General features: G+C 60.6%; 51 protein-coding genes, 1 tRNA gene and 1 pseudogene (2 of these 53 running past the window's edge). 33 read left to right on the plus strand and 20 right to left on the minus strand.

Features of this window, described 5'->3' with window-relative positions; all coding sequences use genetic code 11:
* On the minus strand, positions 1-1,633 hold the 5' portion of the coding sequence (locus OLZ32_RS02805; protein ID WP_264395496.1) for a peptidylprolyl isomerase. Its footprint begins 260 nt before the window's first position; only the first 1,633 of its 1,893 coding nucleotides appear in the window; it begins with the start codon at positions 1,631-1,633; the stop codon falls past the left edge of the window.
* A 219-nt stretch (positions 1,634-1,852) separates the two neighbouring features.
* Here OLZ32_RS02805 and OLZ32_RS02810 point away from each other — a divergent pair, with 219 nt between their 5' ends.
* Positions 1,853-2,134 carry a hypothetical protein gene (locus OLZ32_RS02810; protein WP_264395765.1) on the plus strand — a complete coding sequence of 94 codons (282 nt, stop codon included), beginning with the start codon at positions 1,853-1,855 and terminating at the stop codon, positions 2,132-2,134.
* A gap of 102 nt (positions 2,135-2,236) precedes the next feature.
* On the opposite strand, the gene OLZ32_RS02815 is transcribed toward OLZ32_RS02810, so the two are convergent.
* Positions 2,237-2,491, minus strand: a complete 255-nt coding sequence (locus tag OLZ32_RS02815; protein WP_020050024.1) for a GlsB/YeaQ/YmgE family stress response membrane protein — start codon at positions 2,489-2,491, stop codon at positions 2,237-2,239.
* 880 nt (positions 2,492-3,371) lie between these two features.
* Between OLZ32_RS02815 and OLZ32_RS02820 the strand changes: the two genes are divergently transcribed.
* From OLZ32_RS02820 to OLZ32_RS02830, 3 genes are all read left to right on the plus strand, one after another.
* On the plus strand, positions 3,372-3,527 hold the full coding sequence (locus OLZ32_RS02820) for a hypothetical protein (RefSeq protein ID WP_018445292.1): 156 nt from the start codon (positions 3,372-3,374) through the stop codon (positions 3,525-3,527).
* A 492-nt stretch (positions 3,528-4,019) separates the two neighbouring features.
* Positions 4,020-4,892 (plus strand): transglutaminase family protein, encoded by an 873-nt coding sequence (locus OLZ32_RS02825; RefSeq protein ID WP_026159892.1) that lies wholly within the window; start codon positions 4,020-4,022, stop codon positions 4,890-4,892.
* 176 nt (positions 4,893-5,068) lie between these two features.
* The gene (locus OLZ32_RS02830) at positions 5,069-5,896 is read left to right on the plus strand and encodes a transglutaminase-like domain-containing protein (protein ID WP_003539794.1); all 828 of its coding nucleotides are present in this window, start codon (positions 5,069-5,071) and stop codon (positions 5,894-5,896) included.
* A 66-nt stretch (positions 5,897-5,962) separates the two neighbouring features.
* On the opposite strand, the gene OLZ32_RS02835 is transcribed toward OLZ32_RS02830, so the two are convergent.
* Positions 5,963-6,184 (minus strand): alkylphosphonate utilization protein, encoded by a 222-nt coding sequence (locus tag OLZ32_RS02835; protein ID WP_020050017.1) that lies wholly within the window; start codon positions 6,182-6,184, stop codon positions 5,963-5,965.
* A 98-nt stretch (positions 6,185-6,282) separates the two neighbouring features.
* Complete coding sequence (locus OLZ32_RS02840) at positions 6,283-7,179, minus strand: LysR family transcriptional regulator (protein ID WP_264395497.1); 897 nt, start codon at positions 7,177-7,179, stop codon at positions 6,283-6,285.
* 144 nt (positions 7,180-7,323) lie between these two features.
* Here OLZ32_RS02840 and OLZ32_RS02845 point away from each other — a divergent pair, with 144 nt between their 5' ends.
* Positions 7,324-8,748, plus strand: a complete 1,425-nt coding sequence (locus tag OLZ32_RS02845) for an MFS transporter (protein ID WP_264395498.1) — start codon at positions 7,324-7,326, stop codon at positions 8,746-8,748.
* Between the two features lie 41 nt (positions 8,749-8,789).
* Here OLZ32_RS02845 and OLZ32_RS02850 read toward each other — a convergent pair whose 3' ends face one another.
* Positions 8,790-9,179 (minus strand): hypothetical protein, encoded by a 390-nt coding sequence (locus OLZ32_RS02850; protein WP_020486793.1) that lies wholly within the window; start codon positions 9,177-9,179, stop codon positions 8,790-8,792.
* 74 nt (positions 9,180-9,253) lie between these two features.
* Between OLZ32_RS02850 and OLZ32_RS02855 the strand changes: the two genes are divergently transcribed.
* From OLZ32_RS02855 to OLZ32_RS02865, 3 genes are all read left to right on the plus strand, one after another.
* Entirely contained in the window at positions 9,254-9,661 is a 408-nt protein-coding gene (locus OLZ32_RS02855) for a DUF3024 domain-containing protein (RefSeq protein ID WP_264395499.1), read from the plus strand.
* A gap of 67 nt (positions 9,662-9,728) precedes the next feature.
* The gene (locus OLZ32_RS02860; protein WP_264395500.1) at positions 9,729-10,871 is read left to right on the plus strand and encodes a hypothetical protein; all 1,143 of its coding nucleotides are present in this window, start codon (positions 9,729-9,731) and stop codon (positions 10,869-10,871) included.
* A 698-nt stretch (positions 10,872-11,569) separates the two neighbouring features.
* Positions 11,570-11,884 carry a hypothetical protein gene (locus OLZ32_RS02865; protein ID WP_003539783.1) on the plus strand — a complete coding sequence of 105 codons (315 nt, stop codon included), beginning with the start codon at positions 11,570-11,572 and terminating at the stop codon, positions 11,882-11,884.
* Between the two features lie 150 nt (positions 11,885-12,034).
* Here the strand turns inward: OLZ32_RS02865 and OLZ32_RS02870 are convergent.
* Positions 12,035-12,124, minus strand: a tRNA-Ser gene (locus OLZ32_RS02870).
* A gap of 268 nt (positions 12,125-12,392) precedes the next feature.
* Here OLZ32_RS02870 and OLZ32_RS02875 point away from each other — a divergent pair.
* Positions 12,393-12,719, plus strand: coding sequence for a GYD domain-containing protein (locus OLZ32_RS02875; RefSeq protein ID WP_164902201.1), 327 nt, complete (start codon positions 12,393-12,395; stop codon positions 12,717-12,719).
* A gap of 96 nt (positions 12,720-12,815) precedes the next feature.
* Here the strand turns inward: OLZ32_RS02875 and OLZ32_RS02880 are convergent, their stop codons facing one another.
* Positions 12,816-13,019 carry a hypothetical protein gene (locus OLZ32_RS02880; protein WP_017988383.1) on the minus strand — a complete coding sequence of 68 codons (204 nt, stop codon included), beginning with the start codon at positions 13,017-13,019 and terminating at the stop codon, positions 12,816-12,818.
* Between the two features lie 404 nt (positions 13,020-13,423).
* Here OLZ32_RS02880 and OLZ32_RS02885 point away from each other — a divergent pair, with 404 nt between their 5' ends.
* From OLZ32_RS02885 to OLZ32_RS02900, 4 genes are all read left to right on the plus strand, one after another.
* Positions 13,424-14,530, plus strand: a complete 1,107-nt coding sequence (locus OLZ32_RS02885) for a septal ring lytic transglycosylase RlpA family protein (RefSeq protein ID WP_264395501.1) — start codon at positions 13,424-13,426, stop codon at positions 14,528-14,530.
* Between the two features lie 71 nt (positions 14,531-14,601).
* A complete protein-coding gene (locus tag OLZ32_RS02890) occupies positions 14,602-15,795 on the plus strand; it encodes a D-alanyl-D-alanine carboxypeptidase family protein (protein WP_017988381.1) in 1,194 nt (397 codons plus the stop codon).
* A 130-nt stretch (positions 15,796-15,925) separates the two neighbouring features.
* A complete protein-coding gene (gene tmk / locus OLZ32_RS02895) occupies positions 15,926-16,606 on the plus strand; it encodes a dTMP kinase (protein WP_264395502.1) in 681 nt (226 codons plus the stop codon).
* 8 nt (positions 16,607-16,614) lie between these two features.
* Complete coding sequence (locus OLZ32_RS02900) at positions 16,615-17,640, plus strand: DNA polymerase III subunit delta' (RefSeq protein WP_003539771.1); 1,026 nt, start codon at positions 16,615-16,617, stop codon at positions 17,638-17,640.
* Positions 17,641-17,720: 80 nt separating this feature from the next.
* On the opposite strand, the gene OLZ32_RS02905 is transcribed toward OLZ32_RS02900, so the two are convergent.
* Positions 17,721-18,509, minus strand: a complete 789-nt coding sequence (locus tag OLZ32_RS02905) for a sulfite exporter TauE/SafE family protein (protein ID WP_264395503.1) — start codon at positions 18,507-18,509, stop codon at positions 17,721-17,723.
* Positions 18,510-18,743: 234 nt separating this feature from the next.
* On the opposite strand from OLZ32_RS02905, the gene metG reads away from it, so the two are divergent.
* The 3 genes from metG to OLZ32_RS02920 are packed head-to-tail and all read left to right on the plus strand — an operon-like array spanning position 18,744 to position 21,904.
* Positions 18,744-20,294 carry a methionine--tRNA ligase gene (gene metG, locus OLZ32_RS02910; protein WP_264395504.1) on the plus strand — a complete coding sequence of 517 codons (1,551 nt, stop codon included), beginning with the start codon at positions 18,744-18,746 and terminating at the stop codon, positions 20,292-20,294.
* A gap of 4 nt (positions 20,295-20,298) precedes the next feature.
* On the plus strand, positions 20,299-21,081 hold the full coding sequence (locus tag OLZ32_RS02915; protein WP_003539766.1) for a TatD family hydrolase: 783 nt from the start codon (positions 20,299-20,301) through the stop codon (positions 21,079-21,081).
* Positions 21,082-21,085: 4 nt separating this feature from the next.
* Positions 21,086-21,904, plus strand: coding sequence for an MBL fold metallo-hydrolase (locus OLZ32_RS02920; RefSeq protein ID WP_017988376.1), 819 nt, complete (start codon positions 21,086-21,088; stop codon positions 21,902-21,904).
* A gap of 196 nt (positions 21,905-22,100) precedes the next feature.
* Here OLZ32_RS02920 and OLZ32_RS02925 read toward each other — a convergent pair whose 3' ends face one another.
* Positions 22,101-22,727: a TerC family protein gene (locus OLZ32_RS02925; protein WP_264395505.1), complete on the minus strand. Its 627-nt coding sequence runs from the start codon at positions 22,725-22,727 to the stop codon at positions 22,101-22,103.
* Between the two features lie 259 nt (positions 22,728-22,986).
* On the opposite strand from OLZ32_RS02925, the gene OLZ32_RS02930 reads away from it, so the two are divergent.
* Both OLZ32_RS02930 and OLZ32_RS02935 read left to right on the plus strand, forming a co-directional pair.
* On the plus strand, positions 22,987-23,664 hold the full coding sequence (locus tag OLZ32_RS02930) for a hypothetical protein (protein ID WP_264395766.1): 678 nt from the start codon (positions 22,987-22,989) through the stop codon (positions 23,662-23,664).
* Between the two features lie 66 nt (positions 23,665-23,730).
* A complete protein-coding gene (locus tag OLZ32_RS02935) occupies positions 23,731-24,108 on the plus strand; it encodes a hypothetical protein (protein ID WP_264395506.1) in 378 nt (125 codons plus the stop codon).
* A 59-nt stretch (positions 24,109-24,167) separates the two neighbouring features.
* Here the strand turns inward: OLZ32_RS02935 and OLZ32_RS02940 are convergent, their stop codons facing one another.
* Positions 24,168-25,430, minus strand: a complete 1,263-nt coding sequence (locus OLZ32_RS02940) for an MgtC/SapB family protein (RefSeq protein WP_264395767.1) — start codon at positions 25,428-25,430, stop codon at positions 24,168-24,170.
* A gap of 316 nt (positions 25,431-25,746) precedes the next feature.
* On the opposite strand from OLZ32_RS02940, the gene OLZ32_RS02945 reads away from it, so the two are divergent.
* Positions 25,747-26,568 (plus strand): universal stress protein, encoded by an 822-nt coding sequence (locus OLZ32_RS02945; protein WP_017988372.1) that lies wholly within the window; start codon positions 25,747-25,749, stop codon positions 26,566-26,568.
* A gap of 85 nt (positions 26,569-26,653) precedes the next feature.
* On the opposite strand, the gene OLZ32_RS02950 is transcribed toward OLZ32_RS02945, so the two are convergent.
* Positions 26,654-27,178: a PAS domain-containing protein gene (locus OLZ32_RS02950; protein WP_003539758.1), complete on the minus strand. Its 525-nt coding sequence runs from the start codon at positions 27,176-27,178 to the stop codon at positions 26,654-26,656.
* A 301-nt stretch (positions 27,179-27,479) separates the two neighbouring features.
* Here OLZ32_RS02950 and OLZ32_RS02955 point away from each other — a divergent pair, with 301 nt between their 5' ends.
* The 5 genes from OLZ32_RS02955 to OLZ32_RS02975 all read left to right on the plus strand — a co-directional run bounded on the left by OLZ32_RS02955 (position 27,480) and on the right by OLZ32_RS02975 (position 31,871).
* Positions 27,480-28,259, plus strand: coding sequence for a LamB/YcsF family protein (locus OLZ32_RS02955; protein ID WP_264395507.1), 780 nt, complete (start codon positions 27,480-27,482; stop codon positions 28,257-28,259).
* Positions 28,260-28,370: 111 nt separating this feature from the next.
* Positions 28,371-29,078 (plus strand): 5-oxoprolinase subunit B family protein, encoded by a 708-nt coding sequence (locus tag OLZ32_RS02960; RefSeq protein WP_264419543.1) that lies wholly within the window; start codon positions 28,371-28,373, stop codon positions 29,076-29,078.
* Positions 29,066-30,022: a 5-oxoprolinase subunit C family protein gene (locus OLZ32_RS02965; RefSeq protein WP_264395509.1), complete on the plus strand. Its 957-nt coding sequence runs from the start codon at positions 29,066-29,068 to the stop codon at positions 30,020-30,022. The genes OLZ32_RS02960 and OLZ32_RS02965 overlap by 13 nt, the downstream gene beginning before the upstream one ends.
* Before the next feature lie 111 nt (positions 30,023-30,133).
* The gene (locus tag OLZ32_RS02970; protein ID WP_028741341.1) at positions 30,134-30,826 is read left to right on the plus strand and encodes a DUF599 domain-containing protein; all 693 of its coding nucleotides are present in this window, start codon (positions 30,134-30,136) and stop codon (positions 30,824-30,826) included.
* Positions 30,827-30,986: 160 nt separating this feature from the next.
* A complete protein-coding gene (locus tag OLZ32_RS02975; protein ID WP_264395510.1) occupies positions 30,987-31,871 on the plus strand; it encodes a LysR family transcriptional regulator in 885 nt (294 codons plus the stop codon).
* A gap of 12 nt (positions 31,872-31,883) precedes the next feature.
* Here OLZ32_RS02975 and OLZ32_RS02980 read toward each other — a convergent pair whose 3' ends face one another.
* A complete protein-coding gene (locus tag OLZ32_RS02980) occupies positions 31,884-32,831 on the minus strand; it encodes an alpha/beta fold hydrolase (RefSeq protein WP_264395768.1) in 948 nt (315 codons plus the stop codon).
* A gap of 298 nt (positions 32,832-33,129) precedes the next feature.
* On the opposite strand from OLZ32_RS02980, the gene OLZ32_RS02985 reads away from it, so the two are divergent.
* From OLZ32_RS02985 to OLZ32_RS03000, 4 genes and pseudogenes are all read left to right on the plus strand, one after another.
* Positions 33,130-33,573, plus strand: coding sequence for a VOC family protein (locus tag OLZ32_RS02985; protein WP_264395511.1), 444 nt, complete (start codon positions 33,130-33,132; stop codon positions 33,571-33,573).
* A gap of 67 nt (positions 33,574-33,640) precedes the next feature.
* Positions 33,641-34,951: an epoxide hydrolase family protein gene (locus OLZ32_RS02990; protein ID WP_264395512.1), complete on the plus strand. Its 1,311-nt coding sequence runs from the start codon at positions 33,641-33,643 to the stop codon at positions 34,949-34,951.
* Between the two features lie 140 nt (positions 34,952-35,091).
* Positions 35,092-37,242, plus strand: a complete 2,151-nt coding sequence (locus tag OLZ32_RS02995) for a mechanosensitive ion channel family protein (protein ID WP_264395513.1) — start codon at positions 35,092-35,094, stop codon at positions 37,240-37,242.
* Positions 37,243-37,664: 422 nt separating this feature from the next.
* Positions 37,665-38,069: pseudogene (locus tag OLZ32_RS03000) on the plus strand (helix-turn-helix domain-containing protein); the annotation flags it as partial.
* Positions 38,070-38,154: 85 nt separating this feature from the next.
* Here the strand turns inward: OLZ32_RS03000 and OLZ32_RS03005 are convergent.
* The 3 genes from OLZ32_RS03005 to OLZ32_RS03015 form a co-directional block, all read right to left on the minus strand.
* Entirely contained in the window at positions 38,155-39,180 is a 1,026-nt protein-coding gene (locus tag OLZ32_RS03005; RefSeq protein WP_264395514.1) for an ABC transporter permease, read from the minus strand.
* Positions 39,181-39,220: 40 nt separating this feature from the next.
* Positions 39,221-40,762 carry a sugar ABC transporter ATP-binding protein gene (locus OLZ32_RS03010; protein ID WP_003539730.1) on the minus strand — a complete coding sequence of 514 codons (1,542 nt, stop codon included), beginning with the start codon at positions 40,760-40,762 and terminating at the stop codon, positions 39,221-39,223.
* Between the two features lie 79 nt (positions 40,763-40,841).
* Positions 40,842-41,804, minus strand: a complete 963-nt coding sequence (locus tag OLZ32_RS03015) for a sugar-binding protein (protein ID WP_011652015.1) — start codon at positions 41,802-41,804, stop codon at positions 40,842-40,844.
* 344 nt (positions 41,805-42,148) lie between these two features.
* Here OLZ32_RS03015 and OLZ32_RS03020 point away from each other — a divergent pair, with 344 nt between their 5' ends.
* A complete protein-coding gene (locus tag OLZ32_RS03020) occupies positions 42,149-43,237 on the plus strand; it encodes a LacI family DNA-binding transcriptional regulator (RefSeq protein WP_017988361.1) in 1,089 nt (362 codons plus the stop codon).
* A gap of 17 nt (positions 43,238-43,254) precedes the next feature.
* On the opposite strand, the gene OLZ32_RS03025 is transcribed toward OLZ32_RS03020, so the two are convergent.
* From OLZ32_RS03025 to OLZ32_RS03035, 3 genes are all read right to left on the minus strand, one after another.
* The gene (locus tag OLZ32_RS03025; protein WP_264395515.1) at positions 43,255-46,902 is read right to left on the minus strand and encodes a hydantoinase B/oxoprolinase family protein; all 3,648 of its coding nucleotides are present in this window, start codon (positions 46,900-46,902) and stop codon (positions 43,255-43,257) included.
* Between the two features lie 92 nt (positions 46,903-46,994).
* A complete protein-coding gene (locus OLZ32_RS03030; protein ID WP_003539723.1) occupies positions 46,995-48,269 on the minus strand; it encodes an MFS transporter in 1,275 nt (424 codons plus the stop codon).
* 149 nt (positions 48,270-48,418) lie between these two features.
* The gene (locus OLZ32_RS03035; RefSeq protein WP_003539721.1) at positions 48,419-49,228 is read right to left on the minus strand and encodes a putative hydro-lyase; all 810 of its coding nucleotides are present in this window, start codon (positions 49,226-49,228) and stop codon (positions 48,419-48,421) included.
* Positions 49,229-49,335: 107 nt separating this feature from the next.
* Between OLZ32_RS03035 and OLZ32_RS03040 the strand changes: the two genes are divergently transcribed.
* Complete coding sequence (locus tag OLZ32_RS03040; protein ID WP_264395516.1) at positions 49,336-50,238, plus strand: LysR family transcriptional regulator; 903 nt, start codon at positions 49,336-49,338, stop codon at positions 50,236-50,238.
* A 291-nt stretch (positions 50,239-50,529) separates the two neighbouring features.
* Positions 50,530-52,233, plus strand: coding sequence for a biosynthetic-type acetolactate synthase large subunit (gene ilvB / locus OLZ32_RS03045; protein WP_003539716.1), 1,704 nt, complete (start codon positions 50,530-50,532; stop codon positions 52,231-52,233).
* A gap of 207 nt (positions 52,234-52,440) precedes the next feature.
* Here ilvB and OLZ32_RS03050 read toward each other — a convergent pair whose 3' ends face one another.
* Positions 52,441-52,791 carry a type II toxin-antitoxin system RelE/ParE family toxin gene (locus OLZ32_RS03050; protein WP_017988356.1) on the minus strand — a complete coding sequence of 117 codons (351 nt, stop codon included), beginning with the start codon at positions 52,789-52,791 and terminating at the stop codon, positions 52,441-52,443.
* A 2-nt stretch (positions 52,792-52,793) separates the two neighbouring features.
* Positions 52,794-53,045: a ribbon-helix-helix domain-containing protein gene (locus OLZ32_RS03055; protein ID WP_003539713.1), complete on the minus strand. Its 252-nt coding sequence runs from the start codon at positions 53,043-53,045 to the stop codon at positions 52,794-52,796.
* Positions 53,046-53,320: 275 nt separating this feature from the next.
* On the opposite strand from OLZ32_RS03055, the gene OLZ32_RS03060 reads away from it, so the two are divergent.
* Both OLZ32_RS03060 and OLZ32_RS03065 read left to right on the plus strand, forming a co-directional pair.
* A complete protein-coding gene (locus tag OLZ32_RS03060) occupies positions 53,321-56,563 on the plus strand; it encodes an adenylate/guanylate cyclase domain-containing protein (RefSeq protein WP_264395517.1) in 3,243 nt (1,080 codons plus the stop codon).
* Positions 56,564-56,637: 74 nt separating this feature from the next.
* Positions 56,638-57,244, plus strand: the 5' portion of a protein-coding gene (locus OLZ32_RS03065) for a peroxiredoxin-like family protein (RefSeq protein ID WP_017988354.1). The gene runs 74 nt beyond the window's last position; the window shows 607 of its 681 coding nt (coding positions 1-607); its start codon is at positions 56,638-56,640; its stop codon lies beyond the right edge, outside the window.

Raw genomic sequence — 57,244 nt, forward strand, 5'->3', positions numbered from 1 at the left:
CGGCACGGCCGAGGACCGCGTCATCGGTGGAGCGGGTGACACCGCTCTTGCTTTCGACGGCAATGCCGAGCGGCGTTGCGATATCGGCAAGTGCCGTGCCCTTGGCAGCTTCGGCCTTCAATTCACCGGCCTTCTTGGCGAGCTCGGCCTTCTGCTGCTCCGCCGTCCAGTCTTCGACGGCCTTTTCGCGCACTTCGGCGACCGGGCGGTCGCGGTCCGGCGTGATTTCGCGGACGTTGAACCAGACATAGCCGTCATTGCCGATCGGCAGCGGCGGCGCATCGACGCCGACTTCGGTCTTGAAGGCTTCGCCGAGCAGCTGCTGCTTGGCTGGGATATCCTTGACCTCTTTGCCGTCCTTGTCGGCGCCGGTCATATCGACGGCATCGACAGTCACGGCCTTGAGATTCAGCTGGCCGGCAATATCCTCGAGCGTCGAACCGCCCGCGCGCAGGTCCTCGATGCGGTCGTGAACATTGATCACTTCCTGTGAGGCGTTGGAGAGCGCCAGCTGCTTGCGGATATCCTCCTTCACCTCGTCGAAATTCTTCGCCGTTTCCGGCTTGATGTTGGTGACGCGCAGGATGACGGGGCCGAAGGAACCATCGACGACAGGCGTCGTGCCGCCATCGCGCGAAACCGTAAAGGCCGCATCGGCAACGGCCTGGTCGGGAACCTTGTCCTTGGTGAACTCGCCGAGCAGCACGTCGCTTGCCGTCTTGCCCTGGTCGGAGACCAGCTGATCGAACGTGGTACCGCTCTTCAGCGCCGTTTCGGCGGCGGTGGCGAGATCCTTGTTGGCGAAGGTCAGCTGTTCGATGGTGCGGCTTTCCGGCGTGCGATAGGTATCCTTGCTCTTGTCGAAGGCTTCGTGGATCTGGTCGTCGGTGACGGTCGCGGCATCGGCAATATCGCCAGGCTGCAGCTTGAGATAGACGAGCTTGCGGTATTCGGGCGCCCGGTAGCGCTGCTTGACACCTTCGAACCAGGTCGCCAGCACGTCGTCGGCCGGTGCCTTGATCGGCTCGATATTGGCATTGGTGAGCAGCAGGTATTCGACGCTGCGGCTTTCGTCACCATAGAGCTTCAGGGCGTCGACTAGCGTCTTCGGTGCGGTGAAGCCGTTGGAGATGGCATCGACCACCTGGCTGCGGACAGCGACCTTGCTGCGCTCCTTGATGTAATCGTCCTGGCGGATGCCGGCATTGCGCAGGCGCGAGATGAAGAGCTCGCGGTCGAACCGGCCATTGACGGCCTTGAAGGCCGGATCGTCAGCGATCAGCTGGGCGAGGCGATCTTCGGAAAGGCCGAGGTTCATGTCTTCGGCGAGCTGGTCGAGCGAGGCGCCGGCTACGAGCTGGGCGAGCACCTGCTGCTCGACGCCGAAGGCGCGGGCCTGCTCGGGGGTGAGGCGGGTGCCGAACTGTTGGCTGAGGCTTGCCACCTGGCGCTGATAGGCGAGGTGGAATTCGTTGACGTCCACATGCTGATCGCCGACGGTCACGACCGTGGTGCTGTTGCCGCCTGACAGCAGCTCATGCGACACACCCCAGACGCCGAAGGACGCGACGAGCAGAAGCAGGAGGAGCTTGGCAACCCAGGTCTGAGCAGCTCTTCTCAGGATATGGAACATTGAAACGCAAACCTCGCAGTATCATTGACCCGCGCGCGGGCGGACATTCGACGTTCCTTAAAACAAACCCGACAGGAAATGAAGGGTTTGTCGCGCGAAAAGCTGCACAAGGCGGCCGCTCGGCCGCGGCGGCTTTGCGACGAACAAAAGATCGGCTGCGACGGAACCTTTCGGGCCGCCATTTCGTTGAAGCGGCATCCCATGAAACAGGAGCAGACCATGGCAGAATTGAAAACCGCTTCCGCCGAATCCACCGCTGCGCGCGTCAAGGCTGATATTGCAGCAGACGATCTGTCGGCGCAGGTCGCAGCCCTTCGCAACGATCTCTCCCGACTGACGGAAAGCGTGGTCGCGCTGGGGCAGGGGGCGAAGTCGGCGGTAAGCGACGAGGCTTCGCTGATGACCGAACGGCTGCGCGACAAGGTGCGCGAAGAACCGCTCGTGGCGCTCGCCGTGACGGCAGGCATTGCCTACGTGTTCGGCCTGCTCAGCCGTCGCTGAACGGGAATTCAGGGGTAAGGAAAAGCCGGACGTCAGGAACGCCCGGCTTTTAACATTTCCGACGACCTGCAAAAGCGCCGGAGGCCAGCTATCGCGACCGAGTCAGCGGCGGATGACACGCCCGATCGCAATCAGGATGCAGGCACCGATGAAACCGGTGATCAGATAGCCCAGCCAACCGGCAAGCGGCTGGATGTTCAACAGACCCAGGATCCAGTTGGCGACGATGGCGCCGACGATGCCGAGCAATATGTTCATGAGCAAGCCCATGCTGCTGCTCATGACCTTTTCCGCCAGCCATCCGGCGATGCCGCCGATGATGATGGCTGCAATCCAACCCACGCCTGCGTTTTCCATGGTTATCTCCCTCCTGGCAAAACGAGTCACAGAATGCACGAAACCAAAGGAAGTTCCACTCCCAGTTACCGAGATCGCGTGCGCGTTCAGCAACTTATGTGACTCACGGCTGCAGCAGGGTGACCGGAGAGTGCAGCACGTTAGCAGCAATCTGGAACAGCAGGCCGGCAATGGCGAGCAGGGCGAAGCCGACCGGCATAATCAGGCTCTTGCTAAACATCTTTCCTCTCCCCTTTTGCGTAAAGCATAAGCGGAAGCGGACGGAGCGCAACAATATTGTTAACCGATAGTTAAGCTTGGCAATTAATTAAAATTAAATACATCAAAAGAGCGTAAAAATACTTGCGGATGTTGAAATCTTTGTTTTGCACCTTTCCCGTGTTGTTGAAGGATTGTCTGCCGATCTCCGCCTTGTCGTCGAGGAGGAAAATGGTCCTGCTATCTCTCCGGATCGCAAACGATGAGGTCGCAGAACGCCGTCGGCACTGGGTTCCAGTGATCGAGCGCCTTAGGGTCAATCCGTTTGCCGCGGGACAATCAGGTCCGGTGGACGATCAGCATGAAGACGAGGAAGGACGCTGTTGCGACCGTCGCGGCGAAGGCAATCTGGTAGTCCATGTCGTTAACCCAATTGGATGGCTCCCGTAAACGCCTGGCGCGTCACCGAGTTCCATGTCGCGAGTTCGCGCTCATCACCTGCGGATTGATTTTGACGAAGAATGCGTCATCTTCCCTAGAACAGGATGATTTTGGGGCCCCCCGGGCCTAAAAGTCTGAATCCTGTTCTAAATTAAGAGTTAGAGTATGATGTCGTCCGAAAACCGCTCACACTTTTCGGCATCATGCTCTGAATCACCTTTTCAATTCGGGGAAACACTTGATGCCAAAAGCTGCAATCGCCATCGCCTGTATCTGCCTGCTGACACTTTCCGGCTGCGGCAATACCGCATACGGGCTGAAGAAGGATGGACAGGAAGCAAGCCACGCCATGGACAATGCGACACATCGGGTGCTTTCGGCCGGCGCCAAGAAGTGATGCAGGCGATGGAATAAAAAAGCCCGCCTGGGGTGAGGCGGGCTTAAGACTAACAGGGAGGATGGGCGGATAGACTCCGCCTCAACTAATAAAGCATTTTCTTAAGCGCATGACTTTACGTCATTCGACGTAACGGCGACCGGTAACGACCGATGCGGCCATGATTCGCAATCGAATCGGAGATATCCGGATCGAATCAGAAGTTGCCCCAGTTCTGAGCGCGGGCACGAGCGCGAATAATCCGGTATTCGCGACCGCCATAGAGCGAGCCGATTGTCAGCAGAAGCGTCAGAACGTCCCAGATGATATGCATGTTATCCTCTTAGGTTGGACGGCCCTGCCGTCGATCGGTGAAGATACAATAGCAATCTTTCGAACGTGCTTATATGACAAGAAATCGGGATGAGCGGGAAAGCCGGCAGGGCGCTTCCGCAGAAGAGAGGCGGCATTGCCGCCTTGGAGCAGCAAAGTGAACAGATTCGACGGCGGCTTATGACGATTTTCTCCGTCCGCCACATCACGTCCTATCGTTACGTCAGGGACGTCGAATTCGGCGAGCATCGCTTGATGTTCCGGCCGCGCGACAGTTTCGACCAGCGGCTGATCGAAGCGTCGTTGACGATCTATCCCGAGGAAAATCATGTGCGCTGGATCCACGATGTTTTCGGCAATTGCGTGGCGCTCGTCGATATTTCGAGGCCGGCGTCCGAGCTTCGTTTCGAAACCTGGATCACGCTCGATCATACGCCCCAGGTCGCCCTGGATCTCAAGGTGGACGAGGAGGCCCTGACCTATCCATTCTCCTACGACAAGGATGAGATTGCCGATCTGACGCCGGCGATGCAGCGCCATTATCCAGATCCGAACGACGAGGTCGGACGCTGGGCGCGCCAGTTCGTGCGCCAGGGGCGTCCGACGGAGACCGGGCATCTGCTGATGACGCTCTGTTACGCCATCCGCGAAAGCTTCGTCTATGCGCGGCGCCAGGAACATGGGACGCAGACGCCGGTCCAGACCTTGCACCTTCGTTCCGGCACCTGCCGGGATTTTGCGCTTCTGATGATGGAGGCGGCACGCATCCTCGGCCTCGCGGCGCGGTTCGTCACGGGCTATGTCTATGTTCCCGACCGGGACGGTTCCACCGTGCTCGGCGGCGGCTCCACGCATGCGTGGTGCCAGATCTATCTTCCGGGCGCCGGCTGGACGGAGTTTGATCCGACCAACGGCATCGTCGGCAACCGCGATCTCATTCGTGTCGCGGTTGCCCGCGATCCGCGCCAGGCGGTCCCGTTAAGCGGCAGCTATGATGGGGACGGGAAGGATTTCGACAGCATGACGGTGCAGGTCAACGTCACCACGAGGTAATCTCGATTACCTCCGAAGTAATCTTGGATTACAATGAGATAATCTCGATTATTCCGAGGTGATCTGATTACCCCGAGGTAGCCGCGCGGAGACGATCGTGTCTGCGGGAACCGGGTAGCGCGATCAACGTTCCATACTCACCTCCACCTCTGCGGAGACGCGATAAGGAAGCGACAATGAAGATACGCGCCGGGTTTCATCTGGGCTATGAATGCACGCAGCCGACCCCGATGCTGCTCGTCCTCAATATCCATCCCTCCCGTCGCGCCGATCTTCTCAGCGATCAGACCTTGACATTCGACCGGCCGATCGAGGCCTGGAGCTATACTGATGTATTCGGCAATGCCTGCAGCCGGATCGTCGCTCCGCCGGGGCTGACGACGATCTCAACGGAATTCGAGATCTACGACAGCGGCCAACCCGACATCGTTCCCGACGATGCCGTTCAGCACGCGATCAATGACCTGCCGGACGATGTGCTGGTCTTCCTGCTCGGTAGCCGCTATTGCGACACAGACAGGCTTGCAGATTTCGCCTGGGCCAGGTTCTCGTCGACGCCGCTCGGCTGGGCGCGCGTCCAGGCGATCTGCGATTTCGTCCATGACCACATCACCTTCGATTACCTGAAGGCCGACGTGCTGAGGACCGCGCATGGCGGCTTCACCGACAAGGCGGGCGTCTGCCGCGACTTTGCCCATCTCGCCATCGCGCTTTGCCGATGCATGAATATCCCCGCACGATATTGCACCGGTTATCTCGGCGATATCGGCGTTCCGATCGATCCCAATCCGATGGACTTCAGCGCCTGGTTCGAGGTCTTTCTCGGCGGCCACTGGCATACGGTCGACGCCCGCCACAATACGCCGCGCATCGGACGGATTCTGATGGCGACCGGCCGCGACGCCACCGACGTCGCCATGTCGACGGCCTTCGGTCCGGCAACGCTCTCCCGTTTCGAGGTGATCACCGAGGAAGTGCCGCAGGAGGCGGTGAAGGCCGATTGATCGGCGAGCGGCCTTACGATGCGTCGACAACCAGCATCGAGGGCAGCATCGCGGGCGAAGCAGATCCTATGCCTTCTTCAAAAACTCGGTTTTCAGCACGAGGCCTTTGACCTGCTTGGTGCTGCACTCGATCTCGCCCGGATTGTCGGTCAGGCGAATGCCCTTGACCAGCGTTCCACGCTTCAGCGTCTCCGAGGTTCCCTTGACCTTGAGGTCCTTGATGAGCGTCACGGAATCGCCATCGTGAAGCTGGCTTCCGTTGCTGTCCTTTACAATGATGTCGGTCATAATGTCCCCGCTTGGTGATCCGGACGGGAAATCATGGCGACGCAGGATAGTCAATACGAACGGATCAATTGGCCTGACCTCAGACCCTACGCGGCCCTTCAATCAGCTCGCGCGCAGGCGTCCCGAACGCAGCCGCGCAGCCAGCGATGCGCCGGATCGGCATCCATCCTGGGGTGCCAGAGCAATGAGACCGTGATCTCAGGCGTCGGGAGGGGGAGGGGAAAACTGTGCATTCCCGCGCGCAAGGCTCCCGTGTGCCGTTCGGGTACGCTGGCGATCAGATCGGAGTTCCGGGCGAGCACCAACGCCGTGGAAAAACCGCTGACGATGGTGGCGATCTGCCGTTCCAGCCCGAGCCTATTCAGGGCGTCATCGATCGGTCCCTTGTCGAGCCCGCGCCGCGAGACGTAGATGTGCTGGCCGCGCGCATAAAGGGAGGACGTGATCTCGCGCTCGCAAAGCTGGTGCCCCAAGCGCACGACGCCGATGAAGCGATCGCGGAACAAGGCCTGCGCCCGCACCTCCGGCCCGGTCGTCCCGCCGACGACGCCGGCTTCCAGATCGACGGTCCCATCGCGAAGCGGAGCGCTGTCCTTGTCCGGTTTCTGCACGAAGCGCAGCCGCACACCGGGCGCTTGCCGGCCGAGGCGGGCAATGAGATCGGGGCCGAAGCTCTCGGCAAAGCCTTCGCTGGTGCGCAGCGTGAACGTCCGGACCAAGCGTTGAAGGTCGAGCGCCTCGGCAGGACGCAGGATCGCCTGCGCGTCCTCGACAATCCGGCCGACCCGCTCGCGCAGTTCGAGCGCACGGGGCGTGGGGACGAGGCCGCGGCCGGCGCGCACCAACAGCGGATCGCCGGTCGTTTCACGCAGTCGCGCTAAGGCCCGGCTCATCGCCGACGGGCTGAGCCGCAGCCTTTGCGCCGCACGCGCAACGCTGCCCTCGGCAAGCAGCACATCGAGGGTGACTAGCAGGTTGAGATCGGGTGTCGACATGCATCAGCTATAACACGCTTTCATCGTGATGTGGCGTCAAACACATGAATGAAGTGCAAATCATGCGCCTTCCGCCATATCAAGCAGAGGACTAGGTTTTCATCAGTTCCATTCGGGGAACTAAGAGAAAACGGAGTTCACGGGGTGAAATCGATCATTGCAGAGCGAAGCGAGGCCATCGCCGAACAGGCACCCTCCGCACGATGGGCGCTTGCCAGTCTTTCCCTCTCGATGCTGCTGCCGTCACTCGGCACCAGCATCGCCAATGTTGGCCTGCCGAGCCTGGCGCAGGCGTTCGATGCGGCCTTCCAGGAAGTGCAGTGGATCGTTCTGGCCTACCTCCTTGCCATCACCACCCTGATCGTCAGCGTCGGACGGCTCGGTGATATCACCGGCCGACGCCGGCTGCTGCTCATCGGCATCCTGCTCTTCACGCTGGCCTCGATCCTCTGCGGCGTCGCGCCGACGCTGTGGCTGTTGATTGCCGCGCGCGCTGTGCAGGGCTTGGGTGCGGCCATCATGATGGCGCTCACCATGGCCTTTGTCGGCGAAACGGTGCCGAAGGAAAGAACAGGGAGCGCCATGGGGCTGCTCGGAACGATGTCGGCGTCCGGTACCGCTCTTGGGCCCTCGCTCGGCGGCCTGCTGATCGCCGGGCTCGGCTGGCCGGCAATCTTTCTCGTCAACGTGCCGCTCGGCGTTCTGACCTTCGTTCTCGCCTATCGGTATCTACCCGCCGATATCAGCAAGGGGACGACGGATCGGAAGAGTTTCGACATGGCGGGCACACTGCTGCTTGCGTTGACGCTGTCGGCCTATGCGCTGGCGATGACGATCGGGCACGGTCGCTTTGGCCCGCTGAACATCGCTCTGCTCTCGGCCGCCGTCTTCGGCACCGGTTTGTTCGTCTTCGCCGAGGCGAGAGCGGCATCGCCGCTGATCCAGTTGACGGTATTCCGCAATCGCGTGCTCACCGCCAGCCTGGCGATGAACGCGCTGGTTTCGACAGTGATGATGGCGACGTTGGTAGTCGCGCCGTTCTATCTCTCTCATGCGCTCGGGCTCAATCAAGCTCTCGTCGGCATCGTCATGTCGATCGGCCCCATCATCTCCATCTTGAGCGGTGTCCCGGCCGGCCGCCTGGTCGACCGTCTGGACGCGCCATTCGTGGTTGTCGCAGGGCTCGTTGCCATGGCTGCAGGTTCCATCGCCATGGCCGTGCTGCCCGGGATATCAGGCTACATCGCCGCAATCGCCATGCTGACACCCGGCTATCAGCTGTTCCAGGCGGCCAACAACACCGCTGTCATGGCGGATGTCCGCCCGAACCAGCGGGGCGTCATCTCCGGCATGCTCAACTTGTCACGCAATCTCGGGCTGATTACCGGTGCATCCGTGATGGGGGCCATATTCTCGCTTGCCTCGGGAACCGCCGATGTCGCTACGGCGCATCCCGAAGCCGTTGCCTCAGGCATGCGGATCACCTTCGCCGTCGCGGGGACATTGATTATCGTCGCGCTCGCCATCGCGGCCGGGATTTATCGACGCCGAACCAATTCCGAAGCATGATCAGCGCCCGGTATGGACATGCAAGCAAAAGCCGCAGGCAATTAACTGGACTCGAGCTTGCCGGTCCAGCGGTTTCGCCCCTTCCAATATGAGCACTCCGGGCAGGCCTCGCCGCTCGGATAGTCGATTCCCTCCTCGTGGGGGCACCCGATGATTCCTTCCGCCATCACCACCGATTTCACCTCACTCTCGCGCAGGAATGCGGCGATCTCGGCGATAACGGTCTCGTCCGTCCTGAGATCGCCGGTTTCGGCAAACCAACGGCGCAGATCGGCCGGATCCGCATGCAGCGCCGTCATGATGCTGACCGCGGCCTTGCTGGCGCGGCGGTTGTCAGGCCCATAAAAGGCGATCGTACCCATGGGGTAGCCGCGGTTGCCGCGCTTGCTCTTTTTCTCGAGCCATTTCCGTGGTTGCCAGCCTAATTTCATCGTCGCTGCTCGCTTTTCAGTGGTTTGCTATTCTATTATCCAGCCTAATTCGTGGGGTAAAGTTCGGTGAGCATATGGCGGGCAAGAGACAATGGATCAGGACACCGAGCGAGAATCCGGCTTTGGTCGACAATCTCGAGAAGCAGGCGATTATCGCGGCCTGCGAAGCCTTCATTCGCGATATTCTAAAGCCCCGCTTCCTGCCCGAGATCCAGCCGACCAAATGGAACTACGTCGTCGATATCAGAGGCTCATGGGCGGGAAATCGATATCGGTTCATGCAGCGCTACAGATCCGGCTTTGAGGACAATCGCGGCGAAGAGTTCGATGCCCCCTTCGCCCGTATCGACCGCATGGGACCCGATCGGTTCGATATCTATTGGATGCGGCACACAGGCAAATGGTGGCGGCTTCATTCCGGGGTGACGCTTGCCGAGGCGCTACGAATCCTCGAAACTGACGGCGTGCTGCATCCGGTCTGATCACGACTGAACGGCGCCGCAGACTGGAACCGCCTTCGTCCACGATGAAATCTCGACCACCACGGCCATGAGCGAATATCAATATTACGAATTCCAAGCGATCGACCGCCCCCTCAGTGACGCGGATCGCCGGTCCCTTCGGGATTTGTCGACCCGGGCGCGGATCACGGCCACGAGCTTTACCAACTCCTACGAATGGGGCGACTTCAAAGGTGACCCGGCCGATCTCATGGAGCGCTGGTTCGATTTGCACCTCTATCTCGCCAACTGGGGGACGAGGCGCCTGATGATCCGCTTTCCGAAGCGGCTCGTCGACCAGCAGCGCCTCGACGGGTTTCTCGGCGCGGTCGATTGCGCCGAACTCACCACATCAGGCGAAAACCTGATCCTCGACATAATCTGCGAGGAAGTGGAACCCGACGATGATTGGGAAGAGGGGCCGGGCTGGCTCGCGGCGCTGATGCCGTTGCGCGCGGACGTGCTAGGCGGTGATCTCCGGCTCTTCTATCTGCTGTGGCTGATGGCCGTTCAGGCGGAAACGCTCGGGCCGGAGGAGGTAGCGCCACTGCCGGGGCTAGGCCCGATGACCGATGCGCTTGAAGCCTTCGCGCAATTCTTCGGTCTCGATGCCGACCTCGTTGTCGCGGCCGCCGAACGCCCGGCCGAAACGACATTGGCAGGCTCCGTGGCATCGGACACCGTCCAAAGTTTCGTCGCCGCCTTGCCCGACAGCGAGAAGACGGAGATGCTCATCCGTCTAATCGAGGGCGGTCCGTATGTGGCAAGCGAGTTGCAGAAAAGCGCCCGGAGCTTCTCCGCCGCGGCCTCCGCAACCGACCCTGCTGCCGCCCCACTCACGGTCGCGGAACTGCAAGCCCATGCCGGCGCGATTCGCGATGTCCGCGAACGCAAGGAAAACGAGCGGCTGGCGGCAGAACGAAAAAAGCAGGAGGCGGAAGAAGCCCGCGCCCGCCGCACACGCCTCAACGCGATCATCCAGCGGGGCGATGCTGTCTGGCGCGAGATCGAGACCGAGATCGAGCGCCGCAACGCTTCCGGCTATGACAAGGCTGCCAGCCTGCTCACCGACCTGAAGACGATCGCCGAACAAAATGGCGGCACGGCCGATTTCACCCGCCGCCTGCATTCGATCCGCGAACGCCACGCTCAGAAGGGGCGCTTCATCGAGCGGCTGAACGCTTTCGGTTAGAAGCTCAGACCAAGGTCCGATCCATCCCGGACTTCGTGCCCATAGCAACTTTCGGTCAACGCGATAGGTCCTTGCGGCATGCGTGGAGGTTTCGGAGTTTTGCTGTGACTAAAATGTTCGTTGCGGGGATGATACTGACACCGCTCATCTTCTGGGGTTCTATCGGCTTCCTGATATACGCGTACTTCTCGTGAGGGCTGTCCGGCAATAATCGACTGAGGTCGGCCGTGTCCCGCTTATCTGTCGATATGAGCGACGGCGCTGAGGACGGCCACGTGATCTCGTGGCAGCGACGTGACGTCAATCTGCCGCCCGACCCCATTCTTAAGTTAATGGCGGTCGCGTCCTGTTGCTGCCTGTATATCATCTCATCGTCGACGCAAAGGAGGAGGGTGAAACTCATCTGTTGCCCTCAGGGAAGGCCAACCTTCCTCAGGTACAAAACCGCAATTTTCGGAAAATGACGGATGGCGGAAGGGTCGCGAACTTTACGACATCGAAATTGTTAGCTCAGCTCACGGCAGGCAGCGGCGAACGGTCGTTGGCCCGGCCATCGAACCCATCGCCGGCTGATCATGATCCGCCACATTCGCGACCACACCAGCGGCGCGCCGGCCGGTCTTTTCTGAGATGCTCGCAGCCGTTCATCGGAGGTTAATGCCTATTAACCCAGAATCGCAGCCTGAAAGGATGCGCCGATGAAGATGCTTTTTTCCTCATTTGCAGCCATGATCTTGTCTGCATCTTTCGCCCTGCCGCTGAACGCCGCCCCGATCGTCGTGCCGAACGCAGTGCATATGCATACCCCCGACGTCGAGCAGGTCAAACACCGTCGCCACGGTAATGGACATGCGTATGGCCACCGGAAGAAACACCGGTACGCTTACCGCGACTGTCGGTATTACGGCTCGTGCTATCGTCCGCGGTATTACGGCAGTCGCGACTATTACGGCTATCGCGACCGTTACCCCGATCGTCGTCGGTCAGGCGTGACCGTGTATTTCGATTTTTAGCCGGCAGCGCCACTGAAGCCAACCTTGGTGCTCAACAAATGCGTCGTCAGGCTCATCAGCCTGGCGGTTTTCATACCAGAAACGGGGTTATGACAAGCGTGCAATTCTCGCGCGGAAAGCAGAAATTGTGCAACAAAATCAATATAAGGATGGCGGAAGAGGTGGGATTCGAACCCACGGTACGGTTTCCCGCACGCCGGTTTTCAAGACCGGTTCCTTAAACCACTCGGACACTCTTCCATCTGATTGAAAGGTGGTGAAATCAACATGCTGTTGATTTCTACGAACCGGTCATTGCTACCGATTTGCGACCCAATCACTCGATGGCTGGCTTTTTAGCAGCTTTGATAGCAGCGTCAACGTGCTCTGCAGCATTTGCCCGCCTCCTTGGCATGACGTGGAACAAATTCGAGCGTGGGCCGAGGAGGGCCTGTTCCGCTCATTTGAAATGACTCGCGTTCTCCCCGGCTTGGGCGTTAACTGTGTGTTCTGGTGGAGGAAACAAACCATGGCTATGTATCTCACGCGCTTCAGCTACACGCCCGAGACATGGGCGCGGATGATCGAAAAGCCCGAGGATCGCCGGGAGGCCGCACGCAGTTACATTGAATCCGTGGGCGGAAAGCTCCATGGCTTCTGGTACGCCTTCGGCGAGCATGATGGTTGGAATTTGTGGGAGGCGCCTGATAACGTATCGATGGCGGCTGTCGCACTGGCGATCGGCGCAGGAGGCGCGCTCAGCTCCATGGAGACCACTGTCCTCCTCAGCGTCGAGGATACGATCGAAGCCTTGGAAAAGGCGAAGTCGATACGCTATCGTCCGCCGGCAGCGTAGGCGGCGGCCCACGGCTTCCCATGCACGTCGAAGATCGGCGCTTTGCGCTTCTCGTTCCGGCGCAAGCTTGTGAATTGCGCCGGAGACATGACAGACTTAGCTTCCGTCAGATCCAAGGCCCTTCGGACCGTTGAGCTGGTTCATATCCTCGCCGAGAGATCGAACCGCCTCCATCGTCACGGCGAGGGCCGACATCAGGAGTGCGATGTCGTTGTCGTTATCCGACTGGGAAAGCGCGCGAGATCGAGCGTGCAACTGCTGGCTGGCCGTGTTGAGCTGCGTCAGGGTTTCATCATTCATGGTGATCCTCCAAAGGTCTAAACCTTCAAAGCCGGTGGCGGACAATTCGTTCCCACACAGAACGAAGCGTCGCCCCGCTGCGGCGCATCAAATACGCGCGGAGCGTGTTTCAATTTGGAGCTTCTGGGGTGTCCGGAAGCGCCCGGATGTTCACCATATGCCTCGCATCGGCACGATGATTTCGGGCCTTATTGCGGCGGCGGTGGGGCGGGCGGAAAGGGATCGCGTTAGTGATTTATAAACCATAATCATTGGAATTGTCGCTATCGCTGCGAAATCGTTCATAAATTTGCCATGAACTTAACAAGATTAAAGCCTCGTTAGGCGGGTGGGGATAAGGCGTTATTGGCCCAGGATGGGGCAAGGTTCCTTAACCATAACGATCTCTGAGCGGCGTGGGACATATGAAACTGGAATACGGGGCGGCGTCTTTCGCAACGACAGCACGGTGGCTGGCGATCTCGGCGATGTGTGCAACGGTTGCGGCGTGTGGCACCACACAGGCAGTGCCGAAGAAGAAATCCCACGGCAAAGAGTATTTCTCCGAATCCGAGTATGGCGTGAAGGCGAGCCCGCGGGTCGCCACCGGCAACAATATCCCCAAGGGCGGCGGCCGCTACATCGTCGGCAACCCTTACGAAGTGAAGGGCAAGTGGTATTATCCGAAGGAAGATTTCGCCTATAACAAGGTTGGCGTCGCTTCCTGGTATGGCTCTGCCTTTCACGGGCGCCTGACGGCGAACGGCGAAGTCTACGACCAGATGCATCTTTCCGCCGCACATCCGACCTTCCCGCTGCCGAGCTATGCGCGCGTCACCAATCTCGAATCAGGCTCCTCCGTCATCGTGCGCGTCAACGATCGCGGTCCCTATCACGCAGGCCGCATCATCGATCTTTCCAACAAGACGGCTGACATGCTGGACCTGCAGCACAGCGGCACCGGCAAGGTGCGCGTGCAATATGTCGGCCGCGCCCGCATGGACGGCCACGACATGCCCTATCTGATGGCCTCCTACGCGCCGAAGGGCAGCCGTATTCCCGGCGTCAATCCGGAAGGCCAGATCGCAACCGGCGTAATGGTCGCCTCCAACAGTCGGAAGATCACCCGCGATCAGCTGCAGAGTTCGGAAAGCTACGAGACGCCGGCCAACGTGCCGGTGCCGATGTCGGCGACGTCCTTTGCCGGTTCGACGCCGAACGCACGCTACAATGCGGCACGCGCAGCAGCACCCGCTCTGGCACCGGCTGCCCATGTTCTGGTCGCGCCATCGGCACCGTCCTTCAACAATGGCGCGCAGGCCATGGACCAGATGGTCGTGCTGCCGCAGATCGGTCCGATGCCCTATGAACGGCCCCAGAATTCGCTGGCGCTCGGCTACCAGAACGAAGAGGTGAAGACGGTGACCGTCGATCTCGCCTTCGACGCGGTGATGGTGCGCAATGACGGGCTGACCCAAGAGTCCATCCTTGCCTCCGCCAAGCGCCAGCAGGCAAAGTTCGCCGCCCGCTGAACTGGCAATTGCATCGGATTTCCTCGCGTTCTAACCTCCTCAAATACGCCGCTCGATCAATGGAAATTGCGATGCTGAAGCCCGCGCTTCGCCTGCTTGCATGCCTAATGCCGTTCGCCACAGGAGCCCTTGCAGCCGACGGCGGTGCCGCCGGCTTCGCCACCAAGGCGGCGCAGGCCTATATGATCGAGGCTACCACCGGCACGGTGCTTCTCGCCAAGAACGAGGATCAGGGCTTTTCGCCGGCCTCGCTCGCCAAGCTGATGACGATGGATCTGGTTTTCGAGGCGCTGACCAAGGGCCAGATCACGTTCGACACCGAATATCCCGTTTCCGAATATGCCTGGCGGACGGGCGGCGCGCCGTCACGGACGGCAACGATGTTTGCCAGCCTCAAATCGCGCGTGCGCGTCGAGGACCTGATCAAGGGCGTCGCCATCCAGGGCGCCAATGACAGCTGCATCATCCTCGCCGAGGGCATGGCCGGAAGCGAGCAGCAATTTGCCGTGTCGATGACGCGGCGTGCCCGCGAGCTCGGCATGGAGAAGGCGGAGTTCGGCAATTCCACCGGCCTTCCCGATGGCAAGAGCAAGGTGACGGCACGCGAGATGGTGACGCTCGCCGCCGCCCTTCAGCAGACCTATCCGAACCTTTATCCCTATTTCGCGCAGCCGGATTTCGAGTGGAACAAGATTTTCCAGCGCAACCGCAACCCGCTGCTCGGGCTCGATCTCGGCGCTGATGGGCTGGCGACCGGCTTTACCGAGGGCGAGGGGTATTCGATCGTCGCTTCGGTTCAGCGCGACGGCAGGCGGCTGTTTCTGGCGCTTGCCGGCATCGCTTCCGACAAGGAGCGGACGGAGGAAGCCAAGCGGGTGCTCGAATGGGGACTGACGGCCTTTGAGAGCCGGCAGATCTTCGGCGAGAAGGAAGTGATCGGCGCCGCCAGCGTCTATGGCGGCACGACGCGCACCGTCGATCTCGTCGCCAAGGCGCCGGTCAGCGTCTATATTCCGATCAGCAATCCCGACCGGCTGTCGGCGCGCATCATCTATCGCTGGCCGCTGACGGCGCCGGTCATGCCGGATACCCAGGCAGGCACGCTGAGGATTTTCGCCGGCAGCCGGCTGCTCAGGGAAGTGCCACTTTATACGGTACAGGCGGTCGGCGAGGGCTCGCTCAGCAGCCGGGCGGTCGACGCCATGCTGGAACTCGGCGAATCGCTGTTCTTCTCCTGGCTCTGGGACAAGCCCGCGCCTGTCTGACAGCTGTTTCCAATGCAATTTGCCGGGAAAGGTGAATATGTCGCCGCGGCGAAAGGTTTTCCTCCCTGATATCTTCGGATAGATAGAAGGAGCGGGGCGCGTGCGGCGCCTGGAATGCGGGAAGTTGTCATTGTCATCCGGTACGGGATTGTTCGTTACGTTTGAAGGCGGGGAAGGCGCTGGGAAATCCACGCAGATCCGCCGCCTCGCCGAGGCGCTGAAGGGCGAAGGTCACGACGTGCTGATGACGCGCGAACCAGGCGGATCGCCGGGCGCGGAGGCCGTGCGCCACGTGCTGCTGTCGGGGGCTGCCGAAGCCTTCGGCACGCGGATGGAGGCAATCCTCTTTGCAGCGGCCCGCAACGACCATGTCGAAGAGGTGATCCGGCCTGCCCTGGCCGCAGGCAAGGTCGTGCTCTGCGACCGCTTCATGGATTCCTCCCGCGTCTATCAGGGCATCACCGGCAATCTCGAGCCCGATTTCATCGAGACGCTGCAGCGCATCGCCATCAACGGCGTCATGCCGGATTGCACCGTGATCCTCGACATCCCCGCCAAGGTCGGGTTGGAGCGGGCGCAGAAGCGCGCCGCGGCCGATGCTCTCGATCGCTTCGAAAAAGAGCGGCTGGAGACGCACGAGAAACGGCGCGAGGCCTTTCTCGATATCGCCGCCCGCGAACCGGAGCGCTGCCACGTCGTCAACGCCATGCAGACGGAAGAAGCGATCGCCGCCGAGATCCTGGCGATCGTCAAACAGCTGCTGTCGCCCGCAGGCCATGCCCGAATGCCGGAAGCCGCCCATCATGAGTGAAGCCCATCATGAGTGAGGAAAGGCCCGGACTGCTCGACGGCGCCATCTGGCCGGGAGAAAATACCAGGCTGTTCGGGCATGCGGAGGCGGAAGCCTTCCTTGCGCAGTCATACCGATCCGGCAAGGGCCACCACGCCATCCTGATCGAGGGGCCGGAGGGCATCGGCAAGGCGACGCTCGCCTTCCGCTTTGCCAATCACGTGCTCTCGCATCCTGATCCCGAGACGGCGCCGGAGACGATCGGCGATCCGGATCCTGCCTCTTCCGTCAGCCGGCAGATCGCGTCGGGCGCCTCGCACAATCTCCTGCACCTCGCCCGGCCGGTGGACGAAAAGACCGGCAAGGTGAAATCGGCAATCACCGTCGACGAGGTGCGCCGCGCCGGCAAGTTCTTCTCGCAGACCTCAGGCACCGGCAACTGGCGGATCGTCATCATCGATCCGGCCGACGACATGAACCGCAATGCGGCCAACGCCATCCTGAAGATCCTGGAAGAACCGCCGAAGCGGGCGCTGTTCCTGGTGCTGTCGCATGCGCCGGGACGGCTGCTGCCGACGATCCGCTCACGCTGCCTGCCGCTGAAACTGGCGCCGCTCGCCGACGATGAACTCGTCGCGGCCCTTGCCCATCTCGGCATATCGGGCGAGGGCGGGGCAGTGCTTTCGGCCGCCAAGGGCAGCGTCGGCGAGGCGCTGAAACTCCTGAACTACGGCGGCGGCGAGATCATCGCCGCTTATGACGAGATGCTTTCCGCCGAGGGGCCGACAGCCCGCAAGGCGATGCATCGGCTGGCCGATGCGCTGTCGGGTCGGGAAAGCGACACGATCTTCGATTTCTTCGTCAGCCATGTCGGCGACGACATCATGAACCGTGCGCGCGCGGCGGCCGGCGAGGGGCAGATCGCCGCAGCGGAGCGGCTGGCACGGCTCTATTCCGAGATCACCGAGCGGCTCACCATTTCCGATGGCTACAACCTGGACCGCAAGCAGACGATCATCAGCATTCTTGCCGATATCAAGCAGCCTGGCCTTTAAAGCGCGAACGCGCTTTGATTCTCTGATTTATGCATGTCGTTAGCCCAAAACCGCTGCCCACTTTTGGGCGACATGCATTGTCAGCCGGTCAGCAGCTTCAATGCGACGACGGCAAGCGTGGCGGCAAGGACGATGCGGATGGTGCGTTCGTGCAGTTTCGGCGCCAGAAGGCTGCCGATGATGATTCCGGGAATCGAGCCGATGAGCAGGGCAAACAGCATCGGCCAGTCGATCTCGCCGATCAGCCAATATCCCGTGCCGCCGATCAAGGTCAGCGGTACCGCATGAACGATATCGGAACCGACGATCTCGCGCACATCAAGCCTGGGATAGAGGACCAGCAGGATCGTCACCCCCAGTGCACCGGCGCCGACCGAGGTCAAGGTGACGAGGACGCCGAGAACGAATCCGAGAATGACGGTGAGGGCGAGGATGGTTGCCGGTTGCGGCGGCCTGCGATGGCCCATGGCACGGCGCGCCAGCCCGAGTATCTGGCCCCGGAAGACCAGCATGATCGCGGTCATGACGAGAAGCCAGCCAAGCGCGGTGGTGATCGTGTTGGTCACGCCGATGCTTTTACGATCGACGCCCGCCAGCAGCCAGAGCATCAGCAGGGCGGCCGGCAGGCTGCCGGCTGCGAGGCTGCCGACGATCTTCCAGTTGACGCGCCCATGCATGCCGTGAACGGCCGTGCCTGCCGTCTTGGTGATCGCCGCATAAAGAAGATCGGTGCCGACCGCGGTGGCGGGATGGACGCCGAAGAGCAGCACCAGCAGGGGCGTCATCAGCGAGCCGCCGCCAACGCCGGTAATGCCGACGAGCGCGCCCACAAACAGGCCGGAAAGAGAATAGAGCGGCTCGAATGTCAAACAAGCGCCCCTGACGGCGCGCGGCCACGACCATTCCGGTAGATGAAAACTGGCACTTCGTTCTTGCCCCGCCCTCTTTCTCATGACGGGTAGATCGGGGGAGAAGCGGAGTCAAGTTCACGCCCCCGTCGTCCCGGAAATCATCGACGGCTGGAAAGTTGAGGTTTCGCTTGACGGTGACATGCGCTAAGAGCGGCTGACCATTTTTATAGAGTTAGCCGGACGTTGGCCGCCATGACAGACAAGACACCCTTCTACATTACCACCGCGATTTCCTACCCCAACGGCAAGCCGCATATCGGCCATGCCTATGAGCTGATCGCGACCGATGCGATGGCGCGCTACCAGCGTCTCGACGGCAAGGATGTGTTCTTCCTGACCGGCACCGACGAACACGGTCAGAAGATGCAGCAGACGGCGCGCGCCGAGGGCATCACCGCACAGGCGCTCGCCGACCGCAACTCCGGCGAATTCCAGGCGATGGCGACGCTGCTCAACGCTTCGAACGATGACTTCATCCGCACCACGCAGGAGCGCCATCACGAGACGTCGCGCAACATCTGGAAGCTGATGGCCGACAATGGTGACATCTACAAGGACAGCTATGCCGGCTGGTATTCGGTACGCGACGAGGCCTATTACCAGGAAAACGAGACGGAGCTGCGCGCCGACGGCGTGCGCTACGGGCCGCAAGGCACGCCCGTCGAATGGGTGGAAGAGGCAAGCTATTTCTTCAAGCTCTCCGAATACCAGGAGAAGCTGCTTGCGCATTACGAGGCGAACCCCGACTTCATCGGTCCGGCCGAGCGCCGCAACGAGGTGATCTCCTTCGTCAAGTCGGGCCTCAAGGACCTCTCGGTCTCGCGCACGACCTTCGACTGGGGCATCAAGGTGCCGGACGATCCCGCCCATGTCATGTATGTCTGGGTCGACGCGCTGACCAACTACATCACCGCGACAGGCTATATCGAGGACAGGAACGGCCCGCGGGCAAAATACTGGCCAGCCGACGTGCACATCATCGGCAAGGACATCATCCGCTTCCACGCCGTCTACTGGCCGGCCTTCCTCATGTCGGCGAAGCTGCCGCTGCCGAAGCGGGTCTTTGCCCATGGCTTCCTGCTCAACAAGGGCGAGAAGATGTCGAAGTCGCTCGGCAACGTCGTCGATCCGGTCAATCTGGTGAACCATTTCGGCCTCGACCAGGTGCGCTACTTCTTTCTGCGCGAAGTCTCCTTCGGCCAGGATGGCAGCTATAGCGAAGAGGCAATAGGCACCCGCATCAATTCCGACCTGGCCAACGGCATCGGCAATCTCGCCAGCCGCTCGCTGTCGATGATCGTCAAGAATTGTGACGGCAAGATCCCGGAATGCGGGGCGCTCAGCGACGAGGACAAGGCGATGCTGGCTGAGGTCGACGCGCTGCATGCCTCGACCCGCGAGGATATGGGCAAGCAGCAGATCCACCGGGCACTCGCCTCGATCATTTCGGTCGTTTCCGAAACCGACCGTTATTTCGCCGGCCAGGCGCCGTGGGCGCTGAAGAAGACCGATCCGGAGCGCATGGGCACGGTGCTCTATGTGACCGCCGAAGTCGTTCGTCAGATCGCCATCCTGCTGCAGCCCTTCATGCCGGGATCATCAGGCAAGCTGCTCGATCTGGTCGCCGCCGCCGCAGACAAGCGCGATTTTGCTGCCCTTGGCGAAGCCGGCCGTCTCATTGCCGGAACGGCGCTCGAAGCGCCGACGCCGGTCTTCCCGCGCTACGTGGCTCCGGAGGCTTGAGGCCGTGCTGATCGACACGCATTGCCATCTTGATTTCGCCGACTTCGAGGCGGAGCGGGACGAGATTGTCGCACGTGCCCATCAGGCCGGTGTCGCGCAGATGGTGACGATCTCGACGCGGGTGCGCAAACTCGAGACGCTGCTTGCCATCACGGAGAAATATCCCTCGGTATTCTGCTCGGTCGGCACGCATCCGAACAATGCCGACGAAGAGCTGGATATCGAGACGGAAGAGCTGGTGCGTCTCGCCAATGCCCATCAGAAGGTGGTGGCGATCGGCGAGGCCGGTCTCGACTATTTCTACGACACGCAGAAGCCTGAGGATCAACAGACCGGTTTTCGCCGGCACATCGCGGCGGCGCGCGAGACCCAGCTGCCGCTCGTCATCCACAGCCGCAGCGCCGACGAGGACATGGCTGCGATCCTGACCGAGGAAAGCGGGAAGGGGGCCTTCCCCTTCATCCTCCACTGCTTCTCCGCAGGCCCGGAGCTTGCCAAGACCGGCGTCGCACTCGGCGGCTATGTCTCCTTCTCGGGCATCCTGACCTTCCCGAAGTCGGAAGAACTGCGCGAGATCGCCAAGACGATCCCGCATGATCGGCTGCTTGTGGAAACGGACGCGCCCTATCTGGCGCCGAAGCGCTGGCGCGGCAAGCGCAACGAGCCGTCTTATGTCGTCAACACGGCCGAGGTGCTCGCCGATACGATCGGCCTTGCCACCGAAGAGGTCGCGCGGATCACGACGGAGAACGCTTTCCGCCTGTTCTCGAAGATGCCGAGGATCTAGCGGCGTGCTCTACCGGCGGCGTTTCACCATTCTCGGCTGTTCGTCGTCACCGGGCGTACCGCGCATCACCGGCGACTGGGGCGCCTGCAATCCCGACAATCCGAAGAACCGGCGCACGCGCGCTGCCTTCATGGTGCAGCAATTCGCACCCGATGGCGGTGTCACCACCGTCGTCATCGACACCGGGCCGGATTTTCGCGAACAGATGATCAGGGCAGGGGCCGACCATGTCGATGCCGTGCTCTATAGCCATCCGCATGCGGATCATATTCATGGCATCGACGATCTGCGCGGCTATTTTCACAATACGCGCCGCCGGGTGCCGATCTTTGCCGACCAATTTACCATGGACAGGTTGCGGGAAGCCTTCGGCTATTGCCTGGAAACGCCGCCGGGCAGCAATTACCCGCCGATCGTGCTGCCGATCGTCATCGAAAACCTCGACGCGCCCGTCGAAATTCATGGTCCCGGCGGAATGATCGCCTTCCATCCGCATATCCAGCAGCATGGGGATATCCACTCGCTCGGCTTCCGCATCGGCGATGTGGCTTATTGCAGCGATATCAGCGATTTCCCGCCGCAGACCGTCGAGAAGCTTCAGAACCTCGACATGCTGATCATCGACGCGCTGCAATATACCTACCATCCGAGCCATCTGTCGCTGGAACAGTCGCTCGACTGGATCGCCCGGCTGAAGCCCAAACGGGCGATCCTCACCCATATGCACACGCCGCTCGATTACGACGTGGTGATGGCTGAGACGCCGGACCATGTGGTGCCGGCGTATGACCAGATGAGCTTTGAGACCGAGGTCAGGATTTAGAGCCTTTCCTGGTCAACTTGAAGCATTCTCAGTCTTGCAGATTTGGCAGGCAAATCTGCGGGAAGGTTGGCTGAAACGGCCCGGCTGATCGACCGGCCGGCTTGGCCGTAGAGCTTGGCTACGACGCGCGCCGGCCGGTCGACCATCCGACTCCGTTTGAGCCAACAGAATGCTTCAAGCTAACCAGGAAAGGCTCTTAAAGCTTGAATCCGCTCGCTTGCACGTAGGGCAGCAGTTCGACACCGCCGCGATGGATCATGTCGAGCGAGACATAGAGGATGATCAGCAGGCCGACATAGGCGATCCAGCGATGGTTGGTGAGCAACCGGGCGATAAAGTTTGCGGCAATACCCATCAGCGCGATCGACAGGGCAAGACCGATGACCAGCACGCTCGGATGTTCGCGCGCAGCACCGGCAACGGCCAGCACGTTGTCGAGCGACATCGAGACGTCGGCAATGACGATCTGGGTCGCCGCCTGGAAGAATGTCTTTTTCGGCGCGCCTTCGCCACCCACCACTCCGTGATTCTCGCCATGGCCGGCGCGAAGCTCGCGCCACATCTTCCAGCAGACCCAGAGCAGCAGCAGGCCGCCGGCCAGCAGCAGGCCGACGATAGCCAGCAGATAAACTGCGACGCTGGCAAAGAGAATACGCAGAACGGTCGCGGCCACAATACCGACGATGATTGCCTTGCGGCGCTGCGTCGCCTCGAGGCCGGCAGCAGCAAGACCGATAACCACGGCGTTGTCGCCGGCGAGAACGAGGTCGATAGCAATGACCTGCAGCAAAGCCGTCACACCGGCTGCCGTAAACATGTCCATATGAATTATCCCCAATGCGTCAAAGCCGTGCTAGCGTCTCGAAGGTTTGACGTCAACCGCTGAGCGATTTCGCAAGCGGCGTAATTTGCGAGTCTGCGCGCCGAAATGGCAGGCGGCAATGAAACAGCAGGCGATACGGCGGAGCATTCGCCATTCCCTTGGAACATTCAACTCAGCCGCCGGTTCTTCAAGTCAGGAAACCAGACTTTGACCAAACTTCGGATTGGCAACTGGATCCAGACATCGAGAGGAGAGTCCCATGGGCAGCATTTACAATGATACCAACCCGGCCTTTTCAGGCCCGACAGGCGGCAGCAGCCTTGCCGCATTTTTCGACAACCGATCGGACGCCGAATCCGCCGTCTCCCGTCTTGAGGACGCAGGCGTGCCGGTTGCGAGAATAAGGCTGATGCCCGGATATGAGGCGGACGTAAAAAATACCGGGGCCATGAGCGAAGACCGCAGCGGCTTCTTCGACGCGCTGGCAGACTTCTTCTTCCCCGACGAGGATCGCGCGGTCTATGCAGAAGGGCTGCGGCGAGGCGGTTTCCTCGTTCAGGTCAATGATATCGATGACGCGCTCTACGACACCGTCCACGATATTCTGGATGACGAGGGCAGCATCGACATGGATGAGCGCGCGGATCTCTGGTCGTTGGAGGACAGACAGCAAGGCGCATCCAATACCGGTTTTGCCGGATCGGCGCAGGGCGGCAAAGCCTCGGAAAACCTCGCCGTGTCCGAGAGTGCATTCGACGATGCGCGCCCGGTAGCAATGCGGGACACCGCGCATGGAAGCGCCAAGGTGCGTGCTTATACCTTGCCCGACCCTGGCACGACATCATCGGACGAGACCAATCGCCAATCCCAAGGCCAGTCCCAAACCCAATCGCAAGGTGGATCTCACCAGAGCCAAGGTTTCCGACGCGACCATTGATATCATGAGGCCCGGCCGCAATGCCGGGCCTCATTTCCTCTTGCTCAGCTAATCGAGGACATGTCGATGCAATCATCCATCAACCGCCACGGCCTTCCGCCTGACCCCGACGAACTGATCGCGGAAGGCGATCCGCCTTTTGCCGACGCCGCGGAGCAGACGGCGCGTGAAAAGGCCGACAAGAGCCTGAACGCCCTGCAGCATGAGGTCAGGCTGCTGAATGCCCGCATAGGCGTGCTGCGCGAGGATGCGGAAGCGGCGCTGAAAGCCAAGGCCACATCGGTCGATGCAAGCGCCCATGTCCAGCTCGGCGATTATCCCTGGCTGAAACTTGCCGCGGCGATCGGCGCAACCTTCATTGCAGCCAGGCTGGTTCGGCGTCTTCCACTCGGCGTGTTGCTTGCGGGGTTTGCCGGCCATATCCATGAAGTGAGACGGGAGTGACGGATCGTCGTTGATGGTGACTGTCTGGTGCGGGCGGCGATTGATACGCGAACAAGCGCTCATGCTAGAAGCAGGCCAGCAATTCCGGCAAAAGTCGCGACTGTGCCGGCGATCGCGAAACGAACCGCATAGGCGATGCTCCCCACACTTGCTGCAAGAACGGCTTTCGCAAGGAGATTGGCGAAAGCGGCGACCGCTATGGCGCGAGCGGCTGCGTCTGCAGGCACCTGGATAGATGACAGTTTCGCAACGGCAAGCGTTATCGCGTCGAGATCGCCCAGTCCTGTGATGAACGCAAGCGCGATCAGAGACTGAGTTCCAAAGACGATCAAGGTCATTCGCGTCAGGACTGTCACGGCGGCGAGAACGAGCGCGAAGCGCAGCACGACCATCACCTCGAGCGGGTTTCGGGGTGAAAAATCGGTGCTGTCATCCGTGCGCTGCAGCAATGCGGCGAAGCCGCCTGCTATGGCGAGGCTGGCAGCAGCCGGAGCCAGTAATGGAGCAAGATCCCTTAAAACAGCTGGTGCAATAACGCCGCAAATCAAAAGCACACGGGCGAGAGAAACGGCTCCCGCCAGCATTGCTCCCGCCGAGAGGAGTGGCGAGAGGGCAGGCATCTGCTTCGATTGACGGGCAAATGAAAGCGTCAGGGCCGTCGAGGAGACGATGCCGCCGCTGGTCCCGGTCAGCAGTATTCCGGCGCGGGCGCCGCTCAGCTTGATGAGTATATAACCGGCAAAGGAAACGGCTCCTACCAGGATCGTCATCATCCAAAGCTCGAAAGGATTGATTGTCTGCCAAGGATCAATCGGTTCGTTGGGAAGAATAGGGAGGATGACGATGGTCATCGTCAGCAGGATCAGGGCGGCCCTGAGTTCAAGCCAGGTCAATCGGCGAAGAAATCCATGCAACGGCTCCCGCGCTGCAAGAAGGGCGGTTATTGCCACAGCGCTGGCGGCCGTTACCGTCATATCCGCCACAACCGCACCAAAGCCCAGCGCAAAGACCGCCAGGGCCGCAATGGTACCGGTGGCGCTGTAATCCTCTTCTTGTGCCGCCTGCATGCGGCTGAAGAGCAGAACCGTAATGCAAAAGAATATAAAGATAGCTGTTGGCAGAATAGGCCCTGTCACAGGCTGCAGGAAACCGCAGAAACCGCCGAGGAAACTTGACAGGCCATAGGTGCGGATACCGGCTACTCTTTTGCCTGGCGCAGCCTCACGATCCCGCCAGCCGCGCTCAATGCCGACGAGAATGCCGATTGCAAGCGCCAGACTGAGGCGCTGGAATGCTTCCGTCGTTACCAATGATGTCACCATCCGATGGGGTCCAGACACGCCGGCCGATTCATTGAAGGCCGCTGCGCGGTATATGCCATTGCTGTTCATCCGCAAGCTGCTGCTCGACGGCGTCCGGATGAGTTTGCTCCGCGCAGTGCTGATATTCAATCGCGCTCCGCGCGTCATCGCTTAGCATAGATCTTCGCCGCTTCGCCCAACGAATTCCGCTTGCTTCCTGATGAGGACGGTCAATATCAGGCTCGCACTTTCGCGGTGGAACGACCTTGATCTTCGTCAGAGCGCGGGAGACACCTCTGCGCTATGATAACCTCCAACCATTCGGAGGACATCAGCCGTGAAAGCTCAATTCCATTTACCGCTGGCCACCTATCCAGACGCAAGCTCCTTCTCGCTCCTTCAGAACGCTGTCGCTGTTTCCCTTCACCAGAGGGCCGGGTTGACGGCAAGTATACCGCTGGTCAGGATCGAACCCTTTCAGCCGCGATTTCCATCACTCCTTGACGTAGACAAAATGCGCGCAGAGGCGGAGCGCTTGAGCAGAGACAATGGAACCGTTCTCGGGCAGACGCTCCGTGATTATGCGAAAAAAGCTGAGGTCGAGGTCGAGATCCAGCCATTCGATGTCAGGCAGCCGTTTGTCGCACAAACTCTTGCCGAGCTGTCGCGCGCATATGATCTTTCCATTTTGGAAGCATCTGAACTGATGAGGCCGCTGATCGAGAGCGTGCTGTTTGAAAGCGGTCGACCGCTCCTTCTTTTTCCCCCGGATAATTTCTCCGGCCGCATCGATGCTGTCGCCGTCGCCTGGGATGGAGGAGCCACTGTCGCGCGGGCACTGACAGGCGCCAGATTGTTGCTGGAACAGGTCTCGCGTGTCGTCCTGATTTCCGTCACCGATGATAAGCAGATTGACGAGCGCGCCCGAGACCGCCTTGCGACCGCGCTCCGCAAGGCTGGTCTTGCCGTCGATATCGCAGCCGTGCAAGCGCAGGGAGAATCGCCAGCCAGCGTCATTCAAGCTGCCGCCCTGGAACGCAAGGCAGATTTGCTCGTCGCCGGCGCATACGGCCATTCGAGGCTACGCGAATTCATCTTGGGAGGGGTCACACGATCGCTGTCGACCCATCTCGAAATGCCCACTCTCCTTTGTCACTAATTCAGAGTGCGCGCGGCGGGTCGCCGATAGCTGCAATATCGCCATCACCGAAAGTCTGATGCCACAACCAACGCTTTGGAAGGAATCAATGAACCTGCGCGACGTCTGAAGGCATCGGCTTGGCAAGCTCCTTGACGATCGCTTCAAGCGCGTCGGCCGTCGTCAGCAGGCCGGATGATCGCGCAATTTTCAGTGCCGCATTGCAGTGAGCGGACAATTCGTCCTGTTGGACGGGATCATTCGTCGGGAATACGATTCCCGCATATTGCGACGGGTTTCCGGCTTCATCCCTGAAGCAGCGGCCCAAGGCCGCGACGGCGACTATTTGCCCGCTTCGATCAAATACCCGATAATCACAGCGATACGGATTTCCTGTGATCACCGATTCTGAAATCGCCTTGGCCACGGATGGCTTGTCGTCCGGGTGAATCCGGTCGAGGTATCTTATCACCGGCAGCCCCGTGAGAGTCTCTTGAGGATCAAGCCCAAAGAGGTTTGCCAGCGCCGAATCCGCATAAACCTTGTCGGTCGCCAAGTCCCAGGTGAAAATGCCAGGCTCTTCGGTAAAAGAAAATTCGGACGTTCCCAAAGCTCTGTTGACAAGACTCATTCCGCATCCCCGGTCTGCACGCCAATGCTGTCGGGTGGCTACGCCCCCCGGTTCTTGAAAGAATACGACGCGCTCGATCAGTGACAGGGCGGTCGACCATTTCACCCTCGATCTTAGCCGCGTTTCCATCAGACGCAACTGCGAGACAATCCGCGGGCCTGCGACCACCACACACGCTCGTTGCGCGCAGCCTGCAGCGTCGTTTTCTTGACGCGTACGGCGAAGATGTGCTCCACCTCGGCTTCGACGTTCCAGAATGCGACGAAGCCGACAAGACCGGCGCGAGGGGTTGACGGAAATCATGACGAAAATCGATCTCAATTCTGATCTGGGGGAGGCGTTTGGACCCTGGCGCATGGGCGACGACAAGGCGATCCTTGACGTTGTCACCAGCGCGAACATCGCATGTGGCGGGCACGCCGGAGATCCAGCGACGATGGTCGAGACGCTCACGCTCGCAAGCGAACGGGGTGTCGTCGCCGGAGCCCATCCGGGCTTTGCAGATCGCGAGGGCTTCGGGCGACGGCTGATCCCCTTGAGCATCCGGGAGGTGGAGCAGCTTGTCGCGACGCAGACAGGGGCGCTGATGGGAGCTGCGGCTCTGGCAGGCGCCCGAGTCTGTTACATCAAGGCGCACGGCGCGCTCGCCAATTGGGCGGCCGACGAACGGCCGGTCGCCGACGCCATCATCCGTGCGACCCGAGCGGTCTCGCCGGAACTCGCGATACTGGCGATCTCCGGGACAGAGCTGGAGCATGCGGCCCGCGATGCCGGCATGACCGTCTTCAGCGAGATTTTTGCCGACCGCGGCTACCTCTCCACGGGTCGGCTCGTTCCGCGTACATTGCCGGGAGCGATGATCCATGACCCCGCGGAGGCAGCGTCGAGATTGATCGAGTACCTGTCCAGCGGCCTCATGCCGACGGTCGACGGCGTTCCGATCACTCTCGATGCGCACTCGATCTGCGTTCACGGGGACAGCCCAGGAGCGCTCGCCATGGCCGTCCACGTGCGCCAGGAACTGCAAAAGGCAGGCATCGAGGTGGCACCATTCCTCCAACCGACAAAGGAAAACAGGTGATGGCCAAAGGCTATCTTATCGCCGAGGTTGCCGTCACCGATCCGGACGTCTTCGGGATCTGCGCGCGGGCCGCGGATGCGGATTTCATTCTGATCGAAGGCGCCGACTGAGGTGTCACAGGACCCGCCCGCAGCGTCCGGCAGCGTTCCGACCTACCGTCCGGTGGGCGGGCACGCCGTGCTCGTCGAATTCGGCGCGACCATCGATAAACGGATCCACGATCAGGTCGTCAAGCTGGATGCCGCCTTGAAGGTGGCACCCTTTGAAGGATTCGTCGAAGCCGTTCCGGCCTATGCCAGCATTCTCGTATGCTTCGATCCGCTCGTGGCCGATCACCGGACGACGGAGGCGGCCATTGCCGAGCGTCTGACGGCTGAGGTTCCAGAGGCGATCGGAGCGATGCGCGAAGTCGAAGTCTGCTACGATCCTGATCTTGCGCCCGATCTTGCCGCTGTCGCCGAGGCAAGCGGATTATTGCCGGAAGACGTTATATCCGCCCATCTCTCCGGCGACTACAGCGTCTTCATGTACGGCTTCGCTCCCGGATATGCCTACCTTGCAGGCGTGCCCGAAGCCATTCAGCAGCCAAGGAAGCCGACGCCCATTCGCGGCATAGCCGCCGGAAGCGTGCTGATCGCCGGTCCGCAATGCCTGGTGAGCACGCTCACCATGCCGACCGGCTGGTGGATTATCGGACGCTCGCCGACGAAGATCCTCGACGCCGCTTCCGACGAACGTCCGTTCCTTTTCGACGTCGGCGATGCGGTGCGTTTCCGCCGCATATCGAGGGCCGAATTCGACGCGAGGTGCCTCGCATGAGCGAAGCCGTCCTTGCAATCAACTTCGCGGGTCCTCACGTCGCGGTCCAGGACGGAGGACGTCACGGATTGATGCGTTATGGCGTTCCGGCCTCCGGTCCGATGGACAGGACCTCGTTTGCAGCCGCCAACGCCGCCATCGGCAACCCTGCCGATCAGCCCGCAATCGAAGTCTCCATGGGCGGCCTGGTTCTCGACTGCATGTCGGGAGAGGTTACGTTCGCCGTCGCCGGAGGAGGCTTCATCGTAGAGCATGCCGGCGACAAGCGCGGCGCATGGATGGTCGCCACCTTGAGGGCCGGCGAGCGGCTGGCAATTCGTCCGGGACACTGGGGAAGCTGGACGTATCTGGCCTTCGCCGGTCATATCGAGGCGAAGACCTGGCTGGGCAGCATGTCGACGCACAGTCTCTCCGGCCTCGGCGGCGGGCGTCTTGCAGCCGGACAGACCATCACCGTCACCGATCCGGAAGTGCGAGACGGTCGACATGGTCCGATCATATGTCCGGTCATAGCAAGGCCGCGATCCGAGCTGCGTGTGGTGGTCGGTCCACAGGATCGGTTCTTCTCGAAAGAAACCTTGTCGAATTTCCTCTCATCGCCTTTCCGCCTGAGCGACGCCTATGACCGCATGGGAGTACGCCTCCAAGGTCCGTCGCTTGCGCCAAGCGTCGCGCTGGACATGCCGTCGGAAGCGATCGTGCGGGGCTCGGTGCAGGTCGCCGGAGACGGTGTTCCCACCATTCTGCTGGCCGACCACCAGACGACCGGAGGATATCCCAAGATCGCCACGGTGGTGGATTCGGATCTGGACGCCTTCGTCCAGCTACGCCCACGCGACCATGTCGGTTTCCTGGCCGTGACGCCGCAGCAGGCGATCGAGCACATTCGGCTTCGGGCTTCGACGATGTCCCGTTACCTCGCGGCAGTCCGCGATGGACCATGACGCGCGAACATCGGCGTGTCGATCTGAAGGGTAAGGCGGCGATAGTCGCTTGGAGCTGCGGTTAGCTCGAAGTACTGTTCAGAAAAAATCCACATTCGGTTCGGGGGCACCATGGATTTTGTGAACATCGCGGCGATCGTTTTCTTCCTTCTCGTCTGGGTGGCCGTCGAGCCTTTGATGGCAGCGGGGTGGCCGAGGAAGAACGACAGCCTTTCCGTTGACATGGTGCGCATTCGCGCCGCCTGGATGCGGGAGGTGCTGACGCGAGACAACAACTTCATCGGCGATGCCGCGATCCTTGGGCACACGATCAATTCGGCGTCCTTCTTCGGCTCCGCCAATCTTATCGTCATCGTCGGGCTCAGTGGCGCGCTGTTCATGGAACCGAACTATGGATCGGGTGGTGGCCTGATCGCGATGTTTGCGGCCCAGGACCCGGCGTGGTTTTTCCAATGCAAGGTCCTGCTGATCATGGCGACGCTGCTGCGGGGCCTATCCGATTTCATCTGGGCGGTCCGGCAGATCAACTACTGCCTGGCGGCCATCGGGGCGAGCCCATCCCGCGATGAGGAGAGGGACATCGCCAGCTGGACGAACGCCCTGACCCTGGTTTTGAACCCTGCGCTTCGATCGTTCAGTGTCGGCGTCCGGTCTTATTACTTCACCTTCGCAGCCGCCTTCTGGTTTCTCGGGCCAATCCCCTTCGCTGTCGCGACCATCCTCAGCGTCGGCATTTTGATCTGGCGTCAATCCTGGTCGGATGCTGCAAAGGGGATCATGGCCATACGCAAGCTGCTTGACTAGAACAGGACAATTTTAGGCGCGGTCGGCCGAAAATTTGAATCCTGTTCTAAATCTAAGAGTTAGAGCATGATGTCGTCCGAAAGACGCGCACACTTTTCGGCATCATGTTTAAAGCCTGGTCTTACGCTGGGTTGCACACAAGTGGTATTGGCGGTGTCCGATGGATCGTCTCGAAGCCATGCGCATATTGCTGGCGGTCGTCGACGCCGGGAGCATCTCGGCCGGCAGCAGGAAGCTCAACGCGCCGTTGCCCAGCGTCAGCCGCAAGGTGGCCGAACTTGAGCGGCAGCTTGGGGCAAACCTCATCGTCCGCACCAGCCGAAATCTGCAGCTCACCGATGCCGGGCGCGACTATGTCGACGCCGCTCGAAAGATCATGGCGGATCTCGATGAGGCCGAACGAAGAGCGTCGGGGGAATACCAGACGCCCAGAGGCGTGCTGACGATCACGATGCCGATCGAATACGGGAGCCGATACGTGCTGCCCATTGCGCTGAGTTTCATGGACAAATACCCGGAGGTGTCGCTGAACCTTCTGTCGCTCGACCGCACGGTCGATCTCGTGTCCGAGCAGGTGGATATCGCGATCCGTCTCGGCGACCTCGCCGACAGCGCCCTCCATGCCGCCAAGGTCGGGGAATTCCGCCTACTGACCTGCGCGAGCCCTGCCTATCTCAAGCGGCATGGCATGCCGGAGCGCCCCGGCGACCTCATCGATCGCGACGGGATCATCTTCAACAAGCGAACATTCTTCTGGACATTCGACGTCGATGGTACACCGATGGAAGCGGTGCCCCGCAACCGGCTGGAAGTGAATACCGCGGCAAACTGTGTTGCGGCGGCGGTCGGCGGGGCGGGGATCGCGCGGCTGTTCGACTATCAGATTCCCGACGAGCTGGCGTCTGGCGCGCTCGTTCCCATCCTCCGCGATTTCGACGGCCCACCCCAGCCCATTCATATCGTCTACGCGCGACAGGGGCTTCTCGCGTTGAAAGTACGCGCTTTCGTCGACTGGGCACTGCCGCAGCTTCGGAATTTCCGCTAAGATAATCAAGTGTTATCTGAATGATGCGCCTACTTCTTCAACCGTTTGTTCCGGTTTCTGAAGGTGTGGAAAATGACCGATGTCGGGCAGGACGTCGACTTTTGCACCGATCTTGCCGGCGAACTCGATGCCCATCTCGCTTGCGATGTAGATGTCTTTCTCGCCCCAGATCACCTTCACGGGCGTCTTCAGCCGGGTGAGGTTGGCCTCGAGATAATGCTGATCACGGGTGAAATTCGCGTAGTAGTGGGCGAAGGCGTCCGCTGACGTGACGCCGTCACGGCTCCACGAATGGCTCATGTCTTGCTGGACGTCGATCGGCAGATCGAATTGCTCCGTGGGTGAGAGGCCGCGCCTGTGCACGTTCTGAAGGATCTCGTCGCTCGTCTTGTTCATGTAGACCCGGGTCGGCGAAGCGGTCGGCTCGGCTTTGAGGTTCTGCAGATTCTCCCACATGTATTGCGGCCGGTCGAACGGCGCGAAGTCTCCGACGATGATCTGCCTGGCGATCGTTGGCTCGTCGAGAGCAAGCAGCAGGACGGGGAGGGCACCGATGTCAGTCGCATAGATCACGAGCTTCGACCGGTCGATGCCTGCCCGTTCGATATAGGCCTTCAACACCTGGGCGTACTCTTTCGGCGCGTAGGAAAACCGGTTCAAATCTGGGCGCGACGACTGCCCGTAGCCCGGCCAATCGAAGGCGTGGACGTCGTAGTCGCCAGCAAGCGTTGTCGCAATATCCTTCCACACCGTCAGCGTTTCCGGAAATCCATGCAGGAAAAGCACGGTGCCTTTTGGAGCGGGGGCGCGGACAACCTTCCTCCTCAGGGTCAGGAGGTCGTCGATCTCGATGAAGTCGACGGCGTCTTGCGCGGCTTGCGTAGAAGCGAAGGCTTCAGCCGTGTGGGAAGACGGAGTTGCTGCGACTGATGCAGCATTTACGGTTTTGTCCTTAGACATAGGATGTCCTTTCTGAACGGCGGTCAGCCAAAGCCCAAAATCCGGCTGTCTCCACAAATAATTGAGCACGTCGTCAGCCCGCGGTAGCCGGAGAAAGTGAGAGGCACCCTCTCCACGGCGGCAGCGCTGCAACCCGCTGCTCAAGGCTGACATCTGAACGAGAGGGTGCCTCTCACTTTCCCGAGGTGCCGGCCGTCCGTCGACCCGCCCAAATATCCACCAGCCGCCGATTTGAGACAGTTGGCGTTGGCTTGCGGACGGCAGAGCGTCGGCCGCGACAATATAAGGAAGAACTGATATGACTGACATTACCCAAAGCAGACAGGTTGCGGCCGTCCCCGACAAGGCCCGCGGCCTCCCGGGCCACGCCACTGTCGGCACGAACGATCTGGATGCCGCCTCGGTATTCTACGACAAGCTTCTGGCCGTGTTCGGGATCGGACGAGTCCTCGTCCAGCCCAACCGAGCCATCTACTACGGTCATCGCACGCTCGAATTCGGCATCATCAAGCCGTTCGATGGCCGCCCTGCCACCGTCGGCAACGGTGGAATGATTGCTTTCGAAGCGCCGTCCCGTTCAAAGGTCGACGAAGCCCATGCAACTGCATTGGCGGCGGGTGGCTCGGACGAAGGGGCTCCTGGTCCGCGTGGCGAGAACGGCGCGGGTCCTTACTGCGCCTATTTTCGCGATCCCGAAGGCAACAAGTTTCTGATCTTTCGTTCCGGCGCAGACGCGGCCTGACATTTTCGGCATTGAAGCGGGCAGGGGATCTTTTCCTCTCCCCGACATCACGAAAGGACACGGCATCATGGCAATGCTGAACGTTTTGAAACACCGCGACATATCGCGCCGCTCGCTGCTATCAGGCTTTGCCGCGGCCGGCATAACCGCCGTTCTCCTTCCTCGCGCGTCCGACGCCGCTGATGTTGTCGGCCCCGCGTCCGAGGAGATCCGACCGTTCAGGGTTGAGGTCTCCGAGGCGGCGCTCGCAGATCTCAGGCGGCGTCTTGCAGAGACCCGGTGGCCCGACGGCGAAACCGTCATTGACCGTTCGCAGGGCGTCCAGCCCGACAGGCTGAAGGAGCTGGTTCGCTACTGGCGGTCGTCCTACGATTGGCGGAAGGCAGAGAGCAAGCTGAACAGTTTTCCGCAGTTTCTCACCACCGTTGATGGACTGGACATCCATTTCATCCATGTCCGCTCCCGTCATGAAAACGCGCTGCCGTTGATCATGACCCACGGCTGGCCAGGTTCGGTCTTCGAGCTGCTTGACGTCATCGGGCCGCTCACAGATCCGACGGCGCATGGCGGCAGCGCTGATGATGCCTTCCATCTGGTGATCCCGTCGATCCCGGGATTCGGCTTCTCCGGCAAACCTCCAGCGACGGGTTGGAACCCCCAGCGGATAGCGGCCGCCTGGGACGTGCTGATGAAGCGTCTGAACTATGACCGCTATGTCTCACAAGGCGGTGACTGGGGCGCGATCATCAGCGACGCCTTGGGTCGCCAGGCACCCGAAGGGCTGCTTGCGATCCACGTCAACCGGGTCGAGCGTGCCACGACGTTTCCATCGGACGCAGCGCAGGCTCTCAAAATTGGAGGGCCGGCTCCTGATAGCTTGTCTCAGGATGAGAAGGTCGTCTTCGACGAGGCTCGGGACTTCCTCAACAATGGCTTCGGCTATGCAGCGATCATGAGCACGCGGCCGGAGACGATCGGTTACGGCATTGCCGATTCTCCGGTCGGCCTCGCTGCCTGGCTTTACGACAAGATCGCCGACTGGGTGTATACACGCGGTGATCCCGAACAGACCCTTGGCAAGGATGCCATCCTCGACAACATCACACTGTATTGGCTGACGAACACCGGTCCCTCCAGCGGTCGCATATATTGGGAAAACGCCATGTCGGGCGCAAAACTCACGCCCGTCAAAGTACCAGTCGCCGTCACAGTGTTTCCCGGAGAGGTCTACAAGCCGCCAAAGCACTGGCTGTCGAAGGCCTATCCGACGCTCATCTACTACCACCGCGCCTCCAAGGGCGGTCACTTCGCTGCCTGGGAGGAGCCGGAACTCTTCTGTCAGGAAATCAGGGAGGCCTTCAGAAGATTGCGGTCTTGACGCCGCCTGGCCCCTTGGTTCGCAGTCAGCGTCCCCAAGACCGGTTCGTCGATTGACGTTGGTCGTGCAACGCTTCACAAAGTCCGAAGTTTCGACCAACCCGGCAAAAGCGACGACACCGTCGCGGGGACCACGGCTATATGCGCATCATCGACGACCGCCATCCCCGCCGCAGAGTGTGCGCATTCCTGACGGTGGTACTTTCAACGCTTCTGCTGGCGAGCGTAAACCCGGCCTTGGCGGCTGAGCCGACCAATTCCTCGGCGCCGATCCGGGTTATTATCGAATTGCCGAATGATGATTCCGGACGAGCGCTGGTCAATCGGATCGTCCCTAGCAATCAGGAACCGGCGCCGCCGGTAGCAGTCTCGCAAGAGGCGGCACCGACGTCGATTGCCACGTCGCTACAGGATTTGCGCCAGAGGTTGCTCACACTCGTCGACGCCGTTCCGACCTTGCCCGGGCAGATCCAGTCGGCGATCCGGGTCTTCCAAACGGATGATCGTATCGAACCTGTCGGCCTGATCTTGGCGGTCGTGCTCTTCGTCGCAGGCGGGTTCGTTGCGCAGCGCCTTGCCTGGTGGTCAGGGCGAGGGCTGCTCCATTTTGTGCTGAACGCACCTGCCGACACCGTCCGGCAACGGATCAAGCTCCACGCCGCCCGGCTTTCCATGGGTCTTCTCGCCTTGGTCGGCTACCTGATCGGAAGCCTCGGCGCGTTTATCCTCTTTCCATGGCCTGCCGTGTTTCGCGATATCGCGCTCATTCTGCTATCAGCCGCGCTCATGGTGCGCCTTGGCGTGCTTGTGGGCCGCATTGTCATCGCGCCAGGCGCCCGCCTGCCGCATATGCGGCTTCTGACGCTTGTCACATCGCTTGCCTGGTTCTGGTACTACTGGCTCCTCGGAATCGTCGCGGTGCTGGCGGCTGGCTGGGCCACCATTGAAGTGATCGGGACGATCCGGGCTTCACCCATCTTGGTCGACCTCTTTACCGCAGCATGGCTTGGTGTCGTTTCAATCGCTTTGATCGTTATCATCTGGCTGCGGCATTTTCGTTCCGACGGGCCGCCGGTGAGCCGGCTGGTCTGTGTCGGCTTCAGCGCGAGCATCATAGTATCGTGGCTGTTATGGGTGTCCGGGCTCCACGGTGCATTTTGGACAGTGATCGTCATCACGCTTCTGCCGCTTACCGTTTCGGTGGCTCGTGATATCATCCGTCGCATTGTTCAATCCGGGGAGGGGCAGGCGGTCGAAGATCCGGCCATCGTCGGATGGTCCGTTGTCATCATGCAAACGCTGCGGAACGGCCTCATCGTGGTCGCTGCGCTGCTCATTGCCCGGGCGTGGAATGTCAATCTCAGTGACCTTGCCGCTGCCGAAACAGTCACCACGCGTTTGATCCGCGCAGGAATCCGCATTGTTATCGTGCTGCTGGTGACCGACGTTATCTGGAAGCTCGCAAGCACGCTGATCGACAGCCAGATGGCGGTGGCGTCGCAAAGCGAGCAGGGGGGACATCACGAGGGTCCCGACGCGCGCCGGCGTCAGCGGTTGAATACCCTCCTTCCCATTCTTCGCAATGTGCTGTTCCTGGCGATCGGAGCCGTCGGCTTCCTGATGATCCTGGATGCCGTTGGCATCCAGATCGGACCGCTGCTGGCGGGCGCCGGTGTCGTCGGCATAGCCGTCGGCTTCGGTGCCCAAACACTCGTCAAGGACATCATCTCCGGCGTCTTTTATCTGTTCGACGATGCCTTTCGCATCGGCGAATACATCCAGGCGGCGAAATATAAGGGGACGGTCGAAGGTTTCTCGCTGCGATCGATCCGCTTGCGGCATCACCGCGGCCCGGTCACGATCGTTCCCTTCGGCGAACTCGGCGCGGTGCAAAACCTCAGCCGTGACTGGGTCATCGACATCATCACGCTCACCCTGAATTATGACAGTGACCTCGAGGAGGTACGCAAGACCATCAAACGCATCGGCGTTGAGCTTCTGGAGGATGCCGAACTCGGGCCCAACATCATCGAGCCCTTGAAAATGCAGGGTATCGAGCAGATGGCGGATTATGGTGTGCAGATACGGCTGAAGTTCATGACGAAACCCGGCGAACAGTTCGGCGTTCGCCGAAAGGCCCTTGCCATGCTCAAGAAGACATTCGCGGAAAAAGGCATCCAGTTTGCAACGCCGACCGTTCATGTTTCCGGCGGTCCCGCCGATGCAGCGGCAACCGCCGCCGCCTCGGAGCTGCAAAGACCACCGAAAGTCATCCCGACACTTGAGGAATAGCAACGGCGAGCCCACGTGCGGGCTTTCCATCGAATCCCGTCAATGCTCAACAGTCTGACCCGGACATTGTCGTCAAGCGCCCGTCGTCCGAGACACGGGTTTCTAAAAGAATCTGTGGGCTGGAATCAGCCGCTCAACGAGGCACGTCCGCAGGCGAACTCGTTGATATGCTGGATCGTCCAGGCGCAAATTCGAGTGGGGCGATTTTAAGAGAGTGGGCTATAAGATGGCTGACGGAGGTATGCCATTCTAATCAAACGGCATCCTATAGTTCCATAATCTATCTTATGCGATGCATGTGTGTAGCCGCAAAGTTGAAGTGTCCTGTTTCTGCAAAGTTGGAATGTCACACTCCCCGGGTTTGATGACGGTAGAGATTGCGGATGGGACTGATAGCGATGAGCGAGCGCGACCTGTAGCGGATCGAGATTTTGTCGAAAGTGATGGCCGGCCGGATGACGATGGTGTCGGCGGCGCATGTGCTTGATCTGAGCACGCGCCAGGTGCATCGTTTGTTGGATCGGATACGCACTGGCGGCGCGGCGTCGATCCGGCACAAGGCGATCGGCCGACCGTCGAACAACCGCATCAGCGATGGTGTTCGGGATTACGCCGTGACGCTGGTTGGCGAACGCTATGCGGACTTCGGGCCGACATTGGCGGCCGAGAAGCTTGCCGAGCGCGATGGATTGCGGGTGTCGCGCGAGACGTTGCGCAGCTGGATGGTGGATGCGGGCCTGTGGCTGTCGCGCAAGCAGCGGCGGACGTTTCATCAGCCCCGCTTGCGGCGTGAAGCCTATAGCGAGCTGGTGCAGATCGATGGCTCGGTGCCCTCACCCGCCCTGATTTGATCTTGCGAAACGATTGTCTCAACGGGGCAAGGTCACGATACGCATGGCCCCATGCACTGACCTAATCCTGATTGGCAACCACTGGCAAACTGCCTTCGTTCGAAAGACGGGTTTCGGTCTCCCGGGCGGCAGAGACAAGGCGGCGTTTTGCGCGGATCGCGTGCCATTGTTGGTCGATCAGGACGCCGATGAGGATCACGCCACCCATGACGGCGAAATTCAACGACGAAGGGATACCAAGGAGATTCACGAGGTTCTGCAACTCCTGGAGCAGGACCGTTCCCAGCACCACGCCGACGATCGATCCCTCGCCGCCGCGGAGGGAAAACCCGCCAAGTACGGCAGCGGCAATCGCATAGAGTTCGTAGAACTGGCCATGGCTCGCCGGCGAGATCGAGCGTGTGTACATGGCGAAATAAATCGCCGAAAGCGCCGTCAGCAGTCCGCAGATGACATAGGCCGACATGATCATGCGGCCGGTACGGATACCGGAATAGCGGGCCGCCTCCTCGTTCTTCCCGATCGCGTAAAGATAACGCCCGAAGACAGAGCGATGCAGCATGATCCACGTGACCACGGCAATGATGACGAGTGCGATGAAAGTGTTGGGAACGCCGTAAAACCGCCCAGCGGTCAGGAATTCGAGGTCGGGGAAATTTTGGCCGAAAGCAAAACCCGCCGTTCCGTCGGCCGTATAGAAGCGCGCTGCCCCACGATAGATCAGGAGGCCGCAGAGGGTGACGACGAATGGCTGCAGGTTGAGCCGGGTGATCAGCCAGCCGTGGACGGCGCCTATGACCGCGCCGAGCGCGAGAATGAGCGGCAGCGCCAGCATCCAGGACATATCCTGGACCGCGATGAAATCGACGAAGAGCACGCCGAGAAGCGCGACGAGCGAGCCGACGGAAAGCTCGATACCACCTGTGATGATGACAAAGGCCTGGCCGATCGACAGGATGCCGAACAGGCCGATCAGGTTGGCGGTGTTGGCCAGGTTGATCGGCAGCAGGAAGCGCGGATTGATGATGGCGACGACGATGCCGACGACGACAATCAAGAGCAGCAGTCCGAGATCTTTTTTGATCATTCGAGATCCATCCCCCGATACTTATTTATAGCCGCAGCCGCTATTTTACCCTTTTGCCGACAGCAAGCAAAAGGACGCTTTCCTGGCTGATTTCGTCCTCTTCCAATATGCCGGCGATCTGGCCCTCGTGCATGACGGCGATGCGGTCAGAAACGCCGATCACCTCTTCCATGTCGCTTGATATCATCAGGATCGCCACTCCGGCATCGGCAAGCGCTCGCATCAGACCGTAGATCTCGTTCTTCGCGCCGATATCGATGCCGCGTGTCGGCTCGTCGAAGATCATCACCTTCGGGCTCATCGACAACCATTTGGCAAGCACCACCTTCTGCTGGTTGCCGCCGGACAGAGTGCCGGTTCGTGTCGAAACGGAGGGCGCCTTGATACCGAGGCGAACGCGCTGCTTTTCGGCCGCCGCCCTCTCCCGCTCAGCAGAAAGCATGAAGCGGCTGGAGAGCTTGGGGAGATCGGCAAGGGTTATGTTCTGGGCGATCGGGAAATCAAGAAGAATGCCGTTGCGCTTGCGATCCTCCGGGACCAGGAAAATGCCACGAGCGACGGCGTCCCGGGCAGAACTGACCGCAATTTGCCGCCCATCCTGCAGAATGGCCCCGCCGTAGCTCCGGTCGATGCCGAAGAATACCCTTGCAAGCTCGGTGCGGCCCGACCCCACGAGCCCTGCAAGCCCCATGATTTCTCCATACCGGATTTCCAGATCAACGGGACGGCCGGGATAGGCCTCGGTGCGCACGCCGCTTGCCGTCAGGGCAACCGAGCCGGGCGAGCGCTGCGGTTTTGCGGTCCGGGCCGCAAGCACCCGGCCGATCATCAGCTTGACCATCTGGTCGTGGCCGATGTCTTTCTTGGCGAGCGTGCCCACAAGAGTGCCGTCGCGCAGGACTACGACCCGGTCTGCGACGCGCTCAACCTCGTGGAGGCGATGCGAGATGAAAATTACACTGATGCCATCGGCTTTCAGCGATTTGATAATGCTCAGGAGCCGCTCGGTTTCGGCGAGCGGCAGGCTGGACGTGGGTTCGTCGAAGATGACGAGCCTGGCGTTGATGGACAGCGCCTTGGCGATTTCCACCATCTGCTGCTCGGCAAGGGAAAGCGATGCCACGGGTGTGTCGGCGGAAAAATGAGCCCCTACCCGCTTCAAGAGCGGCTTCACCATGTCTCGCAGCCGATTGCGATCGACGAGCTTGAGAGGTCCCGCCTTCAGCGGTTCGCGGCCAAGGAAGATATTGGCGGCAACGTCGAGATTCTCAAAGAGATTGAGTTCCTGGTGCACGAAGGCGATGCCGGATGCGATGCTCGATTCAACAGTGAGGAAACGAAGCTCAGTGCCGTCGAGCAAGATCGCGCCTCGGTCGGGTGCGATCACGCCGCCAAGAATCTTCATCAGCGTCGATTTTCCAGCGCCGTTCTCGCCGACGAGGCCGATGACCTCTCCCGGCATGATGTCGATCGACAGACCCTCAAGCGCAACGACGCCCGGATAGGTCTTGCCAACGCCGGAAAGCGACAGGAATGGCGTTGCAAGCGCGTCCGGTGACGGGATGTCGGAGCTGTGGTTCATCGCCTGTCCGTGGCTGCTAACGCTGTCGGCATGAGACGTCTTTCGCGGCGGCGGCAAGTGCCTCCGCCGCGAAGGAGGGTTATTTTCCAGCCATGGCCTTCAGGCTGGCGGCATATTTGTCAACGTCATCCTTGCCGATGATCACCGTCGGGATGATGATCAAGCCGTTGCTGGGAACGCCTGATTTGTCGCCCTTGAGATAGGCCGCCATCAGCTTCATGCCCTGATAGGCCCATTCGAACGGCTGCTGCACGACGGTCGCTGCGATCGTGCCTTCCTTTACCCCGCCGAGCGTGATCGGATCGTCATCAAAGCCGACGACGGTGATCTGGCCGAGTTTGCCGGCGTCGCGCAGCGCCTCATAGATGCGCGGCGTATTGTAGGAGTAGAAGCCGACCATGCAGGTGACATCGGGGCTGGCCACCAGCGCGTCCTCGACGTTCTTCTTTGCGCGCGTCTGGTCGATATCGTCGCCGCGTACATCTGTCAGCTCGATCTTCGTGCCCTTCAGGCCGTCCTTCATGCCTTGGATGCGTTCCTTGGCATTGTCGGCGCCCAGGAGGCCGACGAAGCCGATGCATTTGCCGCCGTCAGGCATCGCCTTCTTGGCGATTTCGGCGGCCTGCATGCCGGCGTCGATATTCGACGAGCCGATATAGGCGACGCGGTTGGTCTGCGGCGCGTCACTATCGGTCGTGAAGAGAGCAGTCTGCGAGCCGATCTTGTTCAAGCCGTCCGTCTGGGTCTTGGGATCGACCGCGGAGACCATGACCCCCTTGACGCCGGCACTGACCAAGTCTTCCATAAGCCGTTGCTGAACGGCGACCGATGCCTGCTCAGGGTACTTCAGCTCCATCTGGTAGTCTGGCATCTCGCTCTGCGCCTTCTTCACGCCCGCCTCTGCGGCTTTCCAGAAGTCGGACGCGCCATTGACGACGAATGCAAGTGTCGGTTTGTCGGCAGCATGCGATACGGCAATCGGCGCCGCGCTCAGCATCAACCCGGCGAAGAACACGGCTGCATTGCGTTTCAGCTGTTTCATAATACACCTCCCGAGGGGCCGCAGTTGCACGGGCCCGTTTCCGATTTACGGCCGGCCGGATGCGCCCCCTCCCAGGGCCGTCGCAAAGCGACGAGTGCATAGGTTCCGATCGCTCCCTGACGGTATACAAGAATTTTAATTAGTAAATAGTATTATCAATGCAGATCAAAACATTTCATCACGCGGTGGTTATGATGGCAATTTTGTACTGGCATTGACCAACAACTGATAGTTTTGCAACAATTCATGCAATTGCCAGCGCTTTCAGATAAATGATAATATTAATTACCTAAGCCAACGATCAATCACCCTGACCCATTATCAAGCAGAGACAGTTTCCACGAATGCGAAAACCCAAGACCCAAAATAAGCCTGTGCGCGTGACGATGATGGACATCGCCGCGGCGGCTGGCTGCTCGCAGGCGGCTGTCTCCTTCGTCCTCAACGACACGCCCGGCACCCGCATCTCGCAGCAGACGCGCGATCGTGTATTGGAGGCGGCGCGCGCGCTCGGTTACATGGAGAAGACCTATACGACGAAGGCCTCTTATTCGGGACTGGACAACGTCATCGGTTTCGCCGTGGATCAACTCGCCACCAGCCCGGAAGCGATCGTTGCGATCGAAGGCGCGCGGCAAGCCTCCTGGAACGCCGGCAATGTCCTTCTGGTAACCCAGACGCTCAGTGACCCCGTCATGGAGCCGAGGGCAATCGAGGCGTTGACGAACGGAGGCATATCGGCGCTCATTTACATGACGATCTATACCCGCCAGGTGGAGCTTCCATCCTATGTCAGCAAGCTTAACATCCCGACGGTCCTGCTGAACTGTTATACGGCGGACCATGCCTTTCCCGCCGTGGTGCCGAGCGAGATCGCGGGAGGGCAGAGCTCCACCCGGCATCTGATCACGCACGGACACCATCGTATCGCGACGATCACCGGCGAAATCTGGATGCAGGCTGCGCAGGACCGGCTGACGGGATATCGCCGCGCCCTGGCGACCGCAGATATACCCTTCGATCCGGAATTGGTCATTGAAGGCGACTGGTCGGCCGGTGCCGGCTATGCCTCCACGATGAAACTGCTTGCTCTGAAAGAGCCGCCCACCGCGATCTTCTGCCAGAACGACCGCACTGCCATCGGTTGCTACGAGGCGCTCAAGGATGCAGGGCTTCGCATTCCCCAGGACATGTCGGTGGTGGGGTATGACGACGAAGAAATTTCACGACATCTCGTCCCCCCGCTGACGACTTCGGTCCTTCCACATCTTGCCATGGGGCAATGGGCAATCGAACATCTCAACCCGGAAAGTACACCCGGCAAGCGTTATCCCATTGCGAAGCTCGAATGCTCGCTCGTTAAGCGTCATTCGGTTGCCGCGCCGCGGGCCGAGGCGCGGCAGATCCTCGATGGCGCATATACGTCGCCATAACGTTCGCGCCGGGCCACTCATCCGCTGAGTGGAGCCCCATAGCCGCCGCCGGTCGGGGTGACGATGGTGATCGCCTCGCCTTCATCAAGCCGTGTCTGAGCACAGCCTGGCAGCACTTCGATTTTCAGGTTGAGGCGGCGCACGAGGTTTCTGCCGGTTTCGCCCGCTTCTCCGCCGGCGAGGCCGAACGGCCTGACGATTCGGTGCCCGGAGAGGATCGCGCAATCCATCGAGCGCCGGAAACGGATCGTGCGGCTGGTGCCGTCACCGCCGTTCCACTGCCCTTTGCCCCCTGAGCCTTCGCGTATGTGGAAATCCTCGAGCACAACGGGAAAGCGCAGTTCGAGGATTTCCGGATCGGTCAGGCGCGAATTCGTCATATGGGACTGAACGCCGGCAACGCCTGAAAACCCCTCACCTGCCGGAGCGCCCGAGCACAGAGTTTCGTAATATTGATGTGCCTCATTCCCGAAGGTCAGATTGTTCATCGTCCCTTGCGACGAAGACAGCTTGCCGAGCGCGCCAAAGAGACAATTGGTGACGGCCTGGCTCACCTCGACGTTTCCGGCAACGACCGCCGCCGGGCGGCGAGGTGCAAGCATCGATCCTTCCGGGACGATGATTCTGATCGGCCGCAGGCAACCGGCATTCATCGGGATATGGTCTTCCACCAGGACACGGAAGACATAAAGAACCGCCGCGCGGGTGATCGGTTCAGGAGCATTGAAATTATCCGGCTGCTGTTGCGATGTGCCGGTAAAGTCGACCGTCGCTTCGCGTTTCGCGCGGTCGATGCTGATGCGCACCTTAATCTCGCATCCCTGATCCATCGGATAGGTGAATTCGGCATCGTCAAGGCGGGCGATCAAGCGGCGAACACTTTCGGCCGCATTGTCCTGCACATGGGCCATATAGGCTTCGACGACGTCGAGGCCGAACTGATCAACCATCTTTCCGAGTTCGTCGGCGCCCTTCCGGTTGGCGGCGATCTGCGCCTTGATATCCCCGATGTTCTGGCCGAGATTGCGCACCGGGTGGAGCGCTCCCGTCAGCAGTTCGGCAAGTTCAGCCTCCCGAAAACGGCCCCGGTCCAGGAGCTTGAAATTGTCGATATAGACGCCCTCTTCATCGATGGTTCGGGCGTTCGGCGTCATCGATCCCGGCGCGATGCCGCCAATGTCGGCATGATGGCCGCGGGATGCCACCCAAAACAATATTTCATTGCCCTCGGCGTCGAAAATCGGGGTGCAGACCGTGATGTCGGGCAAATGTGTGCCGCCGTTATAAGGTGCGTTGACGGCGAAGACATCGCCCGCATGGATCACCGGATTGCCGGTGATGACCGCCTCCACCGAGCGATCCATCGACCCGAGATGCACCGGGACATGCGGGGCATTGGCGACGAGCGCGCCATGACGATCGAAGATCGCGCAGGAGAAGTCGAGCCGCTCCTTGATGTTGACGGATGATGCCGTGTTTTGCAGCGTGAAGCCCATCTGCTCGGCGATGGACATGAAGAGGTTGTTGAATATTTCGAGCATGACCGGATCAGCCGCCGTGTCGAGCGCTAGCGACCGCGATCTGGCGGTTTTGCGTTGGAGAACGATGTGATCCTTGGCTGTCAGCGTGCCTGTCCAACCGTCTTCGATCACAATGGTCTGGTTGGGCTCGATCAGCAGGGCCGGACCTTCGACGACATTTCCGGAGGAAAGTTGCTCGCGGCGATAGACCGGCGCCTCGTGCCACTGCCCCTCGGAAAAGAAGCGCGTGCGGGCGGCGGGATCGAGACGGACATTCTTGGTGACTGCGTTTGCCGCCGGTTCCACGCTCCGGCCTCCCCCAACCGCCTCGACGGCGAGCGTCTCGACGATCAGCGGTTTGTCATGGTCGACAAAGCCGAAGCGGGATTTATGCGCGGCTTCGAAGCTCTGCTTCAGCGCATCGACGTGAAAATGGCTTGCAGCAATTTCGGCTTCCGTCGCGGTGATCCGGGCAGCGGTGGTTTCCAGTGCGGTGTCGGCACCGGCATAGCGGATATGCAGTCGCAGATGAACAGCGATCTCGGAAGCATCGATGCGCTGTTCGCGGACCTCGCGAAACGCCTCTTCGGACAATGGCTGCGCTGCCGTGACGATTGCCGGGATGCTCTCGGCATGAAGAGGCAGATCGAGCGAGGCCTGGCGCATGGCATGGATGTCAGCAAGCCCCATGCCATAAGCGGACAGCAGGCCTGAGAATGGATGGACGAGGACTTTCGTCATCCCGAGCGCATCCGCCACCAGGCACGCATGCTGGCCACTCGCCCCGCCGAAGGCGTTCAAGGCATAGGTGCTAACATCGTATCCCCTTGCGATCGAGATCTTCTTCACGGCTTCCGCCATATTGGCGACGGCAATCTTCAGGAAGCCGTCGGCCACCTCCTCGCCGCTGCGCCCATCGCCGATCTCCTCGGCGAGTGCGTCGAAGGCGGTCTTGACCGCAGCGTAGTCGAGGGGCTGATCCCGGCTTTCACCGAAGATCGCCGGAAACATGTCGGGTATCAGCTTGCCGACCATGATATTGGCATCGGTGACGGCAAGTGGCCCATCCCTGCGGTAACCCTTTGGGCCTGGATAGGCGCCGGCAGATTCCGGGCCAACCCGGAAACGCGCACCGTCATAGCGCAGGAGCGATCCGCCGCCGGCTGCGACCGTGTGGATCTGCATCATCGGTGCGCGCATGCGCACGCCGGCGACCTGGGTTTCGAACGTTCGCTCATATTCTCCGTCGAAATGGGCAACATCCGTGGAGGTGCCGCCCATGTCGAAGCCGATCACTTTTGCAAAACCGGCTTCCGCGCCGGTCTGCGCAAGGGCGACCACACCGCCCGCAGGTCCGGATAAAATGGCGTCCTTGCCCTGGAACAGGCTGGCCGCAGTCAATCCGCCCGACGAGGTCATGAAGGTCAACCGGGCTCCGGTCCGCTCGAGATCGAGTTCTTCCGTCACCTGCGCCACGTAGCGGCGCAGGATCGGCGAAAGATAGGCATCGACGACCGTCGTGTCGCCGCGACCGACGAACTTCACCAGCAGCGAAACTTCGTGGCTCACGGAAACCTGCGGAAAGCCCATCTGGCGGGCGATGGCAGCGATCGCCTGCTCATGGCTTGGATAGCGGTAAGCATGCATCAGCACGATGGCAATGGATTTGAATCCACGTGCGGCGATCTCTTCAAGGGCTTTGCGGACTTCCGCTTCGTTCAATTTCTTCTCGACTTCGCCATCGGCCAGAACGCGCTCGTCGATCTCGGCGACGAAGCCATAGAGCAGTTCCGGTTTGACGACGTGCTTGGCGAAAATATCGGGCCGCGCCTGGTAGCCGATCTCCAATGCATCGCGGAAGCCGCGCGTGGTGATGAGGGCAGTCGGCTCGCCGTTGCGCTCCAGGAGGGCGTTGGTCGCTACCGTGGTTCCCATGCGCACCTCGCCGATGGCGCCGGCCGGTATCGATTCATTCGCATTGAGACCCATCAACGCCCTTATGCCGGCAACGGCCGCATCCCGGTAGGCGCTGGGATTTTCGGACAGCATTTTGCGGGCATGCAGGCTGCCTTGGGGATCGCGTCCGATGACATCGGTGAACGTGCCGCCGCGATCGATCCAGAAATCCCAATGTGATTCACTCATGACTTGTCCATCCGCGCAGAAAAGCACGGTCCTTGTTTCATCGATTTGGAAGAGAGGCGGATTGCAGCGCGTTGCCGCAATCCGGAGGGGTGTCAGTCGGCTGCCAGCTCCTTGCCCTTGGTCTCGGGCAGGATGAAAGCGGCGACGATGACCAGCAGGTAGGCGATGACGGCGAATATCGCGATTGCCTTGCCAAGCGGCATGGCGGCCGTCGCGATGCCCACCAGCGTCGGGTTGAGGGCGGCGACGCCACGGCCGAAATTATAGGTGAAGCCCTGCCCTGCCGCACGGGTCCGGGTCGGGAAATTCTCGGTCAGAAAGGCGCCCATTCCCGCGAAGATGCCGGAAGCGAAGAAGCCCAACGGAAAGCCGAGAAACAGCATCAGCGTGTTGTTGATCGGCAAGTAGGTATAGATCACGACAGTGACCATCGCACCGATCGCAAACAGCATGAACTTCTTGCGGCGGCCGATGATGTCGGACAAATAGGCGCCAGTGACGTAGCCGAAGAACGAGCCGATGATGATGACGGCGAGGTAGCCGCCGCTGCCGATGACGCTCAAGTGCCTTTCCGTCTTGAGGAAGCTCGGCAGCCAGGTGGCGATTGCATAATAACCGCCTTGCGCACCTGTGGTCATCAACGACAGCAGCATGGTCCGGCCGAGCATCGCGGGGGCGAAGATTTCGGTGATGCGCACGACCTCGCCGGAGGCTTTCAGCTTCTTCCGCGAGGCGGTGTAGACCTCGGGCTCCTGAATGAACCGCCGCACGATGATGGCGAGAATGGCCGGTGCCAACCCAGCCCAGAAGAGCCCGCGCCAGGCCTCTTCCTGCGGCATCAGGCTGAACAGGATGGTGGACAGCAAAACGGCCGCACCCCAACCGACAGACCAGGCACTCTGCACCATGCCGACCGCTTTCCCACGGTGCTTGGCTGCGATCACCTCGGCCATCAGCACCGCGCCGGCCGACCATTCGCCACCAAAACCAAGCCCCATCAGCGCACGGCATACGAGAAGCTGTTCGAAATTTTGGGCAAAGCCGCTGAGGAAGGTGAATACGGCGAACCAGATCACCGTGATCTGCAAGGTGCGCACCCGCCCGAAGCGGTCGGCGAGAATGCCGGCAAACCAGCCGCCGAGTGCGGAGGCAAGAAGCGTCACCGTGGCGATGATCCCGACATCGGTGTTGGAAATTGCAAGCGTGGCAATGATCGCCGGTATTGCGAGGCTGTAGATCTGGACATCGAACGCATCCAGCGCGTATCCGGAAAAGCACGCCCAGAATGTGCGTTTCCCCGGCTGCGTCAGTTCACCATACCAGCTTCGCGGCTCGGCACGCGTTGAGACGGCGTAGTTGTCTGTCATGTCATTCCCCTTTTCGTTGTTGAGTTTGCCATGGCCCCGCGATTTTCCCAGTTCTTATTGGCGGGGCGTGATTGTCCAATCCTGTTCTAAATTAGATAGTTGGAGCATGGTGTTATCTGAAAACTGCCCATACTTTTCGGCATAACGCCCTAGAAAGCGATGAGGGCCGCGTTCGGCTTGTCCGTGACCAGCATGCAGCCGGGCGCATGCGTGATTGCAAATTTCGGGCGGGCGGCCTGGATGACGGCTTGCGGCGTCACCCCACATGCCCAGAAAACCGGCATTTCGTCGGGCATAATGCGGGTCGGATCGCCGTAGTCCGGTTGGTCGAGGTTCTCGATGCCGATGGACGCGGGCAAGCCGATGTGAATGGGTGCGCCATGCACTGCGGGCATTCTCGATGTGATCTGGACCGCCCGGATGGCGTCGGCTGGGGCGAGCGGCCGCATGGAGACGACCATCGGGCCGGAGAACGGCCCCGCCGGGACACATTCGATATTCGTCCGGTACATGGCGACATTGTGCCCTTCGGCGACGTGGCGAAGCCCTATGCCATTTGCGATCAGCGCTTCTTCGAACGAGAACGAACAGCCGATGGCGAAGACCACGAGGTCGTCGCTCCAGAGATTGCTGATGTCGGTTGGCTCGGCGGCAAGTTCGCCATCTTCCCAGACGCGGTATCTCGGCACATCCGTCCGAATGTCGAGATCGACGCCCAGGTCCGGAATGCGCGGCGAGCCTTTTTCGGATATGCCGACAAGCGGACATGCCTTGGGGTTGCGCACGCAAAAGCGCAGGAAATCATCCGCCAGCGCGCTCGGCAGGATGGCGAGATTGGCTTGGACGTAGCCGAGGGCGGTGCCGCTTGTTTCCCTCGTCCAGCTGCCATTCCTGGAGGCGGCCCGCATGGCGAGTGGATTGGAGAGAGCCTGCTCCTGACGGTTCGATACTATGTTCATGAAGACACCTCGTTTTCTTCGGATACCAGCATCGGCAAAAACTCGATAATTTCAAATTGTCATTTTTCATGAATATCGATAAATTCTATTTATCGGAGGAATTGTGCATGGTGGATTTCAAGGCGCTGGAAACGGTGTTGTGGATTGCGCAGCTTGAGAGCTTCCGAGCCGCTGCCGAAAAGCTGAACACGACCCAGCCGGCCATTTCCGTTCGGGTGGCGCAGTTGGAGGAGGAACTCGGGACCCAGCTATTCGATCGGTCTAGCCGGACATTGTCGGTCACGCCAGCCGGACGACAGGTGCTGACCTATGCCGACCGGCTGCTTAGGCTCCGGGCCGAAATGCTCCACGCGGTCGCCGACCGAACCCATCTCAACGGTACATTCAAGCTGGGTGTGGCAGAGACGATCGTCCACACATGGCTTCCGAGCTTCCTCGAACAGGTGAGCAACACCTACCCTAGGCTTGCGCTGGAGATCGAGGTCGATATTTCGACCAATCTGCGCGAGCGGTTGCTCCAGCAGAAAATCGATCTGGCGTTTCTGGTCGGACCATTGAGCGCTCCTGCCGTCATTCAACGCCAACTGTGCCGGTTTCCGGTGAGTTTTGTCGCCAGCCCGAAGGTCAAGGCGGATCTCAAGGACGGTTCGCTGGAGGAAATCGCGCGTTGGCCGATCCTCACCTTCGCGCGCAACACCCAGCCCTATGTGCAGGTAACCGAACTGTTTTCCGATCCCGCCCTGCCGACGCCCAGAATCTACGCGAGTTCGTCGCTCGCCACGCTGATCCGCATGGCATTGGACAGTTTAGGCATTGCTGTTATTCCGCCCGCCATCGTCGCGCTCGAGCTCGCGGCCGGAAGACTGGTGGCCCTCGATATCTCCCCCAAACTGCCTGATCTTCAATTCGTTGCCGGCTGGCTCGGAACGCCTGACCGGCGCACACTGGAAGAAGTGGTCGAAATCGCTTCGCGGGCGATAGAACGAGCAGAGTTTGCCTTTGGTCGATAGCTGGCGAGCGGTTCGCCCCCTGCCTTTGCGTCGTCACTGACCGAACCACTGATGTCAAATATTCTCAACCACAGATAAAATCTGCGCAGAGACGTCGTTGACGACGTGTAAATTCGGAGGTAGCTCTATCGCCCATGAAAATCGCAATGGTTCTCGTAGTGGTGATATCGCGCATGGGCAGGACGGTCTGATCGTCCGGCAATAGCCACCCATGCGCCGAAAACAGGTCCCTGACGGGGCCTTTTTTTATGCCCCGTCGCACAATCACCTCACTCACGACGGAACCCAGATATGACCGGCGAGACAGCCAACTTTTCCCTCAACAACCCCTCTGATCGTCGCATGAACGGCGGCGAGATCGTTCTGCAGGCGCTGCGCGACAACGGTGTCGAACACATTTTCGGTTATCCCGGCGCAGCGGTGCTGCCGATCTATGACGAAATCTTCCAACAGGAGGACATCAGACATTTCCTGGTGCGCCATGAGCAAGGCGCCGGACACGCTGCCGAAGGCTATGCTCGCTCGACGGGAAAGGTCGGCGTCATGCTGGTGACATCGGGACCAGGGGTCACAAATGCGGTCACGGCGCTGCAGGATGCCCTTATGGACTCCATTCCGATCGTCTGCCTCTCCGGTCAGGTGCCGACAAGTCTGATAGGCACGGACGCTTTTCAGGAATGCGATACGGTCGGCATCACCCGCCCCTGCACAAAGCACAATTTCCTGGTCCAACACATCGACGATCTGGCCAAAACGATCCATCTGGCTTTCCGGATCGCGGCGGCCGGTCGACCCGGCCCTGTTCTCGTCGACATGCCGAAGGACGTGCTCTTCGCCAGCGGGACCTACGTCTCACCTGAGGTATCTGCCCTGCCAAGCTACCAGCCCGCAATGCAAGGCGATCAAAACGCGATCCGGGCGGCGGTCGCATTGATGGCCGAAGCCCGGCGCCCGATCATCTATACCGGCGGCGGCATCATCAACTCCGGACCGGAGGCGTCGCGATTGCTGCGTGAGTTCGTCGACCTCACGGGCTTTCCCGTAACCTCCACGCTCATGGGACTTGGAGTCTACCCCGCCACCGGGCCGAACTGGCTGCGCGTCGCCGGACAGGACGGATCGCATGAAGCCAATATGGCAATCGGCGAGTGCGATCTGATGGTCGCCATCGGCGTGCGGTTTGACGATCTTGCGATCTCGCGCGTCCATGAGTTTTCGCCTCACTCGAAGAAAATCCAGATCGATATCGATGCCTCGTCGATCAACAAACGCGTTCCCGTCGATATCGGCATTCAAGGCGACGCCGCGCATGTGCTAGCGGATATGATCCGTGCCTGGCGGTCGCTTTCCACCGTCCCCGACCAGAAGCGGTTGCGGGCGTGGTGGACGCAGATCGATCAATGGCGAGCCCATCGTTCGTTTTCCTACGAGCGGTTGGACCATGCAATCATGCCGCAACATGCCCTGGAGCGCCTGCATGCGCTGACAAAGCCGTATGACCCCATCATCGCCACCGAGATCGGTCAGCAGATGTGGGTGGCGCAGTTCTTCGGCTTCGACAGACCCAATCGCTGGATTACTTCTGGGGGATTGGGGACCATGGGCTTCGGTCTTCCTGCTGCGCTGGGCGCGCAGCTCGCACATCCCGGCCGCCTTGTCATCGATATTGCCGGCGACGCGTCGGTGCAAACGACAATGAAAGAGCTGTCGACGGCGATACAGCATCAAGCACCGATCAAGATCTTCCTCTTGAGCGATGAGCACCCGGGCATGGCGCGAGAATGGGGTCAAGTACCGGATGGCAGTGGTCGATCGCGCTCTTATTCGGCCTCGCTGCCCGATTTCACCAAGCTCGCGGAAGCCTATGGCGCTGTCGGCCTTCACTGCGAGAGCCCGAGCGAACTCGATGCCAGGATCGAGGAGATGATCGACGCCGACCGGCCGGTGCTCCTTCACTGCCGGGTTGCGAGGCTCGCCGACACCCTTCGGCAGTAAGAGTTGTTGATCGAACACGCCAAAAGCAAGCCGTGCGGTCCCGCGAACCGCAGTTCCCGTCTGCTATAGCCGAGTACCTCATGATCGAGACTGGTGTCTCGATCATGTATTTATGCTGTACGGGACCGATTTTCTCTAGCCCGCAGACAAGCCGAATTGCTGGCCGAGGAATACTAGGTACCCGACCTTCCGATCAAAGATACTGTGTCACGACTCTTTGTTTGAAAGAGCGGCCAAGTCCTCTTTAAGCCGCACCGGTAAATCCATCCGTTCGTGAAAAATGCTCATGATGCCAAGATCACCGTTCTCAAGCTCACGAAAGAATAGGTAGTGATGCTCATAGCGGCTGAAATAGGCCCGACGCCTGATCTCTGCGGGAACCGCCAGACGTTGCGGAAGCTGTCGCCAGATCAGGCGATCTTCGCATAAACGCTGCAAATAAACATGCAGCCCGAGAATGTACGCATCTGCCTGTTTTTCTCCCCACGCCTCGAAAGTGTCGCGCCAAATCTTGTCCTGCGCGGCGTCAGCGCGTGGATAAAACCGATAAGCTGCCATGCTCAGCGGCGCTTGTTGCGGCGGATAACGTCTTCAGCGGAGACGGCGACAAACTCGCTGTCGTCGGCACGCATCGCGGGTGCAAGTTCCTTTTGCAGGCCATCCCATGCCTCGTCGCGCGTTTGCAAATCGCGTCGGATTAGGGCGCGAATGTACTCGCTCGCATTCTCATAGAGGCCATCGTCACCGATCTGCTGCTGAATGTGATCTTGCAGCACGCCGCTGACCTTCACATGAATGCTGCCCGATGCCATCGGCCTACCCTTTCATTCTTCTTCTATCGTGGGATAGCGTAGCATATATTGTCAATATTCATCACCAAGAATTTGATCGTGATATGGTCTCTCGAACCTCACTCGGCAACCTGGCTGTCTCAACGATCTTCTGACCGGGATCGTCACAGGTCGTGCCGCCACTTGTTTAGCGCTTGCGGGCATGCGGTAGCAGGTTCATGCTTGTTCCTGTTTTGAGGCCCGCTGATTGCGGCTGAAATAGCCGTAACAGTTTGGGCTTTCGTGAGACGGGTGCGATGGAGTGCGCCGGCTGCGGTTTCGATATTCAAAGCGGTTTTGCTTTCTGTCCGCGATGCGGCGCAAGGCAGCCGCTTTCCTGCGTCGCCTGCGGCAATCCCTGTCAGCCCGATTTTGCCTTCTGCCCCCAATGTGGAGCGCCGATTTCCGGTAAGGTCCAACCCGCGACGAAGCCGAAGATCGAGGCGCTACCTCAATCAGAGGGCGATGCCGACCGGCGGCCGGTGACCGTGCTCTTTGCCGATCTCTGCGGCTTCACGACCCTGAGCGAGCAGATCGACCCCGAAGTCATGCGGGTGCTGCAGAACGAATTGTTCGAAGAGATGACCCAGGCAGTCGAAGCCTATGGCGGCTTCGTCGACAAGTTCGTCGGCGATGCGCTGCTGGCGCTGTTCGGCGCGCCGGTCGCTCATGAGGACGATCCGGTACGGGCGCTCGGTGCCGCACTCGATATGATCGGTCGGGCGACGCAGGTCGGCGAGCGCTGGCACGCCCGCGCCGGCGTGCCGCTGCGTCTGCATATCGGCATCAATAGCGGCCCTGTCGTCACCGGCGGCTTCGGCGCGGTCAGTACAAAATCCTATTCGGTGACCGGCGACACGGTGAACACCGCCCAGCGCCTGCAATCCATGGCCGGCGAAAACGATATTCTTGTCGGGCCGCTGACCTATCGCCTCACCCGCCATGCCTTTGCCTTCGACAGTCTCGGAGCGCAGGCGTTGCGGGGCAAAAGCGGAAACGTCCTTGTCCACCGGCTGACGGGGCTGTCGGAAGCGCCGCATACGGCGCGCGGGCTCGAGAGTTTCGGCCTTCAGGCGCCGATGATCGGACGAGATACGGAGCTGTCGCGGTTGCTGACATGCCTCGATCTTGCCTGCGGTGGTGCTGCGCAGCTTGTCCGTCTGATCGGCGAAGCGGGCATCGGCAAGTCGCGGCTGGTCAACGAATTCGTCGCCATAGCCAGTAATGCCGCCCGTTTCCAGGGCCTCGCCATCCGCAAGGCAACCTGCTCTCCTCTCGGCGAACAATCTTATGGCACGCTCGGCGCGGTCGTGCGCAGCGCCTACGGCATTGGCGAGCGGGACGATCTCGAGAGGGCGCGGCAATTGCTGGCAACGGGCTTCCGCGCGCTCGATCTCGCGCAGGAGGAGGTCGAGGGACTTCTGCCGCTGTTTCTGCATGTCCTCGGCCTCGGCGATCCCGATGGCGCGTTGCGGTACATCGAGCCGGAGCAGCTGCGGCGGCAGATTTTCTATGCCGTCCGCACCGTCTTCGAACGGCGGCTGGCGCAAGGTCCCCTGCTGCTTGTCATCGAGGATCTGCACTGGGCGGACGCCGCCTCGCTGGAAGTGCTTCGCTTCATGATGGATCGGCTGGAGCGCAGCCGGCTGATGCTGCTGGCGGTCTACCGCCCAACATCGCAGACCGACCCACTGGACTCCAATCGTGTCAGCGTCACCGTACAGCGTCTAGTTCCACTCTTTGCGGCCGACGGGCAGAAGCTGCTTGCTGCGTTTTTTGGCGAGAGCTATGCCAAGTTGCCGGTGACGATGCGCAAGCGCATCCTCGACCGCGCCGGCGGCAATCCGCTTTTCATCGAAGAAATCCTTCGGGTACTGATCGACATGGGCACGTTGCACAATGACGGTCAGCGCTGGTATGTCGCAGCGGAAGACACGGATGTCGATATCCCGGTGAACCTGCAAGCCCTGTTGCTTGCCCGTGTCGATCGTCTGCCGCAGGACATCAGGCGGCTGGCGCAAGAGGCGGCGGTGGTCGGCCCGAAATTCGATACCGCCCTGCTCCGCACCGTCGCCACAGACCCCGCCGCCATCGATGCTGCATTGGATCATCTCTGCGATGCCAATATCATCGAGGAATTGCGCGGGCCGGATGCCGGCGGGTCGCCGGGCTATCGCTTTAGCCAGACGCTGATGCATGACGTCATCTATCACAATCTCCTGCTGCAACGGCGCATGGAGCTTCATCGACGGATCGGTCAGGTTCTGGAACGTCAATATGGTGCAGCGCCCGACCGGCCCGAGCATCTGGCGCAGCTCGGCCATCACTTCAGCCTGACCACCGAAAAGGCCAAGGGCGCCACCTATCTGATGGCGGCGGGCGATCTGGCGCGCAAAGCCTACGCCAATGACGATGCAATGCGCCTCTACCGTCAGGCTCTTGCGGCCTTCGCAAACGAGGCGGAGGTGACACCGGAGCAACAGGCGCTCTTGGAGCGTCTTGCCGATCTCTGCGGTCCCGCCGGCCTGCGTGACGCCGCCTTGAACCATTATCAGCGAGCGCTGACGATCCACCGCACCAAAGACGATCCTATCGGCGCGGCGCGGATATTGCGCAAGATCGGTCGTCTGCATCTCGATGCAGGACGCCGCGATCAAGCGGAGACACATTTGGCCCAAGCCGAAGCGATGATCGCAACGATCGATGCGCCGGTCGAACGTGCACATGTCCTGCAGGAGCGCGGCCATCTGGCCTTCCGCATGGGGGATCAGGCCGCTGCCGCAGAGTGGGCGACGCAGGCGCTGCAATGCCTGCAAACACTGCCGATCGACGGGACGACCGAGGCCGGACGGGAGACAGCGCGAGCGATGGCGGAGGCGCTGAATACCAAGGGTGCGGCCTTTGCGCGGCTCGGACGTCGCCGCGAAGCCGTACAGGAAGTGGAGCGCAGCCTCTCGGTTGCCGAAAAGGCCGATCTGCAAAGTGCTGCCTGTCGCGCCTATTCCAATCTCGGCGTTCTCTACACGATTGTCGATCCGGCCAACGCCATCAGAATCTGCCGGCGCGGTCTGGAGGTTGCGACCCGTATCGGCGATCTCGGCTTCCAGGCGCGCCTTCTCGCCAACCTCGCAGTCGCCTGCTGCACCTTCACCGATCGCTGCGCCGCCGAGGGTGTACCAGCGGCGGAGAAGGCCGTCGAAATCGACCGAGCGCTCGATCAGCGCGACCATCTCTCCGTGCCGCTGATCGTGCTGGGTCAGATTCATCAATGCCACGGGCAGCCGAAGCTAGCTCGTAAGTATTACGAAGAAGCCCTTGAGGTTGCGAAGGAAATTGATGAACCGCAACTGCTGTTTCCGTGCTATGATGGCTTGGCGACACTCAGCCTCGAGCATGACGACATGGACGAGGCGGAACGGTATTTCACGCTGGCACAGGATGTGTGCATCCGCCACAACCTCGATCCAGGCACGCTCATCGTCCTGCCGTTTCTCGACTGACCTGTCCTCGTTGCAGTGGTCGCCGGAGATCGATTTGGCAAATCGATTCAAAAACATAAAGGGAGGAACGAAACATGCAGGAGAACCACGCCGCAAGACCATTGCAGCCGGGAGATCGCGCGCCGAACGTGGTGCTGGATGCGATCACCCGCCAGGGCAAGGTCGCCATCGACGATTTTCGCGGCCAGAAGCCGGTGCTCGTCGGGTTGTTCCGCGGATTGCATTGCCCCTTCTGTCGCCGGCAGATCGCCGCCATGGCCGAACTCACAGATGCCTTGCAGGAGAAAGGCATCGACAGCCTGACCGTCGTCAACACGCCGATCGACCGCGCCCGCCTCTATTTCCGCTACCATCCACTTCCCAATCTGCTGGCGGCGTCAGACCCGGACCGGGTATCCCACAGGGCCTTCGGCCTGCCGAATCTTCAATTCACCGAAGATGAGAATGAGTGGCCGCGCAAAGTCGGCATGAACACGGTGATGTCGATGCGCATCGACATGCCGGGCGAGCTTCCAGCGCCTATGGACCCGATGGCGGCGTCGGAATTCCTCGACAAGGCGGACGGCTATGAAATCACCGAGGATGACAAGCAGATGATCGCCGCTGGCCGCGGCCAACTCGTCGGCGAATTCCTGCTCGATCGGGATGGCATCGTGCGCTGGTGTTTCACGGAAGTCGAGG

Origin of the sequence: Rhizobium acaciae, assembly GCF_025941625.1 — a bacterium.
In the GTDB taxonomy this organism is placed as follows: Bacteria; Pseudomonadota; Alphaproteobacteria; order Rhizobiales; family Rhizobiaceae; genus Rhizobium; species Rhizobium acaciae.

Coding starts and splice junctions, on each gene's coding strand:
- OLZ32_RS02810 (WP_264395765.1), top strand. CDS start 1,853: ATGGCAGAATTGAAAACCGCTTCCGCCGAATCCACCGCTGCGCGCGTC.
- OLZ32_RS02815 (WP_020050024.1), bottom strand. CDS start 2,491: ATGGAAAACGCAGGCGTGGGTTGGATTGCAGCCATCATCATCGGCGGC.
- OLZ32_RS02820 (WP_018445292.1), top strand. CDS start 3,372: ATGCCAAAAGCTGCAATCGCCATCGCCTGTATCTGCCTGCTGACACTT.
- OLZ32_RS02825 (WP_026159892.1), top strand. CDS start 4,020: ATGACGATTTTCTCCGTCCGCCACATCACGTCCTATCGTTACGTCAGG.
- OLZ32_RS02830 (WP_003539794.1), top strand. CDS start 5,069: ATGAAGATACGCGCCGGGTTTCATCTGGGCTATGAATGCACGCAGCCG.
- OLZ32_RS02835 (WP_020050017.1), bottom strand. CDS start 6,184: ATGACCGACATCATTGTAAAGGACAGCAACGGAAGCCAGCTTCACGAT.
- OLZ32_RS02840 (WP_264395497.1), bottom strand. CDS start 7,179: ATGTCGACACCCGATCTCAACCTGCTAGTCACCCTCGATGTGCTGCTT.
- OLZ32_RS02850 (WP_020486793.1), bottom strand. CDS start 9,179: ATGAAATTAGGCTGGCAACCACGGAAATGGCTCGAGAAAAAGAGCAAG.
- OLZ32_RS02855 (WP_264395499.1), top strand. CDS start 9,254: ATGGCGGGCAAGAGACAATGGATCAGGACACCGAGCGAGAATCCGGCT.
- OLZ32_RS02860 (WP_264395500.1), top strand. CDS start 9,729: ATGAGCGAATATCAATATTACGAATTCCAAGCGATCGACCGCCCCCTC.
- OLZ32_RS02865 (WP_003539783.1), top strand. CDS start 11,570: ATGAAGATGCTTTTTTCCTCATTTGCAGCCATGATCTTGTCTGCATCT.
- OLZ32_RS02875 (WP_164902201.1), top strand. CDS start 12,393: ATGGCTATGTATCTCACGCGCTTCAGCTACACGCCCGAGACATGGGCG.
- OLZ32_RS02880 (WP_017988383.1), bottom strand. CDS start 13,019: ATGAATGATGAAACCCTGACGCAGCTCAACACGGCCAGCCAGCAGTTG.
- OLZ32_RS02885 (WP_264395501.1), top strand. CDS start 13,424: ATGAAACTGGAATACGGGGCGGCGTCTTTCGCAACGACAGCACGGTGG.
- OLZ32_RS02890 (WP_017988381.1), top strand. CDS start 14,602: ATGCTGAAGCCCGCGCTTCGCCTGCTTGCATGCCTAATGCCGTTCGCC.
- OLZ32_RS02900 (WP_003539771.1), top strand. CDS start 16,615: ATGAGTGAGGAAAGGCCCGGACTGCTCGACGGCGCCATCTGGCCGGGA.
- metG (WP_264395504.1), top strand. CDS start 18,744: ATGACAGACAAGACACCCTTCTACATTACCACCGCGATTTCCTACCCC.
- OLZ32_RS02925 (WP_264395505.1), bottom strand. CDS start 22,727: ATGGACATGTTTACGGCAGCCGGTGTGACGGCTTTGCTGCAGGTCATT.
- OLZ32_RS02930 (WP_264395766.1), top strand. CDS start 22,987: ATGGGCAGCATTTACAATGATACCAACCCGGCCTTTTCAGGCCCGACA.
- OLZ32_RS02935 (WP_264395506.1), top strand. CDS start 23,731: ATGCAATCATCCATCAACCGCCACGGCCTTCCGCCTGACCCCGACGAA.
- OLZ32_RS02940 (WP_264395767.1), bottom strand. CDS start 25,430: ATGGTGACATCATTGGTAACGACGGAAGCATTCCAGCGCCTCAGTCTG.
- OLZ32_RS02950 (WP_003539758.1), bottom strand. CDS start 27,178: ATGAGTCTTGTCAACAGAGCTTTGGGAACGTCCGAATTTTCTTTTACC.
- OLZ32_RS02955 (WP_264395507.1), top strand. CDS start 27,480: ATGACGAAAATCGATCTCAATTCTGATCTGGGGGAGGCGTTTGGACCC.
- OLZ32_RS02970 (WP_028741341.1), top strand. CDS start 30,134: ATGGATTTTGTGAACATCGCGGCGATCGTTTTCTTCCTTCTCGTCTGG.
- OLZ32_RS02975 (WP_264395510.1), top strand. CDS start 30,987: ATGGATCGTCTCGAAGCCATGCGCATATTGCTGGCGGTCGTCGACGCC.
- OLZ32_RS02980 (WP_264395768.1), bottom strand. CDS start 32,831: ATGTCTAAGGACAAAACCGTAAATGCTGCATCAGTCGCAGCAACTCCG.
- OLZ32_RS02985 (WP_264395511.1), top strand. CDS start 33,130: ATGACTGACATTACCCAAAGCAGACAGGTTGCGGCCGTCCCCGACAAG.
- OLZ32_RS02990 (WP_264395512.1), top strand. CDS start 33,641: ATGGCAATGCTGAACGTTTTGAAACACCGCGACATATCGCGCCGCTCG.
- OLZ32_RS02995 (WP_264395513.1), top strand. CDS start 35,092: ATGCGCATCATCGACGACCGCCATCCCCGCCGCAGAGTGTGCGCATTC.
- OLZ32_RS03005 (WP_264395514.1), bottom strand. CDS start 39,180: ATGATCAAAAAAGATCTCGGACTGCTGCTCTTGATTGTCGTCGTCGGC.
- OLZ32_RS03010 (WP_003539730.1), bottom strand. CDS start 40,762: ATGAACCACAGCTCCGACATCCCGTCACCGGACGCGCTTGCAACGCCA.
- OLZ32_RS03015 (WP_011652015.1), bottom strand. CDS start 41,804: ATGAAACAGCTGAAACGCAATGCAGCCGTGTTCTTCGCCGGGTTGATG.
- OLZ32_RS03020 (WP_017988361.1), top strand. CDS start 42,149: ATGCGAAAACCCAAGACCCAAAATAAGCCTGTGCGCGTGACGATGATG.
- OLZ32_RS03025 (WP_264395515.1), bottom strand. CDS start 46,902: ATGAGTGAATCACATTGGGATTTCTGGATCGATCGCGGCGGCACGTTC.
- OLZ32_RS03030 (WP_003539723.1), bottom strand. CDS start 48,269: ATGACAGACAACTACGCCGTCTCAACGCGTGCCGAGCCGCGAAGCTGG.
- OLZ32_RS03035 (WP_003539721.1), bottom strand. CDS start 49,228: ATGAACATAGTATCGAACCGTCAGGAGCAGGCTCTCTCCAATCCACTC.
- OLZ32_RS03040 (WP_264395516.1), top strand. CDS start 49,336: ATGGTGGATTTCAAGGCGCTGGAAACGGTGTTGTGGATTGCGCAGCTT.
- ilvB (WP_003539716.1), top strand. CDS start 50,530: ATGACCGGCGAGACAGCCAACTTTTCCCTCAACAACCCCTCTGATCGT.
- OLZ32_RS03050 (WP_017988356.1), bottom strand. CDS start 52,791: ATGGCAGCTTATCGGTTTTATCCACGCGCTGACGCCGCGCAGGACAAG.
- OLZ32_RS03055 (WP_003539713.1), bottom strand. CDS start 53,045: ATGGCATCGGGCAGCATTCATGTGAAGGTCAGCGGCGTGCTGCAAGAT.
- OLZ32_RS03060 (WP_264395517.1), top strand. CDS start 53,321: ATGGAGTGCGCCGGCTGCGGTTTCGATATTCAAAGCGGTTTTGCTTTC.